The organism is Paenibacillus nuruki (assembly GCF_963311185.1).
Lineage (GTDB): Bacteria > Bacillota > Bacilli > Paenibacillales > Paenibacillaceae > Saccharibacillus > Saccharibacillus nuruki.
Genome location: NZ_OY725677.1, coordinates 2,925,046 through 2,982,716, shown reverse-complemented (window position 1 = coordinate 2,982,716; position 57,671 = coordinate 2,925,046). Strand labels below are relative to the sequence as shown.

Sequence of the window (57,671 nt, the reverse complement as noted above, 5' to 3'; positions counted from 1 at the left end):
TCTGGTGTTAACTCATGAGGCTGTTTATGTTGAATAGCGATAGCGACCAATTGTTCAATCTTTTCGTCAGACAGTTGAGGGCTACGGTTACAACCTTTACATCCATGATTGATTGCTGGCATTAGGGTGACCGTCCTCTCTGTTAGATCAACGTAATCGCTGCGACAGAAGCCGCTGGAAGTTCGAATGTTAATGTACCGTCTTTGGCAAAAGAGACTTCCAAAGCAACCGGAGTGATTTGCTCTGGATGTTCAAATGTATTATGTGTATTGAGAGTAGAAGCCGTTAATACTTTGCCTTGAATATCTGAAGGGGTAAAGCCTTCTATGCGACAAGAGAACGATTCGCTTTCGTTATGACTCAAGTTACAGATCGTCAGGTGAACACGATTTAGATGGTCTTTGGAAGCCGCTGCACTGATTTTGTCTATAGATTGAGCACCCATCGTGTATTTAGGGCTTGTATACTGCAAGTCTAGTCTTTGGCTATCCTGATGTACTTGATACATATTAAATACATGATATGTCGGAGTTAAGATGAGCTGATCGCCTTCTGTCAAAATCATTGCTTGTAGCACATTCACCATCTGTGCAATATTTGCCATTTTGATCCGATCTGCATATTTATAAAATAAGTTTAAGTTCACACCTGCGATAATCGCATCACGTAATGTATTTTGCTGATATAAAAAGCCCGGGTTAGTTCCTGGTTCTACATCTGTCCAGATTCCCCATTCATCGATAATCATACCGACTTTTTTCTCAGGATCGTATTTATCCATAATTTTGGAATGTTTAATAATCAATTCTTCCATATATAATGTATTTTTGAGCGTTGTAAACCATTCTTCTTCTGTAAAATCAGTTGCCGAACCTTTACTGGATGTCCAATCACCTGAAGGAAGCGTGTAATAGTGTAAGCTCAATCCGTTCATTAAATGTCCAGCTTCACGCATCAATACTTCTGTCCAGTGGTAATCATCATTATTTGCTCCACAAGCGATCTTATAAATTTGATTATCTCCATAGTTACGAACATACGTAGAATAGTGTCTGTAGAGGTCAGCATAATATTCAGGGCGCATATTACCACCACAACCCCAGTTCTCATTACCCACACCAAAATAAGTTAATGTCCACGGTTCTTCCTGACCGTTCTGTTTGCGCCAGTCTGCCATTGGAGATTGCCCATCCAAAGTCATATATTCAACCCATTGTTGCATCTCATGAACCGTACCACTGCCCACATTTCCACTGATATAAGGTTCAGTCTCAAGCAACTCACATAATCGTAGAAATTCATGAGTACCAAAGTGGTTGTTTTCTTCTACGCCACCCCAGTTGTTGTTTACCATACGAGCACGTTGCTCTGTAGGACCGACTCCATCTTTCCAATGATACTCATCTGCAAAACAGCCCCCTGGCCAGCGTAGAACAGGAATATGAAGCTTACGTAACGCTTCTATCACATCGGTACGCATGCCTTCTACATTGGGGATCGGTGAATCTTTTCCTACCCAGATACCTTCATAAATACAACGACCTAGATGTTCAGCAAATTGTCCGTGGATATGCCGACTGATTTTCCCTGTGATATCTTGAATATTCATATTCATGTTAATCATATATATATACCTCCTTGATATCGCTTACATGACGATAATAACACGTTTTTTGATAATATATAATATAATTTTACGACATAAATAGAATAACGTTTGTATTTTTATTAACATAACGATATAGTGGAAAGGTATTGGTTTACGTTACACACATTTGGTATTGGAGGAGCCTGAATATGAATCTGGATATTTCGGATAAATCATTGCCTGTGTATGAAGCACTCGCAAGCAGTGTAAGGCACAAAATCATTCAATTACTTGCTATACGACCTATGAATATTCGTGAATTAGCGGAAGCAGTAAGTTTAACCAGTGCCATCGTCTCTATGCATGTCAAAAAGCTAGAGAAAGCAGGAATTATTTCAACAAGTATGCAACCCGGTAAAGGGGGCGTACAAAAAATATGTTCACTTCAAGTGGAAGAAGCACAAATTATTTTTCCTAATAAAGTAGAGCATTTACGTCAATACCATGAAAGTGAAATTTCAATCGGACATTATACAGACCTTAAAGTAGAACCAACTTGTGGCTTAGCTTCAGCTGAAAAGTTTATCGGGCAAGTAGACGATACTCGTTATTTTTTCGATGCTGAACGTTTTCAAGCCAAAATTCTGTGGTTTAGTGAAGGATTTATTGAATATAAAATTCCTAACTTTTTGCTGTCTACCGAAAATCCATTAGAATTGTTAGTATCGCTTGAGATTTCGTCAGAAGCGCCTTTGACAGATAATCGTTTTCCTTCAGACATTACTTTCTATTTGAATGAAGTGAAATTAGGAACGTGGACAAGTCCGGGTGATTATGGAGACAAGCGTGGTAAGTACAATCCGCAATGGTGGCCGGATATTGTCAATCAATATGGACTACTCAAACATCTGACTGTATCTAGAGATGGTACATATATGGATGGGCAGAAATTATCTGATGTGAATCTGGATCAGGTCAATGTACGCGATCGTCAGTGGACATTACGTATCGCAGTCGATCCTTCGTCTGAGCATGTCGGCGGGTTAACACTGTTTGGTAGAGGATTTGGTAACTATAATCAGGATATCGTATTCCGGTTGTATTATGACAAATTAATTCATTCTGCTAATGCTAGTGCACGTGAAGCAGAATCACAATCTTAATGCAGTGCATACCAAAAAACGGCTAAGAGAATAATCTCTAGCCGTTTTTTGGTATGGTTTAGTTTTTGGATAAGATTTAGATAAAAGTAAAAAAGGGATAGAGTGCAGTTGATTATCCTTTTACACCTGAAATAGCGACAGACTCGATAATTTGACGCTGGAAGATCAAGAAAATAATCAAGATCGGTAACAACGATACTACAGATGCCGCCATGATTAATGGATAATCACTTTGGATCGCATAGTTAGCATTAAAGTTAGCAATAACGATCTGTAGCGTCTGAATTTCAGGAGAGTTCAGATACAGAATAGGAGGTAAGTAATCATTCCAGATCCCCATAAACCACAGAATTAACTGAGCTGCAATCGCTGGTTTGATCAATGGGAAAATAATACGGGCATAAATGCCGAAGTAAGAAGTTCCATCGATTTTGGCAGCTTCAATGATTGCATTTGGAATACTGTACAGATACTGTCTCAAGAAGAAGATCATAATAATATTACCGAATAACCCCGGTACAATCAGCGGTAATAGTGTATCGACCCATCCCCATTCAGAGAACATAATGAATTGAGAGATCATAACAGCTGGATACGGAATCATCATCGAAGAAAGCAATAGTAAAAAGATTTGATTTTTGTAAGGAAAACGTAATTTAGCAAAAGCGAAAGCGGCTAAGCTAGATGTAATCGTACCGATAATGGTTACAGTAAGCGCCACAATCAGACTGTTGATAATACCGCTTAATAATGGACCCGCTGTCCAAATTTCCTGATATTTATTAAAGTGGAACACAGCAGGAATCCAGTTCGGTGGAAGAGCAAATACATCTTGTCTGTCTTTAAATGAAGTAGAGACCATCCAGAGCAATGGAGCGATCATCACGATAGCTCCGATGCAGAGTAAAACAAAAATGAACGCATTACTTATCTTTTGTTGCTTGGTATGAACCATTCTGTAGTCACTCCTTTCGAGCTAGTAATCAATCGACATCAAAGCTGGAACGCTCATTCATTTTGAACTGAACCAATGTAATAATAAAGATAAATAGTCCTAAAATAACAGCCATTGCCGAAGCATAGCCCATTTGTAAGTTATCAAAAGCTTTCTGCCAGATGTAGAATACGATTGTAGCTGAGGAGAACTCAGGTCCGCCTGTAGGTGTCATAATATTAATCTCGGTGAAGATCTGAGATCCGCCGATAATATTCGTAACCACAAGGAAGAAAGTAACTGGTTTAACCATCGGCCATGTAATATGACGGAACATCTTGAATCCACTTGCGCCATCTAATTCAGCTGCTTCATAGTAGCTACGAGATACGCTTTGTAGAGCAGCTAGATAAAGAAGCATGGAGTAACCAAGACCTTTCCAGATCGTCATAATAATCAACGCTGGTTTGACTGTAGCTGTATTTGCAAGCCAGTTAGGGCCTTTGATTCCAAATAGATCAAGGAATTGATTGACCAGTCCATAATCGCCGTTATATGCCCACTGCCACAAGATAGAGATTGCAGCGAGTGAAGAGATAACCGGTACATAATAGATCACGCGGAATGTAGTGGTACCCGGAATTTTACGATTTAGACCTAATGCTAGTAGTAAAGAAATAACCAATCCAATCGGAATACCGATCATTAAGAATAAAGTGTTAAACATTGATTTGTAAAAGAAATCATCTGTCAAAATATCTTTGAAGTTATCCAACCCGATAAAGTTCATCTGTCCAAGTCCGTTCCAATCGGTAAATGATCCATATACCGAATATAAGGCAGGGTAAAGTGTGAACAGTAAGAAACCGACAACGGGTGGCAAAATAAACAAATAACCAAAATATTTTTCTTTACGATACAGATTAGATTTGGTTTTCATAATTCACCCCTAATTCATCTGGAATGAAAATGATGTTAGTCCCATTTGGATTTAGGGAAAGCTAACATCATTTTCACCATTCTCAAAATGGCTCTCATTTAGTGGAAGATTTAAAACTTATTTTTTAGATTTTTCATCCTGCTCGACGGCACGATCGAGTAGTTTTTGCATTTTAGGCTGTTCTTGTTTGACATAATCAGCAGCCGACATTTTACCATCAATAACAGGTTGAACATCAGTGAAGAATAGGTCATACCATTCTGCATTGTACGTATATTGACCTGGTAAAGGTCTGCCATATTCAGTTACGATTTTAATAAATTCTTCTTTGTTGGCTGGTTTAGTAGATGTATCAGCAGCCCATGTTTTCGCCATATCTTGTAAGTTCGGAATCTGTACGCCAGATTTCACCAATGCTTCTTGTCCTTCTTTAGAAGCGGACAAATAAGTCACTAATTTAGCAGCTAGTTCAGGATTAGCTGTTTTACTGGATACACCGATACCTAGACTACCGATCCATGTTGCTGTTTTGCCTGTAGAACCTGCTGGGTAAGGAATAAGATCATAATCAAATTTCAATTCACGATCATACGTGCTTAGATCCCAAGGTCCAACAGGGAAGAATGCAAGTTCGCCTCTCATCCAACGTTGGTACGTATCTAGTGTTTGTGCTTGCTCAATCGCAGGGGTGATTTTGTATTTGTTCTGCATATCTGCAAAGAATTGTAGAGCTTCGATAAATTTAGGCTCATCGATAGTTACTTTAGTATGTGTGCTATCAATCCAATCAGCGCCATTACTCCATACGAACGCTTGAAGCGCCCATTGTACGTTCAGTCCAGTACCAAATTGATCTAATTTGCCATCACCATCGGTATCTTTCGTTAGCTCTTGATTGACTTTGATAAATTCATCCCATGTATAAGGTTTGTTTTTGTCCGGCAGAGGGATGCCTGCTTTTTCAAACATGGTTTTGTTATAGCCGAGGGAGAAAGGACCCAAATCTTTAGGCAGTCCGTATAGTGCGCCTTTGCCCACTTCTTTACCATCGTAGCGATAGAAATTCACGCCATCTGCCCACATGTTTTTCAGGTCAACTTCTTTGTTGTTTTCGATATACTTGCTAATGTCTAATAAGATGTTGCTATTTACGTATGCTTTCAGATCAGCAGGATTGTAGAAGAATACATCAGGAATACTGTTTCCTGTAATCGCCGCTTGTAATTTAGTAGCATACTGATCACCTGTTGTCTGAATCACTTTAACCGTTACACCCGGATTATCTTTTTTAAATTCCTCGACAACCGCATTATATGCTTTTTGCTCATCCGGTCCACCACGGAACATAAATGTTAATTGATTAGGATCTGAATTTTTTTTGGAACCTCCACAGCCTGCAAGTACCAAAGACAACATCAACACACTCGCCAAGACAATCAGCCAACTTTTTTGACGCAACATAGTTTAAACCTCCCCTTAAATTTCAAAAAAGTAATACATAGACCACTGTACATATTCCAACCCAAATCGTATTGATTTTTATACAATAAGGCGAAGCTTACGCTTTACGTAGACGAATAACGTTCCATGAAGCTTTAGCAAGGCGAGCGGTTAACATTCCATCATCTAATTGAGATTGACCTCCGCGATGTGGAGCCACTTTTTCTTCATCTGCTGTGTTGACTGCTTTAAGATCATCATTTTCAAGTACAATATGTTCTTCGATCTGATAGCCTTCAAAAGAACGCACATCACAATTCAAGTCTAATGATTCGCTCAAATGACGGTTCAAAGCAAAGATCGTTAAGTATTCATTTTCCTCATCATATACAACAGCACTATCTAAGTAAGGAACATCGGTGTAATCACTAGCATCATACTTAGGAGAATCAACAACAGGCTTGAGGGATACCCCACGTCCGAAAGTAGAAGTGTGCATATATGGATAGAAAATCGTTTGCTTCCATACACGTCCGCCATCTTCTGTCATAATCGGAGCGATAACGTTGACCAATTGAGCCAGACAAGCCATTTTCACACGATCAGCATGACGCAAGAAAGTAAGTAACATACTGCCGACTAACAAAGCATCTTCAAAGTTATACACATCTTCCAATTGTGGTGGAGCAATACTCCAAGGGTCCATTTTGCTATCTGCTTCATTGGAGTGATACCATACATTCCATTCATCAAAGCTCAAATTCATTGTTTTTTTGCTGCGTTTTTTGGCTTTGATGTAATCACATGTAGAGATAACAGTATGAATAAAATGATCCATATCCATCGAGCGAGCTAGATAATCAGCAGTATTATTAGTAGGGTTACCATAATATTGATGAAGAGAAATATAATCTACTGCTTCGTACGTATGATCCAGTGTTGTTGCTTCCCATTCTGGGAATGTAGGCATGCCTGTATTGGAACTTCCGCAAGCCACCAATTCAATACTTGAATCGACCTGACGCATTGCTTTAGCCGTTTCAAGTGCTAATCTACCGTACTCGTCCGCTGTTTTGTGACCAATTTGCCAAGGACCATCCATTTCATTACCAAGACACCATGTTTTGATATTGTAAGGATCGCTTGCACCATGTTGTTTACGTAGATCGCTGTAATAAGAATTGCCCGGGTGATTACAGTACTCGATTAGATTACGAGCAGCATCAATACCACGTGTTCCCAAATTGACAGCCATCATGACCTCGGAACCGGCTTCTTTTGCCCATTTCATAAATTCATTGGTACCCACTTCGTTAGGCTCAACCGTTTTCCATGCTAACTCTAGGCGCTTCGGTCTAGATTCAACAGGTCCAACGCCATCTTCCCAATTGTAACCGGATACAAAATTACCGCCAGGATAACGAATAATAGGCACTTGTAGCTCTTGTATCAATTGTTTGACATCATTACGGAAACCGCTTTCATCTGCGGACGCATGAGAAGGATCATATATACCACCATATACGGCACGACCTAAGTGCTCGATAAAGGAACCATAAATGCGTTTATCAACTTCAGCGATACGAAAAGCTTTATCCACGACCATTTTGGCTTTAAGGTTAGACTGTGACAATAATATTCATCCTTTCTTTAATCCATCATCAATAATGATAACGCTTCATTTGGATACTTCTTGCATAATTTAACAAAGCAAATGTAGCATATATTTTTTACCCAGTCAATAATAATATTAATAATTAACATAAACATTAACTAAAATAAATATATAAATGATAGGCCTGTACAAAGCAATAACAGTTGACAATATTAAGATTAGTACCGTACAGTACTAATTATGATTAAAAAAAATAAAACCTCAAATCGTGATCTCATTTTACAGTTGTCAACGGAATTGTTTTTACAAAAAGGATATTTAGCAACAGGTATGGATGAGATCGTAGCAGTAAGCAAAGTTTCTAAAACGAATATTTATTATCATTTTGCAAGTAAAGAAGAACTGTTAGCAGCTATTATTCATCAACTGATCACACAATATACAGAGAAGATTACACAGATTGCTGCTCAGCATGATCAATCGGTATGGGAACGTCTACAACGATTTACGGAGCTTCTAATCATGGAAGAAGTCGATTGTTTGGGAGGCTGTCCATTTTTAACATTGTACACACAGACTCCTATAGAAGCAGAACATATCCGCAATGCGATCAAGCAGTTTTTTGAACAGCAAGTGATCGTGGTCGAACAATTGATTATTGAAGGGATACAGCGTAAGGAATTTAATGAGTCTTTGCAACCGCCTGCTGTTGCCTCATTAATCGTATCTACTATAGAAGGAGGACTATTTTTAGGTCATGTTCATCAGAACCCGCAAATGATTCGATCCTCACTTTTTGCTTTGGCAACCATGCTGAAGTAATTTTTTTGAATATATTAGTACAGATCGGTACTAAATTAAAAATGAATAGATATTGATGAGGAGACGAATATGCATACTTTATTTTTGACAGGTGCAACAGGGTTTATTGGCAAGGCACTATTGGAAAAATGTTTGGCAACCGATTATCGCATCATTGTACTGGTTCGTTCTTTACAACGATGGAAAGAGTGGAAGACATTACAGAAGTGGAAAGATAGTTCGTCAATTCTCGCAATAAAAGGCGATCTTGGATTACCGCACTTAGGTTTGTCTAATGAAGATTGGGAGCTGGCGATGGAGGCAGATACGATTATTCATGCAGGTGGCCCGATGGATATTTTACTTCATTCCGATCAAGCGTATTCTGCTTTTATGCAAGGAGCTATCCATATTGCAGAGTTAGCGAGCGAGATTCATCAAGCTCATTCTTTAAAGCAATTTATTCATATCGTAGGTTATAAAAGTCCGGTCACTGAAGAACATATCCAGTTTCCAGAACGATTGGATCAATTATTACAACATGAAGCTTCTTATGAACAGATGAAGTTCAAAGCCGATGCTTATATTCGTCAGCAATCATTACAACATCGATTTCCATTATCCATTATTCATCCAGGAGTCGTGATTGGAGATTCGATAACAGGCACTACACCGCAATTAGGAGGACTTGGCATTGTAGTCGATGCTGTACGTAAAGGAAAGATGCGTATTGTACCGGGTGGAAAACGTCACTGGTTACCTTTAGTCCATGTTGATTATATCGCTGATTTTCTGATTTGTTTATTATTGGAAGAGCAACATTCACAATTACCTCATATGCAAGCATACTATTTATTAAATCGTCCTGAACATACCTATAATATCAAGCAATTGGTGAAGCAGATCAGTTTAGAATTGAATGCTCCTCAACCTATTTTATCTGTTCCACCTTACGTAGCTAAATACATACTGAGTACATCGCTCGGGCAAAAGCTAGGTGTACCGGCAGCTTCTATTGGTTTTATCGTCGAGCAACAATATCCGTTAGAATCAGTACGCCAGATCGAAGCTAAATATGGTATTCAATCTACAATTACTGTAAATGGATTGCAAAAAGTTATACAAGATCTGGATGCTCGTCTTCAACTTCAGACTCATGTATAAATGACAACGATAGAAATAAAATCGTTCATTAGTATAACGTCAAAAAAAGGATGAGAATCAATTTTAGATTCTCTCTTTTTTCATTGACGTTTTTTTGCATGAGAAATTTACTTTTTTATCCAATATGCTTTACAAGAGTGCTACATTTTAGTTATTATAGAATTATAATTATTCTAAGTATAAATACTGCATATTCATATCGTATTCTAATAATTTCATAATAAGTTGTGCTAGAACATATAGATTTATCGTGAAAATCAGATTATGCTCATCTTAGAATCTGTAGATATCTTGCAAATTTAACCGGAAGGTGTGAACACATAATGATACTGACAGAACAATTGAACCGGATTAAAGAGCGCTTAAAATCAAAAGGGTATAAACTGACACCTCAACGTGAAACGACTATTCGGGTATTACTCCAACATGAAAAAGATCATTTAAGTGCGGAAGAAGTATTTTTATTAGTGAAAGAACAATTTCCAGAAATCGGCATGGCGACGGTGTACCGTGTACTGGATCTTTTGAACGAACTGCATGTTGTACAAAAAGTGAATTTTGGCGATGGAGCCGCTCGATTTGACCTTCGTCAAGCGAATAGCCCCCATTTACATCATCATTTAATCTGTACCGAATGCGGGAATGTGGAAGAAATTATGGATGACTGGTTATTGCCACTTGAGAAACGGATTGAACGAGAATATGGTTTCACTGTCACCGATCATCGTCTTGATTTTCAGGGCATATGCACAGAATGTCGTGTCAAAGAACGTGATAAAAATAAGTCCAACAACAAATGTAAAGCTGTATCTTAATCCCAGAAAGAGCCATTAATGGCTCTTTTTTTGCGTTCATCTTTATTTTCACAAATACGCAACCGAAATATAGCTTATATCGACAATATAGACTGCCCTTAATTTGCCAAAATTGAGACTTATCTCATAGGTCGTACGTATGTAATAATAAAATAGAGATAGATAAAGAAAAGGGGAAGAAAGATGGCATTAGTAGAAGTAATTAAGTACGACGGTACACCCGATGTATACGCTTGGAAGCATCCGAATGAAGAGTTAGGCACTTGGACACAATTGATCGTTAACGAGTCTCAAGAAGCGATACTGTACAAAGGTGGTAAAGCGTTTGATACTTTTGGATCAGGTCGACATACACTCAGTACACTGAATATTCCTTTGCTTAATAACATCGTTAATATTCCATTTGGTGGACATTCTCCTTTTGCAGCAGAGATATGGTATGTCAATCGGGTAAGCAATTTAGATATGAAATGGGGCACAACTGCACCTATTCAACTACAAGATCCTAAATATAAAATTATTATTCCAGTACGTGCTTTTGGACAGATGGGTATTCGTATCGAAGATTCACGTAAATTTCTGGTGAAATTAGTCGGTACACTATCTCAATTTGATCAAGCCGATATTTCAAGATATTTCCGTGGATTGTTGTTAATGAATATCAACGAAAGTATCTCGTCTTATCTGGTACACAAGCAGATTAGTATACTGGAGATTAATGCTTACATAAGCGAGATTTCCAATCATGTCAAAGAAAAAATGATGCCTGTTTTCGCAGAATTTGGTATTGAAATCGTGAACTTATATATGGATTCAGTTAATACACCGGATGATGATCCTTCTGTCAAAAGATTGCAAGAAGCCTTAGCACGTAAAGCAGAGATGGATATCGTTGGATATACGTATCAACAAGAACGAAGCTTTGATACGTTAGAAGGAGCTGCCAAAAATGAAGGGAGTACACAAGCAGGGCTAATGGGTGCTGGACTAGGCATGGGTATGGGCTTTGGTTTGGGTGGTGCTTTTGGGCAAGGGATGGCAGGTCTTGGTCGAGTAATGGATGTAACGGGTGGAACAGGAAATGTTCAATTTAATGATTCAACATCTTCTCATTCCAATACACAACATACGTGTGATAAATGCAGTCAACCACTCACACCGGGTTCCAAATTTTGCGCGCATTGTGGAGATAAATATAACTCTTGCGATCAATGTGGCGCAGACAATCCAGAAGGTGCAACACAATGTAAAAGCTGTGGTAAAGCATTTGCTAAGCCTTGTCGTAGTTGCGGTGCTGCACTTCAAGCAGGTGTGAAATTCTGTCCAGAATGTGGAGCATCGGCAGTGATGACGTGTAGCAGTTGTGGTCATGCTGTTCAGCCAGGTCAAAAGTTCTGTCCGGAATGTGGTCAACGTGTCACACCAGAAGGAGAACAATAAGATGACCGATAATCGCTTAGGGATCAAAATCATTACCTTACTGTATGGTGTTGTTTTGACGATTACTGTGATTGGCTTTTTTCTTCTAGCTTCTTTTCATATATTAGATGTTCGTTTTTGGGTTTCTTTAGCAACCGTTGTTTTAGCAGAAACGATAGTATGGTCTTTAGCAGGCTGGGGCGCACTACGAGCAGAGCAATTTAAAAAGACAGTACCTGCATTTCTAGGGTTAGTGGTTGTAGCTATTACGTATCAAGCATTAACAATCATGTATGCAGTATTGCTCTGGTTAGTGATCGCGGTACCGACCAGCTTATATATCTGGATTCAATTGATTACATTTGGTGCTGTATTTGTGATCGGCGGGTTATTGATCTGGTTTATGCAGACTGAACGTGGCATTGATAAAGAAGAACGAATGCAGATGCTCGGTATTCAAGAAATTCGATCCATACTCAATGAATCCAATCTGCAATTAAAAGGTTGGCAAGAACCTTATCGTAGTGAACTCAGACAGTTGTTAACTCAACTTGAAGAAAATGTACGCTTTAGTGATCCTGTGACTCATCCTGATATTTGGCAAGAAGAAGAGCAATTAGTGAATGAAGTCAGACGTTTACAAGAACAAATGATGCAGACCCCGATTGAAGATGAACACAAAGCTGTTCAACAGATACAGCATCTAAAATCAGTATTCGGATCTGTACAAGACTTACTTCAACAACGTAATCGTAAGCTTATTACTGTAAAGTCTTAATACACACAAGATAACGAAGTATTTCGATTAAAAAAAGATATAGATGTAAAGGAGTTAATCATATGGCAGCAGGAGTTATTATGTTGATGTTAGGATCACTTTTTATTTTTGGATTAGTTATATCTTTATTGAGCTATGCTACAAATCCTTCATTGGAAATATCTAATTTTTTCCTACCTAATTTACCAAATTTCATTATTAGTTTTTTATTTGTATTTTTTGGAATCAGATCTATTAAAAAATATAATCGTAAAATTGCTAAGCAAAAAGAATGGAATGGACATCAAAATTCATTGCCACGTAATCATGTAAATCCTAATCAGCAGATCAATACCACCACGTCGTATTCATCTACAACAACGACGACAAGTAACAGTAATGGCAATAGTACGACAACAACAGATTATAAAATCTTCAATCCTTTAGATCCCAAAACAGCACCTTATATGTCATGGCAACAGCAACAACGTCATCAGTCCATGAATGCATCAACAACACAACCTCCTGCTCCTAATCTTCAGCCTAAAAAGGTAGATTGTTCCGGTTGTGGAGCGATTTATACGATTGCACCGCATGAAAAGAAAGATTGTGAATATTGCGGTAACACCGTTGTGTATGAATAAAAAATGAAAAATTTTTAATTTTAAATGTAAATTTACAAAATACTCAAAATCCCGCTTCTATCGACCTTGAAGCGGGTAAATACTACGATATAAGACGAAACCGCAAGGCGCAACTGCACTACGGAACATCGTCTTTTTTAATATTCGCCTTGTTAATGTATCCAAGTGTAATTGACAGTTATCTTACTTCCGCATTAACATATATTTATTGCCCTTTATAGGCAAAAACGGATTAGAAGGTGACTGCAAGTGCAACAGTATCGAGCAACGAGAGCAGACATTAACTTGGATGCATTACGTACCAACTACGAAGCTTTTCGTGGAGCTTTATCTCCACAGACTCAATTGCTATGTTGTGTTAAAGGTAATGCCTATGGACACGGAGCAGTTGAAATTTCACGAGAATTGGAACGATTAGGTACGGACTATTTGAGTGTGGCATTTTTGGATGAAGCGATTGAGCTGCGTCAGCAAGGTATACGTATGCCTATTCTTGTTCTGGGCTATACCGGACCGGCAGGTATATCTGCTGCTTATGAATATGATATTACTCTTAATGTATTCACGGAAGATGTACTTGAAGCGATAGCTGGACTTGTGCTTGATTCTTCCGAACGCAAGCTTAAAGCTCATATCAAGATCGACAGCGGAATGGGAAGAATCGGTCTTTTGACTAATGTGGCAGTTGATTTTATTACTAGAGCTTTCAAAGTGCCACAACTTGAGATCGAAGGAATGTTTACCCATTTTGCCAAGGCGGATGAGTTTGACAAAAGTTATACATTGGAACAATACGAACGTTTTCAACAGGTTAACGTGCAATTACGTGAACTGGGTTATTCTATCCCTATCATACATACGGGGAACAGTGCTACCGCTATTGATACTCCTGAATTATCGCCTCAGATGGTTCGGATAGGTATTGCATTGTATGGGCTGTATCCTTCAGCTGAAGTGAACAAACAGGCGATAGAATTAACTCCAGTACTGACGCTCAAAACTGAAGTGACATACGTCAAACAACTTCCTGATCATTCTAAAGTAAGTTATGGCGGGAAATATGTTACTGAAAGTGATGAATATATTGCGACACTTCCTATCGGTTATGCGGACGGTTATTCTCGAATGTTAACGGGAGTGGCGGAAGTGTTAATTCGTGGTCGCCGTGTCCCTGTAGTAGGAACGATTTGTATGGACCAGTGCATGGTATCACTTAAATCTTTTGCTGAAGAAGCAGAAGAAATCCAAATCGGCGAAGAGGTTGTCTTAATTGGCAGACAGCATGATGCTGTCATTACTGCTGATGAGCTGGCATCGAAGCTCGGTACAATTCACTATGAAATCGTTTGTATGATTGCCGCTAGAGTGCCTCGTGCATACTACCGGAATAATGCCATTGTCACCCTTTGGAATCCCCTTACACATTTTACAAATTAATTTTGTGAATCAGAAGGAAACCGAATATTTACAGCGAATCTTACATAAGTATCAAGAAAGGTCTGTACGCACACGTATGATCTGGTTTATAATGATGGCAGCAAACTTGCCTCATATGTCGTATGTGTCGCAAAGACCAGAAAGTTAGATTCGTGCACAAAAGATACCAATACAGCCGCTATAGGGGTAGAGCTGGAAAAGGTTTTGGGGGTGCTTGACAGTTGGACAACATGCAAAATGCGCAGAGCATTATGATCCGTTTGCCGGATCAACTTCTGCAAGAAGTGGATGGTATCGCAGCTTTAGAAGATTCCGATCGCAGTGAATTAATCAGAAAAGCCACCAAAATTTATCTCACTGAACGCAAAAAGCGGTATATCCGTGAAGCGATGCAGCGTGGATATATGGAAATGGCTAAGATCAATCTGAGAATCGCTTGCGAAGCTTTTCATGCGGAGGAAGAGGCGGACATCACTCTGGACCGTTTAGTTAGCGGGGTGTAGACATTGATCGTAAAACGTGGCGATGTATTTTTTGCAGATTTATCGCCCGTCGTCGGCTCCGAACAGGGCGGCGTGAGGCCGGTTCTGGTTATCCAGAATGATATCGGCAACCGTTTCAGTCCAACGGTTATTGTGGCGGCAATTACAGCACAGATTCAAAAAGCCAAATTGCCAACACATGTAGAGATCGACGCTAAATCTCATGGGTTTGACAGAGATTCCGTTATTTTGCTGGAACAGATTCGAACTATTGATAAACAGCGTCTAACTGATAAGATTACACATCTGGATGAAGAAACCATGCGTCGTGTACACGATGCGCTCCAGATCAGTTTAGGCTTAGTTGAATTTTAAGCCTAACTTGCAATTTCAACCCGGTGCTATCACCGGGTTTTTTTGTATTCAGGTGGAAATCAAAGACATTGTCTGAGATAATAAAAGTATGATGCGAGGAATCTCCGTTGTAAGGGAGAAGAGAAAGAGGGATAGGATTTGTCTGAACAAAAAGTAATCACAGAAGAACAAGCCAAAGTCACCGAACAGCAAGTTCGTGAACAAATTATTAAACAAATCGCAAGCGAATTACAAATTTCATTAAAACAAATTCGCACAACGATTGATTTATTGTCAGAAGGCAATACGATTCCATTTATTGCACGTTATCGTAAAGAAATGACCGGCGAGCTAGATGAAAATGAATTGCGAGATATCGAAGAACGTCATCAGTATTTGCGTAATTTGCAAGAACGTAAAGATGAAGTGCTACGGATTATTAGTGAACAAGATAAATTAACCGAAGAGTTAGCGACTGCTATTCAAAGTGCAGCTAAATTACAAGTGGTTGAAGATTTGTACCGTCCGTATCGTCAAAAGCGCAAAACACGTGCAAGTGTTGCCAAAGAAAAAGGGTTAGAGCCACTGTCCAATTGGATAATGGAGCAACACGCAAGCCCTGCACCACTCGTGGAAGCAGAACGTTACGTAGATGCTGACAAAGGTGTAGAAGATGCGAACCAAGCTCTACAAGGCGCTATGGATATTATTGCAGAAAGTCTATCGGATGATGCGAATCTGCGTACATGGATTAGAAGATACACACTTGATCAAGGGATACTGGTTACAGAAGCCAAAGCGCCTACGGAAGAGTCTGTATATGAAATGTATTATAGCTATCGTGAATTAGCTAAAAAAATGCCACCTCACCGTATCTTAGCGATCAATCGTGGAGAACGTGAAAATATTTTAAAAGTACAACTGGAAGTTCAACCGGAATCTATTCATCGGTATATGGAAAAGCAGGTTGTTAAAGGTTATTCTGCTGTTCGCGATCTATTGATCAATGTGATCGAAGATGCTTACAAACGTCTGATTGCGCCATCGATTGAACGTGAAGTACGTGCAGAATTAACAGAAAAAGGTGATCAGCAAGCCATCTCTATTTTCGCTGGCAATCTTCGCAATCTGTTGCTACAAGCACCGATCAAAGAAAAACGTGTACTTGGTGTCGATCCAGCTTACCGGACAGGTTGTAAATTAGCAGCAGTAGATGGTACAGGTAAATTACTTGAAGTTGAAGTAACGTATCCAACTCCACCACATAACAAAAAGCGTGAAGCTGCTGACATATTCCGCCGTATGATCAAGCAGTATGATATTGAATTGATCGTTATTGGTAACGGAACCGCTTCTCGTGAATCCGAACAGTTTGTCGCTGAATTGATTCAAGAGATTACAGATCAAGAACTATCGTATTTGATCGTCAGTGAAGCAGGAGCAAGTGTATATTCCGCTTCCAAACTCGCTCAAGAAGAATTCCCTGATCTGGATGTAGCTCAGCGTAGTGCAGCTTCTATCGCTCGTCGTGTTCAAGATCCATTAGCTGAATTGGTCAAAATCGATCCAAAAGCAATCGGTGTAGGGCAATACCAGCATGATGTCTCTCAAAAACATCTGGAGAGCAGTCTAAAAGCCGTTGTAGAGTCCGCAGTTAACCATGTTGGAGTAGATGTGAATACAGCTTCTCCATCGCTGTTATCGTATGTAGCAGGCGTTAATGCAACGATTGCTAAAAACATCGTAAAATACCGTGAAGAAAATGGTAAATTTACAAGTCGCAAACAACTGCAAAAAGTACCACGTTTGGGTGCGAAGTCGCTACAGCAATGTGTAGGCTTTTTACGAATCAATGGTGGCGAAAATCCACTCGATTACACATCGATTCATCCAGAGTCTTATGCAGCTACAACCAAATTGCTTAAATCGTTAAAAGTTACACCTGAGCAATTAGGTACACCTGAAGCAGTAGAAGCATTATCTAATGTCGATGTAGAGCAAGCTTCAGAAACATTGGATATTGGTGTTCCAACATTACGTGATATTTTGGATAGTTTACAACGTCCAGGTCGTGATCCGCGTGACGAATTGCCATTGCCTATTTTCCGCACCGATGTGTTGAAAATTGAAGATCTATCGCCAGGGATGGAACTACAAGGAACGGTTCGTAATGTTATTGATTTTGGTGCCTTTGTTGATATTGGTATCAAAAACGATGGATTGGTACACATTTCACAATTGAGTAACAGCTTTGTGAAGCATCCGATGGATGTGGTATCTATCGGGGATAATGTAACAGTATGGGTTCTAAATATCGATCATAAAAAAGGTCGTGTAGGCTTGACGATGCGCAAGTCCTCTGCGGATGAAGCTGCTCAAGCATAAAGATAATTTAAAAAGCGTACATTCTTCGAATTATTGTTCGAAAAGTGTACGCTTTTTGCTATAGAGAGATCATGATTGAAAAGAAATCGTTAAGCTTGAGATTCTTCGTATTCTTCATACCATTGTTCTAATTGTGCTTGCAGTGCCCGAATTTCTGTTAATAATGAGATTAGAGGATAATGATTTTCTTTGAGCATAGCAAAAGAATATTCTAATTCATTGATGTAGTCCAATCCACCTGTAATCGAAGCGGTCTCGTCTAATAATTCTAGCTGGTCACATTCAGCAATCGCACGAGGCAAAGAAGGAATATCTTTAGCTGTTAATTTACTGATTTCTTTATGTAGTCTGAGGTTAAGCGCACTTAATTGGTAAGCATAGTCAGCAGGCATTTCTATATAAGAAAGTTGTGAATCTTGTTGCAATAGCACATAACGCATGTTTGTAGCAGTCATGAGTAGATTCTCCTTTAAATATCAAATAGGTTATATAATTTATACTTGAAGTGTAGCTTAGAATAAAGTTAAAATTCAAGAGAAGAGATTATATTTATAATAAATATAGATTAACGGCAACAATCGAATGAAGTAAAAGGATAGTTATACAGAGTAAAACCGATACAAAGGAGAGCAATAGTGTCCATGACGAACGAAGAATTACAAACTTGGGTAGAACAACTTTCGCTGGAACATTTCGAATGGCCTTTTCGACATCGTGCTGTATTCAACGCTAGATTACGTACTACAGGTGGACGTTATTTTTTGAGAAGTCATCATATAGAGATCAACCCACATCAACTAGAAGCATTTGGTATAGAAGAAGTGGAACGCATTATCAAACACGAGTTGTGTCATTATCATCTACATATTCATGGTATGGGCTATCGTCACCGGGATGCAGAGTTTAAATACTGGCTCAAACGTGTGGGTGGAAGCCGATACTGTCAGGCCCCACCAGCGATCGAGCAACAAAAACGAAAAGAACTGTATCGTTATAAGTTATTATGTACCTCTTGTCAGACTCAGTATTTGCGCAAACGTAAAATGAATCCAGACAAATATTGTTGTGGCAAATGCAGTGGTAAATTAACATTGGAACAGCTTGACTTGCCTCAGGAATCATGGTAAATTATTTCTTGTACTACCTATATTATTCTTTTTAGATATTCCCTGATAGCTCAGTTGGTAGAGCACTCGACTGTTAATCGAGTTGTCACAGGTTCGAGTCCTGTTCGGGGAGCCAATGGAGAGATACCCAAGTGGCTATAAGGGGACCCTCTGCTAAGGGGTTAGACTGCGTTAGCGGTGCGAGGGTTCGAATCCCTCTCTCTCCGCCATATAAGAATGAATAGAATAAGTAAGATCATAGGTACATACAAAAAAAGGATCAGCAATTGCTGGTTCTTTTTTATGTTTACAGATAGATAATAATATTTGTAGAAGTAGAAAAATAGGCATGAGATCCTTTCTATAATAGAAAGTGTCTCATGCCTATTTCTTTTTAAAAAATGAAATTATTTGTTAGGCGTATAATCAGCGTTAGTTAAGATTTGACCAACAATATAAACAAGGTCATCGTCACCAACTTGATCATCTTCTGTTTGGTCTGCATCGTGTAATGTTTTATCGGTATCTGCTGCATTTTGACCGAAGTAGAATGCATCAATAGACAGATCTAGAAGCGTATAAGAACCAGATCTATTCACGTCCAAAAAAGCTGGCTTTTCGATTAAGATCGTATCTTCTAAAGCATTAGCAGGAGCGATATCGTATTCATTAGTAGTATCTGCAATACGACCAGACAATGAATCAACTTTACCTGTACCGACAGCAATAGCTTTAAATTTCAATTTCAGAAATACAGTATCTGCGGAAATACCATAGTTTTTACCTTGGCTCGCTACAATAAAGCGAAGAGTTCCTTTTTTATCGTTTGTTTCATTATAGACTTTGTAACCAGGAACTTCAGTGTAGCCCAAGTATTCCATTAATGTCGCATCATAGTTCACAACAAAATCTTCTGCATAAATATTTGTTGCTTTTTTTAAAGATAAATCAGCAATAAAACCTTCGCCAACTTTAACTTTTTCTTTGTCGATCGTAACATCAAGTGTTGCTTGCTCATTAGGCTTCACTGCTGCGATTGGTGTAGCTGTTACTTCATTAGACACAGCACCTTCAGTAGTACCGTTTACGCCTGTGACTACATAGAAATAAGGAGTGCCATTAACAGCAGTTGTATCTGTGTAATACGTATTACCTGTTACATTGGTCGCTACATTCGTATAAGGACCACCTGTAGTTGTAGCACGTTTTACATTATAGCTAGTTGCATTATCTGCTGTTGACCAAGTGAGATCAACTTTAGCATCACCAGCAGTAGCTTTCAAAGTAGATTCTCCAATAAGTACAGCATTCTCATCATACGGAGCATATCCAGCTGGAATTATATTTTTGTATTTGAAAGGAGTAGCACCAAAATTAGCAGTAAAAGTACGTAATACTCCAGTTTCTCCACTTCCAATTAATGCATAAATTGGACCAGTTATATCTGTAGGATTGTATTTGAATGTTCCTTGAGATACACCATTGATGTACCATATCATATTGCTATTATCAATGTCTAAAGCAACAGAAATAATAGATTTTTTAGTAAATCTTGAACCATAAGGAATTCCAGGATCTTTATAGTTTTTAAAGATCAATGCTGTATGACCATAGTATGCAATAGTCTGCTTTTTATCTAATGAAGATATTCCGATTAATGAAGGGCTGTAAGCTTGACTACTATTATCACTAGTTATCTCAGTTTCCCAATACCACTTTCCTGAGGTTTTTGCTTGTGAAGCAATTTCAAAAGTTCCAGAACCAGATAAGGTTCTAACTAAAGAGCCATTAGACCACGTTACTGGTGGTGTAGCTGCTTGTGTTGCTGTTGGTAAAGCTGTAAGTACGGATACGGCTACAAACAAAACTGATAAAAATAAACTTAAATGACTAAAAATTCTCTTTTTCATAACTTCCCCCTGAAAATCTTTTTATTAACAAAAAGAATCATATAGGAATAAAGAACCTGTTGTCAAAACACTTATTACTAAATATGTAATAATGTACTTTTAATGTTTGATTATATGTTTCCTAATATGTATATAGTTGGATGAATAAAGGCTAATATATCTAGCTTCATTCTATATTAATGATTCTTTTGACTTAGTGTCTAATCTGTACATAAACAAAAAAAGTGAATCTGAATATCTCAGAATTCACTTTCACTTGAAATATATTAAATAAATACATCATAAAAACCAAAAATAGAAATGATTAAGCAGAAGGGATCGTCATACCCATTGCTTTATAGATCGCATGAGCTACGCCATCTTCTTCATTGTTTTTGGTGACTTCATCCGCATAGGATTGTACTTCTAGATCAGCATTACCCATCGCTACACCTTTACCTGCTATTTGCAGCATGGAGACATCATTGTAGTTATCTCCAATTGCCATCGTATCCTCAATAGGAATATTAAAGTGTTCCGCAAGACGTTGTAGAGCGAACCCTTTAGAGGCTTGTTTGTGCTCCATTTCAAAATTATGACTACCTGAGATGACCATTGTCATATCATCACGATTAGAAAATTTGTCTCGTCCTACTTGTAACTTTTCAGGATCTAAAGACAATGCCATCACATTATACAAATCAGCTTGATCCGGAATTTCAGTATAGGATGAAATACGTAAAAATCCTGTATTTTCATGATGGAACTGCATAGCTTCTAGCATTTTAAGTAAGCTAGGGTCAGGATCAGTACTTAGCAGACGATCGACTTCCATAGCTAATAGTTGATGGCTATTATTTACGGTATAAATGCCACGGTTACTATGCACCTGATAGTAATACTCATTAACTTCTAACCATTGTAAGACTTCATTAGCAGCCTGACGCTCTAACGGTAAAGTGAATAATTGTTGGTCTTGCTCATCATGAATGACAGATCCGTTTGAAGAAATAACAGGAGTCTCAAGACCTGAAGATTGTAGGATCTCACGTACATTTCCATGTTCACGTCCTGTAGCAATAGTGACTAGAATTCCTTCTTGTTGTGCTGTACGTACAGCTTGAATATTCGTCTCACTGATGTGAGTATGTGCGCTTAATAAGGTTCCGTCTAGATCAATAGCAATTAATTTGACAGTCATAGACTCATCTCCTTCAAAATAGGTTGATTGGCGATATGAACTTCAATTTCATGTTGTTTTAGTAATTCAGCCATCTCAGGGGTAGGGGCACGATCTGTAATAATAAGATCAATTTCAGATAAATCGGCAAATTTATAAAATAGTTCTCTACCGAATTTGGATTGATCAGCTAAAATAATAACGATATCTGCTTGTTGCATCATTTTGTGCTTAATCATGCCTTCTTCATCAGAGACCGAAGTAAGCCCTTTGGCAGAAATACCTCCGATCCCGATAAAAGCACGTTGAACAAAATAATGAGAAAGCCGTTCAATCGCTGCTGAACCATATACATAACGATGTTGAGTATGTAGTTGTCCACCTAGCAAATGAATCGTAATATCTTCTTTGTCTGATAAAATATCAGCTTGATTAATAGAGTTCGTAATGATCGTACAACCTTTAGCATCTAAAAATTCTGCACAAGCTTGCACAGTTGTCGAAGAATCAAGAATGACACGATCACGATCATTTATTAGTGAAGCAGCAACTTTACCAATACTTTTCTTTTCCAAAGAAACAGTATTCAGTCTATCTTGATAACTAGGAATAACCATTTCAGAAGAAGGCAGTAGAGCACCACCTCGTGTACGAATAATTGAATTTTGCTCTTCCATCCGTACCAGATCACGTCTCGCTGTATCTCTGGATACATCAAATAACTGGCAAATATCTTCAATATTAATACGTTGATGATTTTTGAGGTACGCTAAAATATGAAGCATTCGCTCTTCTTGATACATAAACATACTCCTTTTAAATAAGTATATATAAGTAATTATAAGTATTTTTAAGTGAATTAACAAGAGCATTTGTGTAAATAGTAAGTAAAATAATTTTCATTTGAAATGCTTGCTATCTATATCGATTCTTGTTATACTCATTTCTGTTGTTAAAGAGCATGGCCCGTTGGTCAAGTGGTTAAGACACCTCCCTTTCACGGAGGTAACAGGGGTTCGAGTCCCCTACGGGTCACCATTTATGTTTGTATTTGTGAGCCATTAGCTCAGTTGGTAGAGCACCTGACTTTTAATCAGGGTGTCGAAGGTTCGAGCCCTTCATGGCTCATCCTTTTATAAATAATCCTCAGTTATATTCATTGAGCGGTCGTGGTGGAATGGCAGACACGCTACCTTGAGGGGGTAGTGGGTGTATACCCGTGGAGGTTCGAGTCCTCTCGACCGCATTATAAAGTAAAAAAAGTCCTAGCTGTTATAGCCGGGACTTTTTTTATAATGTTATTAATATAGGATAGAATAGAAAGCTTATTTTTGGTAGAATATAAATGAGTGATTAGTTCATATTCGCCATATCCAGACTAAAGTTCTAAATACATAAATTGGCTGCAAATGATTATTAACCTGTTGTATATTGCAAGAGCTGTAGTATAACTATGTACGCATATCAGTGATTACAACAATCATGAATATCAAGCAGATCGGCGACTTGTTTACGGTATCGTGTGGCTTTTCGTGTACCGTTAATGAGATTGGATAAGCGGGAAGGAGGAATCCCGTGACGTGTGCAAAATGTTTTCTGATCCATCTGTAATTCTGCCAGACGTTGCTTGATTGCCCAACCGAATGGGGTAACGGGCTGCTTGCGATTCAATAGATATCACCCCTTAACTAAACATCAAAATGTGTATTGTCAGGTGATGAATAAAGACTCCAAAATTCATTATTCAAAAACCTGTGATATAATTATTTAGGGAAAGTAGTAAAAAAATGTCGATAAAGTAAGTATATACTTTTTTAAGTTGTTAATCAACAAAAATAACTTAATTGAGTACCTAAAGATAATATGGTCGGGAGTGGAGGTCCAATATGCAATCTATCTATGATCGAATTGAAATATTGATTAAGAATAAAGGCATTACCAAGAAATCATTTTGTGAACAGTTAAAAATCAGTACAGGTAATTTTGGTGATTGGAAAAGAGGCAAATCTACACCCGGTACACATAAGCTTATTGAGATTGCTGCTTACTTTAATACAAGTCTGGATTGGTTGCTTACAGGGCAAGAACGTCTTCCTGAATTAATTAAAGAGCAGACTGATCCTTATTTTTTTGAACTAATGGGGCAACTGAATTGCCAAGATGAAGTATTATCAGAGAATGAAAAAGGCTTCATCAAAGAATATATTGAATTTACAGTGTATCGCAAAAATAAAAAGCAAGATCAATAAGATGATATATTCAAAAGTCCGCCTATCACAGGTGGGCTTTTTATATTTTAGTAGCAGATGGAGACCATACAAAGTATATTTAAGGTCATGGTTATGCAATAAGATTACTGATTTTGGAAGTAGGTTTACAAGTGAGGGTTAGAATAGTATAATATGGAGGTTCGCTGCAAGAATGTACTTTTTGCGCGGTCGTGGTGGAATGGCAGACACGCTACCTTGAGGGGGTAGTGGGTGTATACCCGTGGAGGTTCGAGTCCTCTCGACCGCATTATAAGCTTGATTAGACAGTTCTATACATATTCCTCAACAAAAAAAGCCTTTTAAATGATCAGAGAGCACATGTATCTCTAACGTTTAGAAGGCTTTTTTATGGATTTATTTATGAATTTGTAGTTGGTGTTGAAGCATCATTTTTTAGTAATTCACGAATATCAGCTTCTATTTTATCTGGAGTCGTCTGAGGTGAATATCGTTTTACAGGTTTGCCATTACTATCGATTAGAAACTTAGTGAAGTTCCATTTGATCGCTTTGGAACCTAAAATACCCGGAGCTTCTTTGCTTAAATATTGAAAAAGTGGATGAGCAGAAGAACCTTTGACTTCTAATTTCTCAAACATAGGAAAAGTTACACCATAATTCAATTGACAAAATTCAGAAATTTCTTCGTTGGAACCGGGATCTTGCTGACCAAATTGATTACTTGGAAAGCCTAAAATTTCGAAATCATGATCTTTAAACTCATCATATAGATTTTGAAGTCCAGCAAATTGAGGCGTAAATCCACATTTACTTGCCGTATTCACAATCAACATCGGTTTGCCTTTATAATTCTCTAACGACACTTTCTCTCCACGAATATTATCAACAGCATAATCGTATATACTCATAATGATATTCCACCACCTTTTTGTTTGGTAACCTATTATAACATGATACAATTTAATTTCAAAAAATGGAGTTTATTATGGTCAAAAGTTTCATTTGTCTAGAAATGCTTTACAAATATAGTGTTGATCTAAAATAGCCTATCACAAGGAGCTGAAACGAAATGGCAGTATATACAGCAAAAGTAACAGTCCATGGTGGACGTCAAGGTAAAGTGGAATCAACTACAGGTGGACTCGATGTAGATTTGGTTATGCCTAAAGAATTAGGTGGCGGCGGAGGTACAGGTACAAATCCTGAAGAATTATTTGCAGCAGGATATGGCGCTTGTTATCAAAGCGCATTGGCCAATGTAGCACGTCAAGCTAAAGTAGATGTAAAAGATACAACGATTGTGAATAACGTAATGCTTGATAAAGATACAGATGGTGGATTCAAATTGTCAGTACGTATGGATATTAATATTCCAGGATTGTCTAAAGAAGAAGCGACAGATATTGCTAAAAAAGCACATGAATTCTGTCCGTATTCCAAAGCGATTCGCGGTAATATTGATGTACAATTGAATATTGTCTAATCGCTAAATTTTTATTTATTTTAAATAGAGCAAAAGTATCAAAGAACCTGAACAATTTCAGGTTCTTTTTTTATTCTATACTTCCAACTCCTCATGAAAGTCATGATTATCTTTAAAGGAAGAGATTAAAAATGATAGAGAAGGGTAAGTGTAGATAACAGAGTATTTTAAAATCTATTTATTAATATAAAATGACCAAATCAATGGCTATCATTGCTTTTTCGACTCATCAGTTGCTCCCCCGCAATCAAAATGAGTTGACAGGCAAAGCAAAATTCTTTAAGATGACATAGGTGAATTTCTATTGTTTTATACCGAAATTTAAAGGATAATGGGTGATCATTAATGGCATATAGACCGAATATTACGGAATTACAAAAAGCTGGTATCAATGAAAAAGATGGTTTGTACGAATTTGTTTTGACACTTGCTGACGGAACACAATGCCGTGTGTTTTACAATCGTTTTCCAGAGTGGAAAATGACAAACATCAATCGTTTGTTAACGACGCCTTGCCCAGTATGCCGTAAAGACTTTATTTGTAAATGTATGGATGCATTTGCAGGCGACATCAATCAACAGATTCAAGATCGTCAATTGATTGATAAAGCACTTTCTTAATATTTAAATGGTTATAATTAAATGAAAGACGCGGGGGTATTGCACCCTTGCGTCTTTTTTCTATATTTTGTGATTAATCTAAAGGAGGAACAATACAATGGAAAATACAAATGTAGCTACAACAAGTCAAGCACCAGTATCCAAACCAGGTGATCCTACAGATAAAACACAAGCAGAAGTCGATCAATTGATTCATGGTGACTATTCTATTGTTCTTGTCGATGGAGTCTGCCACTTTTGTCAGGGTTTAACTAAAATTATTATTGCTCGTGATCCCAAAGGCAAATTCCATTTTGCTTCGATTCAATCGGAGGTTGGACAAGAACTGCTCAAACGTGGAGGTATTTCAACAGATACAATGGATACCTTTGTACTAATAGAAAATGGTAGATATTATACTCGTTCTACAGGGGCTTTGCGTATTGCTCGCCAATTGCGCTTTCCATGGCCTATTATGTTTGCTCTGATTCTTGTACCGAAGCCATTACGTGATGCAGTATATAATTATGTCGCTCAAAATCGTTATCGTTGGTTTGGTAAAGCTGATCAGTGTATGTTACCTAGTCCAGAGATTCGTGGACGCTTTATAGATTAATTATAGATATTGCAAAAAGCACCTCTCCATAAAGGATGAAGGTGCTTTTTTGTGATCTTTTGGATAGAAAAGCAAAACGAGTTATTTTAATACCATTTTGGCAAGCATATCTTGATCGACAGAATAGATCGTATGATTCACATAATCATTTGGCGCGCTTAATGCTTTATTTTTGAATACATGAATAGTAGAAAGATTGGTTGGATACAAGATGTAAGTACGATCATCTAGATTAACAGCTAAGTTACCATCGCTTGTTTTTTGTACCCATGTATAATCGACAGAAGGTTCACCTTCTAATTCACGGGAAGCCAGTACTTTGCTAGAAGTCGTATTATATAATTTCATCATTTGATTATCATAGACGACATAACCTGTACCTGTTGATTGTGTAATCGAACCCGCCGGGATATTGCGTCCCCACATTAATTTGCCTTTTGCATTGAAAGCAAATATTTTGTTTTTAGTACGATCAATATTGGTACGAATCAGAACAGTGCTGTCTTTAAGTACAAACATCGAGTCACTGCCATCTCCATAAATATTGATGTTTGCCGGGAACTGGTAAGAATATAATTTGGTTAACGCTAGACCATATACATCCACTTTAGGATTTGGAACAGCTTCCCAGCCATTTTCATTTTTAAGTAAATGACTTGCCGTTACAATAATACGATCGCCTTCTGCTTTCAGTACAGAACCTTGAATATCTTTGGTATTTAGCAATTTCCCCATTGTATCGTAACGACTGATGGTTGATTTCACTACACCTTTACTATTCACTGTACCTTGAGAAGCGACAAGTAGAGAGCTATCTTTCAGCATCGTTATACTGCTTGCACCTGTTAATGTTTTGACCCAGTTGAGTTTACCTGCTGAATTGATCGAATGAAGCTTATAAGTACCATCCGAATAAGCAGCATAGACATAGACTGTTCCATAACTAGAATAAATCATATCTGTGTTCAATGTGTAAGGGCCAGCAGCGTCATGTAGAGTGTATTGCCATTTCATTTTACCGGTTTTGATATCAAAAGCTTTGACGGTATCCAGATACCAGTTGTTTTTAGTCTGACCGGTTGTATTAGGGATATCTTGTTGCGTATGTACATACACCAGATTTTTGGATGGAAGCGCGTGTACATCGGTTGCACGAGTCGCAATAGCGTTCTCCATTTTATCGGTGAATAGGGAAGTTGACGTCCAAGAAGGGTTAGTTAATGGCGTAACGGTATCCGCTGCATACATAAATGAAGGTGAAGCCATACAGATTGCTCCTGTCAGAAGCAAAACTGCCCATGGCTTAGTATTCATAGGGCGTTTAAACATAAATTTTTCCACCTCTCCTGATTGGCATAGACTGAGTTGATTACTCTGTATCCATTTAACCTTATCTTAATTAAATGCAACATATGTAACTATAATGTAATATCTCTATGTTAAACACTTGTATTCAACAAATGACCTATATATGCAGTTTGTAGTTATTTAGACTCCTTTATAGGTATATATACAGTGAGGAAATATACAATTACTAACTAAAAGTGAGACTATATATTCATATTATCTGATAATTTTTTGCTTTTTTTAGTAAAATAGTATTGCAGACCTATAAAATGTATGATATTCTATCGTTAATTGGATAACACATGCAACGGAAGCACCGTTTAAGCATCGCACAATTTACTTTGTGTGGTATTTAAACGGTGCTTTTTTTGTTGCATTTTTTGAGGGGGAAAGTCTATGGCTCCAGTACACATTGTTCTGGGCGTTGAAGATAGCCAGTATATTGAACTATTACTGCGCTATGTAAGAGAGAGTGAATATGGATCTAAAGTGAGAATCAGAGCTTTTTTGAATATAGCTACATTTCGCACCTATATGAATAGTGGGGAACATTCAGGGTTGGTAGCGGCAGAAGAATCTTTTCTCAAAAGCTGGTTAGATAGTGAAAATATTCAGCAATATCGTTGGGTATGTCTCAATGAATATGGGGAAACCACTCTTGAAGGTCCTTCGATAGCGAAATATCAACCTTTACAGAGTTTACTCGAACAATTATGTGCGATGACCAAACCTACAAGTACAGATGTAGTACGCCGTGATAACCGTACAATCGTCACAATGGTGCACTCTGCTGTTCCGGGAAGTGGTAAGTCGATTACGGCTATCAATATGGTAAAACAATTAAGTATGAGCGGACATCATGTATTTTATCTGAATCTAGAATCAGCGAGTAGCACATGGTTACTACATTGGGATCAGCAACGTGAGCAAAGTAATGGATTGTCTCGCTTGCTCTACGATCTACAAGCATTTGCAGAGAAGAAAGAAATACCGACTCATCTTCCTTCTTCCTATGCAATACATGCTGAAGAAATGAAAGCTGACACCTTTGAACCGCCTGAAAATTTAAATGAATTATTGCGCATGACAGCTGAAGAAACGCAAATGTTAATTCGTTATCTTGTGAATAGTGGTGAATACGATCATATCGTAATCGATGGAGAATCAAGCTGGCATGAACGGATACAGGTAGCATTGCAAGAAAGTGATCGTGTGTTATGGCTAATGACCGACGATCTACCTTGTATGAACAAAACAGCTATCTGGATGTCTTATTGGGAAAATCATTATGTAAGCTTATATCAAGAATTGCGAGCCAAAACATCGTTTGTTATGAACAAATTTAACGGCAGTATTGTGAATGTTTTACCACTGGAAGATATGCAGTTAGAAGGTACACTGGCTTATGTTCCTTCATGGAAACAAGTGACAAACAGCGAATTGCTATGGTGTTCTCCTATTTTTCAGCGAGATATCTTGAAGCTATGTCAGTCTGGTACATATGATATTTATAGTACGGACGGGGTGAAAATGTGAACGAAGACTTATTTTTAACATTACGGGATGAAGTGCGCTCCGGTCTAGATGTAACATTCACAATCGACGATGATGAGCTGATGCAGCGTATAGAACAAAAAGTATTAGATCAACAACGTTATCCTAACTTAACCGCAGGAGAGAAACGTCGCTTAGTACGCCAAGTATTTGATTCTTTTCGGGGATTAGATATTTTACAACCTCTTGTAGATGATAAAAGTGTGACCGAGATTATGATCAATAGTCATACAGACATTTTTATTGAACGTAATGGGCAAGTGATGCGCAATGCTACAGTCTTTGAATCCAGAGATCGATTAGAGGATATTATTCAGACGATCGTGTCGGGTGTCAATCGGGTCGTCAATGAATCGTCACCAATAGTCGATGCAAGGCTCAAAGATGGATCACGTGTCAATATTGTATTACCACCTGTAGCGCTTAAAGGTCCTACAATGACTATTCGTAAATTTCCAGAGCAACCGATGACCATGAATGATCTGGTTCGTATGGGTGCAATTGCTCCAGTTGCGTCTAACTTGCTACAGACGCTTGTTCAAAGTAAATTTAATATCTTTATTAGTGGAGGTACCGGATCAGGAAAAACGACTTTTCTTAATGCATTATCTCAGTACATTCCTGAAGACGAGCGTGTAATCACTATCGAAGATTCAGCAGAATTACAGATCAAAACGATTCCAAATTTAGTGTCTATGGAAACTCGTAATTCCAATACAGAAGGCAAAGGTGAAATTTCGATCCGTGATCTGATCCGTTCTTCTCTACGGATGCGTCCCAATCGGATTGTAGTCGGTGAGGTGCGGGGCTCAGAAGCGCTAGATATGCTACAAGCGATGAATACAGGTCATGATGGCTCTTTGTCTACAGGTCATGCTAACAGCGCTGTAGATATGATCAGTCGTCTAGAAACGATGGTACTTAGCGGAGCAGACTTACCTATGCAGGTTGTACGTAAGCAGATTAGTTCGGCGATTGATATCTTTGTCCATCTAGCTCGTTTGCGTGATCGTTCACGTCGTATTGTAGAAATCTCAGAAGTACGAGGTATGGTTGATGGCGAAGTGGTGCTGAATCCTTTGTTTATATTTGAAGAGTCGGGTGAAAAAGAAGGGCGCATTATAGGTGATCTTGTGCCTACAGGTAATCTACTAATTCACACGGATAAATTACGAGCAGCTGGAATCGAAGAATGGCGTAAGTTAGCTTCGATGTATACGCCTACTGCTGAACATAGCAGAGTATAACCAGATATATCTAGAAATTGTTCAAGATACCTAAAGAAAGGAGAACCATATGTTCAAAGCTAATCATGCAGGAAAAAGCCAAACAGTTACACCTGTAGCACAAGTTAATCCTGCTGCACCTCATCCATCTTCATCATCGCTTCCACCACTTGCACGTTCTGAACAGCCACGTGCAGAGTTAGCTGATTATACTGTGTATCACTTATCTGCCTTACAACGAATAAGTTGTATTGTGCTCTTCGCTATTTTGTTTATCATGATCGGTTATCTGTTTTACCATCAATGGATTATTGCTAGTGTACTGGCTATAGGCGCATGGTTTATGCCGAAATTATTACGTAAACATTTACTAGAACGTAAGCGAGCGGCTTTAAGCTCACATTTCAAACAAGCGCTATATTCATTGTCATCTTCTCTAGCCGTCGGACGTTCAGTTGAAAATGGGTTTCGCGAAGCAGCACAAGATTTGCGTATGTTATATCCAGATGGGGATAACGACATGATTCGAGAGCTCAATATTATTACCACGCGATTAGAGTATGGACAGCCGATCGAAGAAGCATTACAAGATTTTAGCGATCGAGCTATGAATGAAGATATTACGAATTTTGCAGATGTATTTGTCACTTGTAAACGTACCGGTGGTGATCTGGTAGAAGTGGTACGCAAAACGTCTGCAACAATCGGTGAAAAGTTAGATATTCAGCAAGAAATATCAGTGATGATTTCGCAAAAAAAATTCGAATCTAATGCGCTGGTAGCGACTCCATTTTTCTTTTTGATCTTTTTGAATGTGACCGCAGCAGACTTTATGAAACCATTGTATGGTAATCCGATTGGGATTGTGATTTCTACCATTTGCTTGGCAGCTTTAGGATTTTGCTATTGGCTAATTCGCAAATTTATGAATATCAAAGTCTAAATACGGATCAAAATAAGCTGGAAGGGAGGTGAACAAACTGCTTTTGATATGGTTAGAAGGGTTATTGGCAGCAGCATTAGTGATTGGATGGGTCGTACTAAATCAAAGTGCCAGTACGTTACATAAAGAACTTGCCAAGCTACCATTTGAAGTGATTAAGCTAAGACCTCTTTTGCCAGCTATGTTAGTATTGCTCGAAAAAATTCGCTTTGTATCACGATTTTCAGGGGTGTTTTACCGGATTCAAAGCTCGATCCAAAAAGGATTTGGTGTACATCGTAGTGGTGAAATGACTCTGCTGTATATTGCAGAAATGGCAGGGTATATCTGGTTACTGCTTACAGGTGGATTGGTAATGGCAGCGATCTCTGGTGGTAGTATGACATGGTTAGTCATGGGGATCGCTTTGGCAATACTGCTTCCTGTTGGACTGTTCCGCGATCTACAAAAGAAAGTACATGAGCGAGAACAAGATATTTTGCTAGAACTACCTGAATTTCTAAATAAAATCGTACTGCTTGTAGGTGCCGGCGAAACTGTTCAAAAAGCGATTGTACGTTGTGTTCAGCGTAAACAAGGTGAAGCAGAAAATCATCCATTGTACAAAGAACTCTTTCGAATGGTACGTGAAATGGAAAATGGGTATTCGTTTCAACAAGGATTAGAGTCGTTTAGTAAGCGTTGTGGAGTTCAGGAAGTATCCGTATTTACAACAACGGTAATGCTTAACTTCCGTCGTGGCGGTGGAGAATTTGGACTTGCTTTACGTGATCTTTCACGGACATTGTGGGATAAACGCAAAGCAGTCAGTCGTGTAAGAGGAGAACAAGCTTCTTCTAAAATGGTATTTCCGATGGTGTTAATTTTTGTAGTAGTTATGGTTCTTGTCGGTACGCCAGCATTTATGATGATGAATATGTAGGAGGAAAATATAATGACAAATTTAATTAAAGGTTCATGGGGCGCAGTTCAAAACTTTTGGAGTAATGAGGAAGGTATTGGAACATTGGAAATGATTTTGATTGTAGCTGTAATTGTAACATTAGCTCTATTATTTAAGACTTCAATCACAAAAATTGTAGAGAATACTATTAAATATATGGAAACTAAAAGCGCAGAATTTACTAAATAATATGAATATCAAACATTTTTGGAAAAATACTAAAGGGAGCTTCACACTTGAAGCTTCCATCGTTTTTCCTATCATTCTGTTCACCACGTTGCTGATTCTGTTTATGTGTATGTACCAATATCAAAATACGATGCTTAAACAGGCTGCATCCAAAACATCAGAACGTGCGGCGTACACTTGGGATAACAGTCACAAAGATATCAATACAGGTGCTTTTCCGCAAGGGCAAGATGATGGTCTGTACTGGCGAATCGCTGATGATAATATGATCAGTGGATTATTTGGATGGGCAGGTGCGGCAAATACAGCGAATGTTGCTATTCCAGGTGGAAGTGGTGGGTCATTACCCGCCAACAAATTAGCCGCTGCTGCTTCATGGATACCTGGAAAAATGAGTGGTAATACAACCTATAACAACCATTTGATGATGAGAAATGTGAATACAACGTTGAGTGAACCTATTTCTTTGGGCGCATTAGAACGTGAATTAGGTCATCCATTGCGAAGTGAAGTGAGTGCAAGTTCAGTTGTTGTTGAACCTGTAGAATTTATCCGTACGATCGAATTGATGCGTTATTATGGAGCGAAATTTACAGGGAAATATGGTGCGGCTATGAATATGGGACGTGCTGGAACCGTACTGCAATGGTTTTCTACAGCAGCAGGTAGTTAAAGCAGGAGTGTGAATGATTTTGAGAAAAGCACGTAAACTACAATTAAGATACCAAGTAACCTATTGGAAAAAAGCATTACTACGTAAGGTAGCAGATACACAAGGTGTGGTTTCTATTTTTATGATCGTTGTACTGGCAGGTGTTTTTTTATTTACAGCTGTTTTTATCGATTACTCACGCATTGCAGCGATGGAAGTACAATCCGAGCGTCTTGCTCATGCGGCTGTTCGTTCAGCTATGTCTGCTTTTGATACTGATTTACAACAACAATATGGATTATTTGCTACAGGCGAATCTGATCCTACGCAACTATTAGATACAGCGTTAAATGAGAATTTTAATTATACCGAGAGTACAGATAGCTTTAAATTAATTCCAATGAGAGCAGATACAACATCTGTTCAACTAAGCCGTCCTTTAGGAAGTTACGATGTGTTTAACCATCAGATTCAAGAAGAAATGAAATATAAAGCACCTATAGATTTTACGATAGAAATTGTAGATAAATTTAAAGGAATGTCTGGTGTACTTAAAGAAGCCAGCCAAACAGTAAATGTTTTGGAAGATGTACGTGAACCGTACGATAAGCGTGAACAAGAAATAGATAAATTAATAGCGTTACAGAAAAAAACAGCCGCAGAAGTTGAAGAATTAACTGCTAAAATTATGCATCCTGTGAAAAGTTCAATTGCTAACAAAAATGTAGGTTCGATTTCGTCTGTAGCTGATATTGCAGCTCAGTTTAATAATTACACAGCGTTGATTGCAGAAGATAAGAAACGTAAGAAAAAAGATAAAAGTCCGATCAACACAGCCAAAATTTCTGCGTATAAAAGTAAGTCTAAAACGTTTTTGTCTAATTTATCGAGAGATTACAAAGATCTAATTATTACTCATGACAATATGTATAAAGAAGCTAACGAAATTATGGTTGAAATTAAAAAATATAATCAAGAAATTGCTCGTATTATCGAAGAAGCCAAAACTCGTACACAAAATGAAGCATATGAACGAGTACGAAATACGAATATCCCTGGCGGATCGAATGCTGGAGATGCAGAATCAGAAGCTAAATTAGCAGAACTTCGCAAAAATCTAGAACAACTTGTATTATCGGATGACCTTTTAGGCAAAATGGAAAGTTCAATCAAAACACAAAAAGATGATTACACGACAGCACAGTATGCTATTAGCAACTTAATTACAGAAGCTACAGCTCAACTTACCAAAACAACGGGCGATGCCAATTCTTTAAAAAGCAGTACCATTCGTACCGCTAAGCTTTTACAAAAATATATAGATAACTATACAGGTAAAGCTCCTAACGGAATTATGGGTGTAATCGAACATGATCTCAAAGCCGCCCGATCAGGAACAGAAACTAAAGCAGCTTCAGAAGCAAAAGCCAAAGAAGAACTAAAAAAAGCTAAAAAAATGTTAGCTCAAATCGTAGGTGCAGCCGCAGCCGCCCGATTACTAGCTAAAGAGTTCGATGAAGTAGATGGATATTATAAAGAAAGTATAGCTTTTAACGGTGCAGATGGTGGAGCGACTTCGGATTCCAAAATGGATAAAGACCCTTACAAAGAAAGCAAAAAAGCGATGGGTGCGATGGACGTTGTATTTGGTGGACTTTCTGATGCACTGATTACAGGTAGAAATGAATTTTTTCAAAATGAATATGCGATCCAATATTTCAATACGTTCGATATCATTCAGCTTCAAGGATTAGGTGATTCTTTAGCAGAAGGTTCTATAAAAGATGCAATCGAACAAGCTGGAGTACGTAATCAGCAGATTGAATATATTATCTACGGTATCAATGATCCTTCTGCCAATATTGCCGCAGCCTATAGCGAAATTTTTGGGATGAGACTCGCCATTCGTACTGCTGAAGGACTTGTCAAAAATGCAAATCTAGGACATCCACTAGCTGTTCTTGCAGCAGGGGTAGCTTACGGTGTAGAGATGGCAATCAAAGATATGATTGAACTACTTAATACTGGCAAAACCAAATTATCTGCTTATTTCCCTATCGAATTCGAGTATCGAGATTATATGCGCTTATTTTTGTTACAACCTAACAATGAGAAAAAAGATGTCTCGTATGTTGGCATTGATCCGCTTTTTGACAGATATCAATCCAGCAGAACGAAATACGTATGCTTCAGCTCATATACGAACAGCAATGCCTATTTGGTTTTTACCAGGTGTTATCAAAATGGTGAATTCAACCAGTGTGAATAGTTCTATAGAACAGGGTGTGTATTATGCGGATAAACAAGCAGATTACTCCTATTAAACCAAGCAACACGATCCAGCCTATTGGTGTATTCAATACCACATCTCGCTTTGTAGCTACGTATTCTTCAGCGAATCTACACGATCCAGCTCATCATTCTTCATCAAATGCTTCTAATGTCTATGAATTTAAAAACCACGTTCCACGTCGACGTGCAAAGTGCACATTTTTTAAAGATGGCGAGCGTGGAAGTATAGTTTTAGAAGCCGCTATGGTGTTACCGATCTTTTTGTTTATTTCTATTTTTTTGGTCTATTTAGTGCAGATGACATTAGTGTATACAGCTATGCAAAATGTAACTTCGGATACAGCAAGGTATGTAGCTACACATATGTATCCTGTTCAATTAGCAGCAGATAACCTTGTAGCCAAAGAGTTATTACCTGCTGAATCGATGCGACTACCTAAATTAACATTTACAGAGCTGGCATCCAAATATCAAGATTCTGTACCCGCTCCCCTCAATACGTGGATGATGGAAGCGGCAAGTAGTGGAGATATCAAATTACAAGATATGAAAAATCAATTATCTGCACCTGCGCTTGATTCTATGATCAAACCATTAATGCAGAAGCTATCAGCAGAAAATAAATTAGATTATGAGCGCATTCATGTGACTCAAGTGACTGTACCTGATCTGACTGCCAAAACGCATCCGTATTTTGGAATCGAAATTCGGTATGAGCTACCGTTTAAAATTCCTTTAATTTTCAAACCTATAGTGTTGCAAGCAAGAGCAACAGAACGATTATGGATAGGAGACACTGGAGAGTTTGGTGAAGATACGGCAGAAGCGGCGAAAGAAACAACAGGCGTATCGGTTGTCTCTGTGCCTTCACCTGCTTATCCAGAATCGAATATTTCGATTGTCGCTCAAGCTCCTCCAGGTACAACTGTTAGTCTCAATATTCAATACAAAAGTGGGAATAGTACTGCGCAAGGACTCGGTCAAGCGACAGTAGATGCAGAAGGTCATGTAAATTGGACATGGAAAATTCCTTCCAATGCTACACCGGGTTGGGCAAATTATACGATCACTACAGCAGATGGCAAAGAAGTGAGAGGTGTATTTCAAGTCGCAGAGTACGATGGCCGACCTGTTATTGGTAGCGCAGCTTCATAAGCAATAGATAACATTTATTTGGATCATAAAAGGGGATACAGAATAGCAATGGAAACGATATTTATCGGCGGTGGAGTTTTTATATTATGGGCATTTTGGACAGATATTAAGGCACGCAAAATTCCTAATATACTGAATATTTTATTTATGATCAGTGGATTACTATATCATGCGGTGATATCTGGTTGGGATGGTCTTGCTTTTGCTGGTAAAGGGTTTCTATTGGGATTCGGTATTATGCTGATCCTTCATTGGATGAAGGCAGTAGGAGCAGGTGATGTGAAATTGTTTGGTGGGATTGGGATATGGTTCGGTATGGGAATGACTGCTCAGGTTATGATGTACTCTATTATTTTCGCAGGGGTTATTGGTCTGTTGATTATGTTATGGAGACGCGAAACGATAATGCGTATGCGTAGAGTATTTTGGAAGCTTATTGGTTCTGTATTATGGAAGCAATCTATTCGATCGACCGAAACGGAACATCAACAATTTTTAACATTCCCTTTTATGACCGCAGTATTACCAGGAGTCGTGTTTTGTTATCTTTTTATAACTTAGGATGATAAGGGATTATAGTTCAGTTGAAGTACGTACTTATAAAAGATTTGGGCATAAATATCAGCTACAGAAAGTAAGGAGGCATATATTATCATGCAACAATTGATACAGGATTTTGTACAAGATGGCAAAACATATATGATTGTAGGTCGTGAACAAGGTTTTCAAAATAGTGATCTGAGTAAAGCGCAAACAGGCATGATGTTAGCTTCTCGTATTCGTGGAGTGCTTCAACTTCATTTGCAAGAAGTCGATCTACAAGCAGTGCTCCGTTATGATATCACAGGTAAGCGAATGCTTAAGCACTGTATGCAAGGTGAAATGATGGGAATTGCTGAGTATCTAGGTTTGCTACTACAAGTAGTTTCTACACTGGAAGAAAGCAGCCAGCATATGTTGTCGATGACTAATTATGTACTGGATGAAGAATATATTTTTGTAGAAGGTTCACTACAGGCAGGAACATTACATTTTACATATATTCCGGTGATGGAGACATTAAATGAAGATCCTGTACAAATGACTTTAAGCAAATTAGCATCACGTTGGATGACTTCTGTAGCTGAACTGAGCGGTAATCAGATTCAGCGGATTTTGCGTTATTGTCATGCAGAAGATTTTACAATCAAAGGCATCAAGATGTTGTTGCTTGAGTTACTTGGTAATCCACAACAAATGTTGGATCTTACAACACATCCTACTCAGCCACCTGTTTCAAAATGGATCGATCCTGCAGAGTTACGGAATAAGCAAGTTCCACCATTTTCAAATGCTAGATTATCGCAAGAATCGTTATCTTCTAACGTGAGATATCAACAAGAAGTGAATATTCCAGCTCAATCTGCAACGAATCCTATTTTACAACATATGCAAAATAAGAAAAAAAGAACAAATTCATCCGATTTAGCAAGCAATCAGCATCAAAAATCAACAAAAATGTCTAAAGATAAAAGTTCTGCTACACCAAGCCCATCGATGCCAACACAATCGGTACCTGATCAAGAAGCGCAACCAATGCCTTCAGCGCATCGAACCTATTTGCTAGCAGGAGGAGCTTTAGTAACAGCGATGATCTGGAAATTTGGATACCTTTCGCACAGTAATGACTTTATGTTGTATGGCTGTACAGCTTTGACTATAGCGATTGCTTTAGTGATCTATATGATCTTAAAAGGTAAATCACCGCTTAAAAATGGGCTTCAAATGCCTTCTTTTATTCGTAATAAAAAGTCGGAAGAGGAAGAAGGAAGTGAAAATTGGCGCTGGCAAGCAGATCCTATTTTAGCAGGAGGGGGTGGAACACTAGCTTCAGCAACAGTCTCTTCCACACCTACACCTGATCCGATGCGTTGGCGGGATGAGAATATTGCTGCTATTTTTGGTTCAGATTCGCCAGAGCCATCACCTATTCGTCATCAACATTCGATGGTGAATGGATATGAACAACAGTTAGCTGCTTATTCTAATACAGGTTCACCTGTAGAATTTGGTCGTTCATCACAAGCTCCCTCAATGCCTAATGATCATGAAGACACTTATTCACAACATTCGTCTCATCATAGTACAGAAATGCTTTCTCCTCATATGGCTACTGTTCTGTTAGGGCAGGATGCTTCTTCGGATCAAGAATATGGTCATTCTAAAGTGCAAGCATTTACAGGATATCTAGAACGTAGAGAAAATGGAGCAATGCAGATGGAACCTGTACGTTTGACCCGGGGAAGCTTTATTATCGGTCGAGCAGCAGAAGGTGTTCACTATTTGGAAAAGTCGACTGGAACTTCTCGCAACCATGTCGAATTAGAAATTAATGATCAGCAGATTACGATCAAAGATTTGAGTTCGCGTAATGGAACGATGTTAAAAGGAGAACCTATTGTACCTTATAAAGAATACCATTTACATGAAGGAGATTCTTTTACTATTGCGCAGGCGGTATATACATTGCGATTAAGTTAAGATTATTGTTAACTGTATACACCCACATTATGTACAAAAATGATGATAGACAAACAGTAATACAATATAGCAAAAAGGCGATTTCTTTAGTATGTATTAAAAGAAATCGCCTTTTATTCTTTTTTAAGTATATACAAGTAACCATTATCAACAGTTATTGTTATCGACTTATAATGATAACGTTCATCATTAGATAATAAGGTCTACATGATAACGCTGATTATTGTGTTTTTTCGATATGGTCTAAAGCGCCTAGAATTTCAGGAAATAGAAAAGTGAATCCATGATCTAGTGCTTTTTTCGGAATGACACGTTGTCCATCCAATAAAATATCTGACATTTCGCCTAATGTAGGTTTGAGAGCGATACTTGGAACATGGAACCAGTGCGGACGATGAGTCACTTTAGCAATCGTTTTTCCAAGATCCGCATAGCGTACAGGATTAGGAGAAGAAGCATTCACTGGGCCTTCAATAGCTTTATTTTTAACACAAAAGTCGATTAATCTCACCATGTCATCAATATGAATCCAAGAATTCCATTGTTTACCTGAACCTAGTTTACCGCCAGCCATTAATATATAAGGTAATCGCATCAATGGATAAGCACCTTTATGTTTGTCCAGTACAATACTCACTCTAAGTTTAATCAGGCGTACACCTTTAATACTGTCAGCTACGGCTTCCCATTGTTCAGCAAGGCTAGAAGGGAAGTTCATCGTTCTTTTTGGGCTGCGTTCATCAAATGTTTCCGTATCTGAAGTACCATAAATCGCCATCGCACTGGCTTGAACCACCACTTCAGGCTTTTTCTTCAATGCTTCTATCGCTTTGGAAACGATATTTACGGTTCTCATGCGCGATTCTACCAATTCAAGTTTGGTTTTGGTAGTCCATCGTTGATTCAATGTTTCTCCGGAAAGATTAACGATAACATCTACACCTTCTAATTGCGTAGGGTTTTGTTCCATATCATTCCACGTAATATATTCTACAGCTGGATTTGATTTGGACGCATCTGGAAGTTTACGAGTCACTACTGTAATATCGTGATTTTCTTGTAACCAAAATGGAACGAGATGACTACCTACTAGACCTGTACCTCCACAAACAACGATATTCATATAAATCCTCCTAATTTAAGCTAAAGTGAGTTCACTATGTCTGATAAACGATGTATATCTTCAAATCAGTCTATATCCACAAAGAATCTATGTGCTTCAAAACCTATATCGATCTTACTGAATATATTTAAAAAAATTTAGAAATGTATAAGATTACATTAATCTATTTGCGCCGATGTTAAGCAGTTATCATTCTTCTATATTTTAATTACCCATTATGAAGTCAGATGATCTGAGATAACCATTTGAATATAAGCTAGCAAACAATGAATTTACGATGAAAGGCACAGCTATTTCTAGATTTATTTTGCTATTCACGTTAAAATAGGTGAGATTCGTGAATAGCGGAACACTAAGGAGGAAATACACTATGTTAAAGATCGGTTCTCATGTATCACTTTCCAGTAAAGGGTTACTTAGTGCAGCGAATGAGGCAGATACATATGGCTCAAGCTCATTTATGATATATACCGGAGCGCCACAAAATACGCGCCGTAAACCTATAGATACGTTATTTATTGAAGAAGGCAAAGAAAAAATGCAAACGATGGGTGTTGAAGAAATCGTTGTGCATGCCCCTTACATTATTAATCTAGGTTCGTACAAAGAAAATATTTATGAATTGGCTGTTGATTTTTTACAAGAAGAAATTCGCCGTACGCATCAAATTGGTGTACGTAATATCGTGCTTCATCCAGGTGCTTTTACAGATATGGATGCTGAATTTGGTATCAAACGTATTGCAGAAGGTCTTGAAAAAGTATTAGCTGGCGTATCTGAAACAGATGTGAATATTGCGCTAGAAACGATGGCTGGTAAAGGCACTGAAGTAGGGCGTAGCTTTGAAGAAATTGCGCAGATTATAGATATGGTACCTCATAATGAACGATTAACGATTTGTTTTGATACGTGTCATACACATGATGCTGGTTACGATCTGATCAATGACTTTGATGGAGTGTTGGAGAAATTTGACCGTCTGATTGGATTGGATCGTTTAACAGTTATGCATATCAATGATAGTAAAAACCCAACAGGCGCAGGTAAAGATCGCCATACAACACTTGGATCTGGTTGGATCGGTTATGAAGCGCTTAGCCGGATTGTTCATCATGATCAGTTGAAAGGTCGTCCTTTTATACTGGAAACGCCTTGGATCGGTAAAGATGCTAAAACACAGCGTCCGATGTATGAAGCAGAGATTGCTTTGCTACGTGGTGATGTGACAGGTCGATTTGGTACAGGATTCTTAGAAGATGTAGAAAAATTGCATCATTTCTTTGAAGGGCAGAATATTCAAGCACGTCCATATATTTTGGAAACATGGGAGATGCTAAAAGGTGATGCCAAAGCTCGTAAAGCGGATCCTCGTGAACCGATGGAACGATTGTACGATATGGTAATTGCAGAAGGTCTATTTACAGAATTAAGTGAAGAAGCATTAAATCATCGGTTGACTGCTTATTTCGCAGGAAAAAGTATCCTTTCATAAAATCGAATGTCTACATGATGCTATCAAAAATGATATAAATCTTTATGATATTGAATGAATATTAATAAATTTGAATAAATATATTTACTTTCTTAGCATCATGACATAGATTGTAATATAAGATATTTGAAGGGGGAACGAAGATTCAATGGAAGTACATGTAAAACAAAATCAAACAGCAAGAGAAGAACAACAGGAAAATCGCGCACGGATGCTGATTTCTTGTCCAGATGGCCCCGGAATTGTTGCAACAGTATCACGCTTTTTATTTGAACATGGAGCGAATATTGTTCAATCTGATCAATATACGATGGATCCAGCCGGCGGTATGTTCTTTATGCGTGTCGAATTTGATCTACCTGAACTAAGCAAAAACTTACCTGCACTTGAACTTGATTTTCAAGCGGTAGGAGATCAGTTCAAAATGGAATGGACCATTAATCAGGTGAGTCGCAAAAAAAGGCTAGCGATTTTTGTATCTAAAGAAGATCATTGCCTTGTGGAATTGTTGTGGCACTGGCAAGCAGGAGATTTAGATGCAGATATTGCTATGGTGATCAGTAATCACAATGATATGCGTAGCTATGTGGAATCATTCGGTATTCCTTTCTATCATATTCCTGTGACAGCTGATACTAAAAAAGAAGCTGAACAAAAGCAACTAGAAGTGATCGGCTCCGATATTGATCTGATTGTACTGGCTCGTTATATGCAGATCATTTCACCGTTGTTTATTGAACACTTCCGTAATCGTATTATCAATATTCATCACTCTTTCTTGCCTGCATTTGTAGGGGGTAAGCCGTATGCACAAGCGTATGATCGTGGTGTCAAAATTATCGGCGCAACCGCTCATTATGTAACAGAAGAATTAGATGGTGGACCGATTATTGAACAAGACGTTCAACGTGTAAGTCATAGCGATAATGTGAATGAACTGAAGCGTATTGGTCGTACGATTGAACGTGTGGTGTTGGCAAGAGCAGTAGAGTGGCACACAGAAGATCGCGTACTGGTACATCAGAACAAAACAGTCGTTTTTAATTAATTCTTCTTTCAAGTCAGTAGCTTTTGTTCAATGTTAATCGTATAGGACAAGCTATACTATAAATATACAAAAAGCACGAATGATCTTTTGCAGTTAGCTGGCAGAAGATCATTCGTGCTTTTTTTGTTGGTACGTTAATGTTCTGTTAATACAGATAACGTATGCTAAAGAGAACGCAGATACCAAATGTTATTTTTGAGCATCTATTTTCGTATCAATAATACTTTTGCTAATAGACTTAAAGATAATCCATACAACAAATGTCCGACTAACCAGTAACCATAAGCTGTCATATCAGTGATCGCTGGAACTCGATCTGACATCAATGTTAACGGAATAAATAAAAGAGAAGACGCGATACCGATCAATATGCCATACCTCCATGGATGTGGAGAAAAACGAATCCATATACTATAGATCCATGCAATAATCACCGAAACCACAAGATGCAAAGCAAATTCAATCAGTTCAGGTAAGCGATCTGGTAAAAAAGGAACAAAATCAATATTCAATAAAAGTGTATAGACTAATGAACCTGTTGCATACTGAATCCATTTCAAAAACAAACCTAAAATAATTCCACTGAGTAAACCAACCAACAAAATAGGTAGCCATTTCAGTCTTTGTGTACGATTACGTGTTATTCTCAAACCTTCATCTCCTAGCGCTTGGCAGTAAAAGCGCGACATATTGTAGTCCAATAAAAAAGTGATTTGCAAAGCAAAATATCTTACATCCCAGCGCTTGGCAATATAAGCGCGACCTATTGTAGTCCAATAAAAAAACGATTTTTGCAAAGCAAAATATCTTACATTTAGCACTCAGCAATACATGATCCCAATAAAAAACCTCCATCACCACATACAAAAAGCTGTAACAAAAAGTGATTTTCCCAAAACAAAATGACGAACTTCCTTTTCGTTATAGCTAGTTTGGGTATAAATAAGGATGAAGTTAAATAACGTTCTGGCAAACTTCTCAAACAAGTGTTACAATGGTTGAAGGCTAATAAGTCAAATTGAAAGACTCAAGAGGATTTATTTCATTTGCAACTTTGCTAAGATCTGATATTCAGATGAAATAGAATCTCAGGCACCTCGCTTTACCAAGAAGAATGAGGAGGATTAACATGACTGACAAGAAACAAGAGCAAGAACAAAGTATAAGTAAAGCAGAGAACTCCAACGTGGATAATCTGGCGATTTCAACAATCCGTACGCTTTCTATCGATGCAATCGAAAAAGCGAATTCCGGACATCCTGGTATGCCAATGGGTTCTGCACCAATGGGTTACCAATTATTTGCAAAAACAATGACACATAACCCGGCTAATCCAACTTGGATCAACCGTGACCGTTTTGTACTTTCTGCTGGACATGGCTCTATGCTATTGTACAGCTTGCTACACCTTTCCGGCTATGGCTTGGAAATGGATGAAATCAAACAGTTCCGTCAATGGGGCAGTAAAACTCCAGGTCACCCTGAGTTTGGCCATACTGTTGGTGTTGATGCTACAACTGGACCTCTAGGTCAAGGTGTAGGTATGGCTGTAGGTATGGCTATTGCTGAAGCTCACTTGGCAGCAACGTATAACCAAGGTAACTTCAATGTTGTCGATCATTTCACATATGCAATCTGTGGTGATGGCGATATGATGGAAGGCGTTTCTAGTGAAGCTGCTTCTATGGCGGGTCATATGAAACTAGGTAAATTGATCATGATGTACGATTCCAATGATATTACATTGGATGGTAAAGCAGGTCTTTCTTTCTCTGAGAATGTAGAAGACCGTTTTAAAGCTTATGGATGGCAAGTGATTCGTGTAGAAGACGGTAACGATCTTCCTGCACTTGCAGCTGCTTTGGAAGAAGCAAAAGCGGATCTTTCTCGTCCAACATTGATCGAAGTGAAAACAGTGATCGGTTACGGTAGCCCGAATAAACAAGGTATCGGCGGCCACGGCGGTACTCACGGTTCTCCACTAGGTTCTGCTGAAGCTAAATTAACTAAGGCTGCTTACGAGTGGACTTATGAAGAAGATTTCTATGTACCAGACGAAGTTCGTGAACATTTCGCTAAAGTAAAAGAGCGTGGTGTAGAAGCGAACAATGCATGGAACGAGAAATTTGCTGAATACAAAAAAGCTAACCCTGAACTAGCTGCTCAATTCGAAACAGTAATTGCTGGCGAATTAAGCGAAGGATGGGACAAAGAACTTCCTCATTACACTACAGAAGACAAAGCGGTTTCAACTCGTGTAGCTTCTGGTAATGCGTTGAATGGTCTAATCAATGGTGTTCCTCAATTAGCAGGCGGTTCTGCTGACCTTGAGAGTTCAACAATGACTCACTTGAACGGTTTGGATAGCTTTACTCCTGAAAGTTATGCGGGTCGTAACATTTATTACGGAGTACGTGAATTCGGTATGGCTGCGGCAATGAACGGTATTGCTCTTCATACAGGCGTTAAAATCTTCGGTGGTACATTCTTCGTATTTACAGATTACTTGCGTCCAGCTGTACGTTTGGCTGCTCTTATGGGCTTGCCTGTAACGTATGTGTTGACTCATGATAGTATTGCTGTTGGTGAAGATGGTCCTACACACGAACCGATCGAACAATTGGCTTCTCTACGCATTATTCCAGGTTTGACAGTGATTCGTCCAGCTGATGGTAACGAAACGTCTGCTGCTTGGGCTCATGCTATGGAAAACCAAAAAGGTCCTATCGCGCTTGTATTGACTCGTCAAAACTTGCCGATCTTGCCAGGTACGGTAGAACATTCTCGTCAAAACATCAAAAAAGGTGCTTATGTGGTATCTGATGCTAAAGCGGGACAACCAGTAGCACAATTGATTGCAACAGGTTCTGAAGTACAATTAGCTGTTCGTGCTCAAGAAGCATTAGCATCTGAAGGTATCGAAGTGCGTGTTATCAGTATGCCAAGCTGGGAATTGTTCGAACAACAAGACCAAGCTTACAAAGATTCTGTATTGTTACCAGATGTTAAACCACGTCTTGCAATCGAAATGGCTCAAACATTCGGTTGGGAACGTTACACTGGCGACAAAGGTGGAATTATCGGAATTACAACTTTCGGTGCTTCTGCTCCAGGAGATCGCGTAATGGCTGAGTATGGCTTTACGGTTGAGAACGTTGTTCAACATGTTAAAGGTCTATTGTCTAAATAATTAAAAGTACTGTTAAAGGTGCAGAAGTTGGCAAAGCGCCATTTCTGCACCTTTTTATAACTATTTTCTGTATTTCAAATGATGAGCAGGGGAGCGGTCTGATTCATGACGCAATTAGAACAGGTAACTGTAGTAAAAGAAGCTAATATTTATTACGAGGGTAAAGTAACTAGCCGTGCAGTCATTTTGCCAGATGGTAGCAAAATCACATTAGGCATTATGTTGCCAGGTTCTTATGAATTTGGAACAGATCAACATGAGACGATGGAAATTCTATCGGGAGAACTTCGTGTCCTGTTACCAGATACAGAAGAATGGTTAGATATTAAGGGACAGGCAACATTTGAAGTGCCTGCCAATACTCGCTTCAAACTTGAGATTGCTGTAGTTACAGATTACTGCTGTTCTTATGCTTAATCAACATCAATAGCATCGAAAAGTAGCTATCAAAAAAGGCAAGCTCATCAGTATCAATCATACTGAGAACTTACCCTTTTCATGTGTACTATAGACTCATCTATCACCTGTGCGATACATCATGCGGAAGATCAAGAATTAAAGTTATACTGTACTAAGAATATAGGATTACAGCTCTTTGCCATTGATCGTTTGACCGATCCATTCTTCATAGCATTTAGCGATAACCGAAAGATCGTCATCACCATATCCTTTGGTCTGACCGATCTGGAACATACTTTTTGCCAGATTTAGCATAGGCGAAGGTACACCATTATTATCGTTAAGCACAGAGGCAAGCTTAAGGTCTTTGAGCATCAATGCCAGTGAAAATTGGTTGGTATAATCACCATCGATAATTTTTTGACCTTTGAGTTCAGCGGTACGACTACCTGCTGCGCCCATACGTACCAGCTCATAAAAAGCCGATGGATCAATGCCACCTTTTGCGGCTACAGCAAAAGCTTCAGCAAGGGCAACAGTATGAATACCTACAATGGTATTATGAGCTAATTTGGCAGTAGCACCGCTACCGTTAGCACCCATCGGGATCACTTTGCGACCCAGTGTCTCAAATACATCTTGATGTGCATTAATAACGTGCGTGTCACCGCCAACCATAAACACAAGGGTACCATCAATAGCCGCAGGCTCACTACCTGTGACAGGGGCATCTAGAAATTGACCGCCTTTATCTGTAATCGAAGTGGCTAATTGTTTGACAAGTGATGGAGAAATGGTACTGCAATCCATAACCGTTAATCCGTGTTGAACAGCTTGTAAAATGCCATTTTCGCCTTCGTATACATCAACAATCGAAGCATCATCGCTAATGATCGTAATGACCATATCTTGACCTGTAGCTGCTTCACGCGGCGTATGTACTTGATGGGCTCCTTGCTGAACTAGAGATTCTGCTTTGGATGCTGTACGATTGTATACAGTTAATGTGTAACCTGCTTTGAGCAAGTTGGCTGCCATAGGTAGACCCATCGTGCCAAGGCCAATAAATCCGATTTTTTTCATAGCTTGATTTCCTCCATATCCTGAGTGGGTTAGAACATCTATACTTATCCATTTAGTGTAGCATGTTCAATAGCAGATTGGGTATGGGACCGTATCATAATTTATTTTGGGAGGGTAACAATATTATGGCTAAAACAGTTAAATTTGATTACAGTAACGCTCTTTCTTTTGTCGCTCAACACGAAGTGGATTATTTTGCAGAGCCGATTCGTTTGGCTCACGAACAATTGCATAACGGCACAGGCGCAGGTTCTGATTTCTTAGGATGGATTGACTTGCCTACAGCTTACGATAAAGAAGAATTTGCTCGCATCCAAAAAGCAGCAGCAAAAATTCAAAGCGATTCTGAAGTACTAATCGTTATCGGTATCGGTGGTTCTTATCTAGGTGCTCGTGCAGCGATCGAAATGTTAACTCATTCGTTCTATAACACACTACCTAAAGACAAACGTAAAACGCCTGAAATTTATTTCGCAGGTAACAATATTAGTTCTACGTATGTAAACCAATTGCTAGAAAATATTGAAGGTAAAGATTTCTCTGTCAATGTAATCTCCAAATCAGGTACAACTACAGAGCCAGCGATCGCTTTCCGTATTTTCCGTGCAGAACTAGAGAAAAAATATGGTAAAGAAGAAGCAAAAAAACGCATCTATGCAACAACTGACCGTGCAAAAGGCGCTTTGAAAACATTGGCTGATGCAGAAGGTTACGAAACATTCGTGATTCCTGATGATGTAGGTGGACGTTATTCTGTATTGACTCCAGTAGGATTGTTACCAATCGCTACAGCAGGTATCAATATTGAAGAAATGATGCAAGGTGCAGCAGATGCAGCGAAAGAATACAGTAATCCTAATGTTGCTGAAAACGAAAGCTACCAGTATGCAGCCGTGCGTAACGCATTGTACCGTAAAGGTAAAGCTATCGAAATTTTGGTAAACTATGAGCCTTCCTTACACTTTGTATCTGAATGGTGGAAACAACTATTCGGCGAAAGTGAAGGTAAAGACTTTAAAGGTATCTTCCCAGCAGCTGTAGATTTCTCAACAGACTTGCACTCTATGGGTCAATTTATCCAAGATGGTAGCCGTAACATTTTCGAAACGGTTGTACAAGTTGAAAATGTAGCTAGCCACATTACGATCGAATCTGATCCAGATGACTTGGATGGCTTGAACTTCTTAACAGGTAAAACACTTGATTTCGTCAACAAAAAAGCATTCCAAGGTACACTACTTGCACACACAGATGGTCAAGTACCTAACTTGATCGTGAATATCGAAGATCAAACACCGTATTCTTTCGGATACCTTGTCTACTTCTTTGAAAAAGCTTGCGGTATCAGCGGTTACTTGTCAGGTGTGAATCCATTTGACCAAGAAGGCGTAGAAGCTTACAAAAAGAATATGTTTGCATTGCTAGGTAAACCAGGATTTGAAAAACAAAAAGCAGAACTTGAAGCAAGACTTTCCGAATAAGTCACTTTAAGTTAAAATAGAATAAATCAATACGAGAAAGCAGTTCTTTGACAGTAATGTCAGGGGGCTGCTTTCTTGATACTTAAATATAGTGTATTATATCTTTGGAAACACATGAACTATTCTGTCTGGTACATACCTATTAAATCAAAGCAGAATAGGGCAGTGTCTTATCAATAAAGTGGGGATTAAAATGGACAAACCTGAACGTTATCGCACAGTCAAGCAAGAAGGTGTCAAAGAGATTGTTATTAAAAAATCTCGTTTTTTAGGGCATGTTATGCCTGTACAGACAGAAGAAGAAGCAGTTTCTTTTATAGAACGCATTAAAAAGCAACACTGGAATGCTACTCATAATTGTTCGGCATATCTGATCGGTTCACGAGGAGAGATACAGCGGCAATCGGACGATGGAGAACCTAGCGGTACAGCAGGGAAACCCATTTTGGAGGTGATCAAGAATCAGCAACTTCAAGATGTAGCGATTGTAGTTACCCGTTATTTTGGGGGAATTATGTTAGGTGCAGGAGGGTTGATTCGGGCTTATACCGACGGCGCTGTAGCGGCTATTGAAGCAGGTGAAGCAATTACTCGTATACTTCATCAAGAAGTTGCAGTAGAATTGGATTACACCTGGCTCGGCAAAGTCGAAAACGAATTGCGTAATCGCGGTATTCGCACAGCCGAAACGGATTTTACCGATAAGGTGATTGTGAATTGTTTGCCTGTAGCAAGCGAAGCCGAAGCATTCAAAGCATGGATTACAGATGTCACGCAAGGACAGTCTGTGATCACTGAAGGTGAACAGCGTTACTTTATCGAAGCTGCATTTTGAATCAGACTATGCAAAATGCTTGAAGGAGAATCGTAATCATGGCACGAAGAGCGGTAGAACAAGAATTATCCAGAGAAAGAATTCTCGAAGCTGCCAGACATCTGTTCGTCACCAAAGGATATCGGGCAATTTCAATGCGGAGTATTGGTCAACATTTGGGGTATAGCCATGGTTCGTTATATTATCACTTTAAAGAAAAAGCAGAGCTGTTTTATGCGATCGTGATGGAAGACTTTGATCATTTATGCTTTTTGTTTCGAGAAGTTAAAGATCAGCCTGAACACGGGGAATGGTCCAAAGTAGAGTTGTTGCTTATCGAGTTTATTCGTTTTGGCTTAGACAATGCGCATCAGTATGAGATTATGTTTATGACTCGTGATGAAGAATTACTGAGTTATTGCCGGGCAGAACAAGCACGATGTTTTGATTTATTTGCGTCAATCATTCGTCAATCGATGACCGCATCAGATCATACGAGGGAAGAAATGAATACTATTCCGCTGAGTTTATTTTTATCGATTCATGGCTTTATCTCGTATTATATTCAAGATCGTGTAGGCTACGATGATATTAAGCCTGCTGTAGTTGCCCATGTCAAGACACTATGTCGTGTACTGTGAAGGGACAATGAAATGATTGCGTATATGGATCAAGATAAGGTGAGCTATTCAGATCAAGCTCAAAAGTATCTGCATACTTTAAGGCTTTCCCTTGTCAAAACGGTAAACTCCTATAGTAAAATCGTAAAAGTTGTATATGATTTAAAAAGGCGATGTATCCACGAACGCATACGATGGATACATCGCCTTTTTAAGTTAACCTGCTATAATTTTGACCATATATTCACGTTTACGTGGACCATCAAATTCACAGAAGTAAATCCCTTGCCAGCGTCCAAGTAGCATCCGACCTTCTTGGATAATAATCGTTTGGGAAGGGCCGGTAGTGATCGATTTGAGATGAGAAGCAGTATTGCCTTCCATATGACGGTATTTGGGATGTTCCCACGGGTACACTTCATCGAGTCGCATAATTACATCATGCTTTACATCGGGATCGGCATTTTCATTGATAGCTATTCCAGCTGTTGTATGCGGGCAATAGACGACAACAATGCCTTCTTTGACTCCACTTTGAGAAATTAAAGAAGAGACGTCACGCGTAATATCTCTCATTTCATCACGTTTACTGGTTGAGATCGGTAAGGTATATAGCATCCATTATTCCTTCTTTCTATGCTTTTTTTCAAATTGGGTATTCAACGATTGTTATTTTACATATATAGACAAAATATCACAAAAATATATTTGAAATTAGAGTACCACTTAAACAACCGTCTACTTCTCTATTACCCGTTTTCAACAGAATGCTTATCATATCAGTAGATTGAGGACTATTAATCATTTTGACAAAAAGTACTCTTTCAATTGACGGTAGGTATGACAATTTGCTAAAGTATTGCTAAGATTTAAAGCCGAGTATACTAATAGGAAAAAAAGGTTAAAGCAAAGGAGTCATATCGTGAATCGTACATTGCTGCGTCATAAAGGATGGACTTGGGGATTTCGCTCGACCGTATTATTGTATTTTCTACTATTGATTGTACTACCGATTGCAGGCGTGTATGTGAACTCATTTTCAGAAGGTTGGGCAGCATTCGTACAGAATATCAGTGATCCTATTGCTTGGAAAGCTGTGCTATTGACATTAAAGTTAGCCTTAATTGCTACAGTGATTAATGTGTTGATCGGTACAATGTCTGCCTGGGTATTAGTACGTTATGATTTTGCCGGGAAATCTTTGTTGAACAGTATTGTTGATTTGCCATTTGCTTTGCCAACAGCTGTAGGTGGACTGATGATTCTGGTGTTGTTAGGGCCGAACAGTTGGATGGGCAAATTAGCAGATACTTTAGGATTTCAGTTCGTTTTTCACCAACCAGCGATTATTATAGCGATGGTGTTTGTAACCTTTCCATTTGTAATTCGAGCAATACAGCCACTACTGGAAGAAATGGATCATTCTGCTGAAGAAGCATCGTATACGTTAGGAGCTTCTAAAAGAGATACTTTTTTTCGCGTGATATTGCCATCTATGTCTCCAGGCATTATTAGTGGAGCGATGTTAGCTTTCTCTAGAGCATTGGCTGAATTTGGAGCTGTTGTACTGGTGGCAGGTAATATTCCCGGACGTACATTGACAGCTTCTGTGTATATTTTTGGTGAAGTAGAAAGTGATAACGAAGCTGGAGCAGCCGCTATTTCTGTTATTTTATTGACATTATCGTTTCTTATCCTTTGGCTGATTAATGCAGTACAGACAAGGAGAACACGCTAATGAGAAAATATTGGATTCCACTCACATGGATTGTATTTAGCATATTGATCTTGATTCCATTAGCTGTACTTGCGACAGGAGCTTTTGATAAAGGGACAAGCGGTTTTATTGCTGCACTGAGTCGCCCTGAAGCCAGACATGCATTAATGATGACTGGATTGATTGTATTAGTTGTAACAATTTTAAATGGTCTATTCGGAATCATGATGGGGATCTATCTGGTACGCGGGACATGGCTAAGCCGTAGAGTCAGACAATTATTCAATAGTATTGTCGATTTACCGTATGCTGTTTCACCTGTTATTGGAGGATTAATGATTGTATTGCTGTTAGGGCCAGATACCGTTATCGGTACATTTTTTGAACAGATTGGATTTAAAGTAGTCTATGCCTTTCCCGGTATGGTGATTGCAACACTATTTGTAACGTTCCCATTGATGGTACGTGAAGTGATGCCTGTGCTACAAGAACTGGGAAATGATCAAGAAGAAGCGGCTTCTACACTTGGAGCGTATAGTTGGACAACGTTTTGGAAAGTCACATGGCCTTCGATTCGCTGGGCTGTGATTTACGGTACGATTTTGACAGTTGCACGCTCTCTAGGTGAATTTGGAGCGGTATTGGTAGTGTCAGGCAATATCATTAACAAAACACAAACAGCCACGACGCTGGTGTATCAAGATATGGAGAACTTTAATGTAACAGCTGCAAATGGGGTTGCACTGGTGTTGGCTATATTCTCGGTAGGGTTATTATTGTTAATGGAACGCGCCAAAAAGAGAAAGGGAGTGCACTGAGTATGCATCTGGAAGTTCGTAATTTGGATAAGCATTTCGGACAATTTCACGCTGTACAAGATGTTAGCTTCAATGTACAAAAAGGTCATTTGATCGGATTGTTAGGTCCAAGTGGTGGAGGTAAAACATCGATCTTACGTATGTTAGCTGGATTGGAATCACCGGATAGTGGAGATATTATTTTTCACGGACAAAAAGTCAATCAATTGCCTCCCCAAGAACGTGAGATTGGCTTTGTTTTTCAAAACTATGCGCTGTTCAAACATATGACGGTCTTCGATAATATCGCTTTTGGTCTGACGGTAAAAAAAATGAAAAAGCCTGCGATCAAAGAACGTGTGCAGGAATTAGTAGAACTGACAGGGTTAGCTGGATTTGAACATCGTTATCCGCATCAGTTATCCGGTGGACAACGACAACGGGTGGCTTTTGCCAGAGCTCTTGCCCCTGAACCTCAATTATTGTTGTTGGATGAACCATTTGCAGCGATCGATGCCAAGATTCGGCAAGAACTACGTACATGGCTTCGTGAATTGATTGAACGGGTTGGCATTACATCGATCTTTGTCACCCATGATCAGGATGAAGCGATAGAAGTGGCTGATGAGATTATGATTATTAATGGTGGTCGATTAGAGCAAAAAGGAACACCGTGGGATATTTACAAACAACCATCCACACCTTTTGTAGCTTCATTTATTGGAGAATCTACGATTGTTGATGAAGTTTCTTTACTAAAAGGATTTGACCATGAACAATCTCATCCAGGTATTCATGCCTTGATTCGTCCTGAATATATTGAAGTGGGACATGCTAGCGAGTTCCCTTTCTTATCTGCTACAGAGAAAGGAACCGTAAAACATCTACATTTTCGCGGCAGTCAGTGGTTGGTCGAAGTACAGGTCGGCCAGCATTCATTGATCACATATCGTTCACTGGAAAAAGAAACATTAGAAATTGGACAATCAGTACATGTGATGGTGCATCGGGCATATCTATTTAATGATCAGGAAAGCTGGATAGCTGAAAATCGTCTCAAACAAGATACCTTATCAATGTTTATTTAACCAAAGGATCTCAGCCCGTTCTGTGAACGTGGGAAAGGAAGGGATTGGGCTTGAAAAACAATCGTTTGAATATGAGGATAAAGCGTAATGGGATGTTGCTGTCTGTATTGCTTGTAGTAAGTGTGATCTTATCTGCATGTGGTAATCAAAGTGATACCGAATCTACAGCTTCAGCCAGTGCCGTATCTAATGATGGCAAAGATATTACACTCGTGATCGGTGCGTACAGTGTGGCTAAAGATGCAGTCGGAGAAATTTTACCCAAATTTCAAGCTGAATGGAAAGCCAAAACAGGGCAAAATGTAAAATTCCAAGAATCGTACGAAGCTTCCGGTACACAAGCCCGTGCTATTGCAGGTGGATTTGAAGCGGATGTGACCTTATTATCGCTTGAAGGCGATATTGATAAATTAGTCAAAGCAGGGCTAGTCAAAGATACCTGGAGAGACGAGCCGCATAAAGGAATGATCACACGCTCTATTGTTGTATTAGGCACACGTGAAGGGAATCCACTCGGTATTCATAGTTTCAACGATCTGACCAAGCCCGATGTCAAAGTATTGTATCCTAATCCCAAAACATCAGGTGGGGCACAATGGGATATTAATGCGATCTACGGTGCAGGACTCAAGCAATCCGAACGAGATGAAGGCAAAAAAGATCCTGTAGCAGCCAAAGCTTTTTTACAAGCTGTACATCAAAATGTAGAGTCCTTGGATAAAAGTGGACGTGCATCTATGGCGGCATTTGAATATGGTGTGGGCGATGTGATTGTAACGTATGAAAATGAATTGTTAGCACGGATGGCACAAGGGGCTAAGTATGAAGTGGTTATACCTGATGATACAATACTTATTGAAAATCCAGCAGCTGTTGTAGACCAATATGTTGATGAGCATGGCACACGTAAAGTGGCTGAAGCTTTTCTTGCTTACTTATGGACACCTGAAGCTCAAGAAGTATTTGCAAAGCATGGATTTCGCCCGGTTAATGAACAGGTGATGGCAAAACACGTAAGTGAGTATCCTACACCTAAAGGATTATTTAATATCGATTATCTAGGTGGTTGGAGTGAAGTACGGAAAAATCTATATTCTAGTCGTGGAATATGGTATCAGGTTCTAGCTGGCATATAAAATAGTAGAAATAGATTTTATTCAGTGGTAAATACAAAAAACTTCTTTACGTGGAGCTTATTTCACGCTTAAAGAAGTTTTTTTGTGGGTAAAAGCAGAACAAGGACTAAATACCTTACCTTTTTAACTAAGTCAAAGGTCACGATTAATATGTCGAAAGATACAAGAAAATGATATACTGTACGATATTAGATAGCAACGCTCAAGGAGAGAATATAATAATGAACGGAAGAGTAGATCGATTAACATTTTTGGGGACAGGCGATGCAATGGGAGTACCTAGAGTATACTGCGAGTGTACCGTATGCGAAGAAGCACGAAGTGGTGGAATGAATCGCCGTCTGCGTTCTTCTGTGCTTGTCGAAGGAATCGGGGGAGATTTCTTAATAGACTGTGGGCCTGATTGGCGCACACAGATGGAAATGATTAATCGCCGTGCAGATATCACCGATATTGTTGTGACGCATGCACACTTTGACCATATCGGTGGTTTACCTGAATGGGCAGATGCTTGTAAGTGGCAACAATTAAAAGGGAGATTATTTGCCCCACAAGAAGTTTTGGATATGATCAGCAAGCAATTTCCATGGATTAGCAGTCATATTGAATTTATAGCAAACGATCAAGGAATGGAACTCAATGGCTGGAGTATTACTCCATGGAAAGTACATCACGGACATAACGGTTATTCTTATGCGTATCATTTTGAAAAAAATGATTTTGCATGGGTGTATTGCCCGGATGCGATAGGACTAAATGACACACAGAAGAAGCCTCTGCATATGTTAGACTTGTTGATTTTGGGAACAAGCTTTGTACATGAAGAAACAGAATATGCTACTCGTTCTGTATACGATATGCGTGAAGCGGCTGAATTGGTAGATGAAGTGGTTCCTTCGGAAACGATCTATACACATATGTCTCATTATGTGGATTTGCGTGAAGATTTGAACCTGGCTCCAAGTATCAGTGTAGCTCGCACAGGCATGACAGTCGATCTGGGCAATTATTCTTCATTACTATCCGAATAATAACGATATTGCGATTACACTTATATAGCATAACCAGCATGAACCGATAGATTGTCTATCGGTTTATTTGCATTTTTAGGATCATTATTTAGAATAAAACAGAAATTTAAAATAATTTCTTGTAGGATTATGTAGTTTTACATAGGTGTAGGTTAAGATTATATAAAATGTAAGTATAACTAACAAGAGAAATATAATATATACTATTTATGGAATTTAAAAGGAGGAATATAATGATTACCTTCCATGAAGTTAACAAGTTCTATGGAGATTTTCAAGTGTTGACTGGAATTAACCTTCATGTCAAACAAGGAGAGGTAGTTGTTGTACTCGGACCTTCCGGTTCTGGTAAAAGTACAATGCTACGATGTATCAACCGTCTTGAAGATACAAGTAGTGGAGAATTAACTGTGAACAATGTAAGGGTAGATGACCGCAAAACAGACCTCAATAAGTTACGTCGCAAAATCGGTATGGTTTTTCAGCATTTTAATTTATACCCTCATAAAAAAGTAATTGATAATATTACCCTCGCGCCGATCAAAGCATTAGGTGTATCCAAAGCTGAAGCCGCAGAGACCGCTATGTATTATTTAGAAAAAGTCGGTATCGCCGAAAAAGCAAATGCGTATCCTTCACAATTATCAGGCGGACAGCAACAGCGTGTTGCTATCGCTAGAGGACTTGCTGTCAAACCCGAAATTATGCTGTTTGATGAACCAACCTCTGCCTTAGATCCTGAGATGGTTGGTGAAGTGCTTGATGTAATGAAAGCACTCGCCCGGGAAG

General features: G+C 38.7%; 56 protein-coding genes and 6 tRNA genes (2 of these 62 only partly in view). 45 read left to right on the top strand and 17 right to left on the bottom strand.

Annotation, left to right across the window (positions count from 1 at the left end; genetic code table 11):
* Together RCP16_RS13425 and RCP16_RS13420 are read right to left on the bottom strand one after the other, a co-directional pair.
* Positions 1-122: the start of a hypothetical protein gene (locus tag RCP16_RS13425; protein WP_308640510.1), read on the bottom strand. Its footprint begins 202 nt before the window's first position; only the first 122 of its 324 coding nucleotides appear in the window; it begins with the start codon at positions 120-122; the stop codon falls past the left edge of the window.
* A gap of 20 nt (positions 123-142) precedes the next feature.
* Positions 143-1,624 (bottom strand): alpha-N-arabinofuranosidase, encoded by a 1,482-nt coding sequence (locus RCP16_RS13420; protein WP_308640509.1) that lies wholly within the window; start codon positions 1,622-1,624, stop codon positions 143-145.
* 173 nt (positions 1,625-1,797) lie between these two features.
* On the opposite strand from RCP16_RS13420, the gene RCP16_RS13415 reads away from it, so the two are divergent.
* On the top strand, positions 1,798-2,751 hold the full coding sequence (locus RCP16_RS13415; protein WP_069326117.1) for an ArsR/SmtB family transcription factor: 954 nt from the start codon (positions 1,798-1,800) through the stop codon (positions 2,749-2,751).
* Between the two features lie 112 nt (positions 2,752-2,863).
* Here RCP16_RS13415 and RCP16_RS13410 read toward each other — a convergent pair whose 3' ends face one another.
* The 4 genes from RCP16_RS13410 to arfA form a co-directional block, all read right to left on the bottom strand.
* Complete coding sequence (locus RCP16_RS13410) at positions 2,864-3,706, bottom strand: carbohydrate ABC transporter permease (protein WP_069326116.1); 843 nt, start codon at positions 3,704-3,706, stop codon at positions 2,864-2,866.
* Positions 3,707-3,734: 28 nt separating this feature from the next.
* On the bottom strand, positions 3,735-4,625 hold the full coding sequence (locus tag RCP16_RS13405) for a carbohydrate ABC transporter permease (RefSeq protein WP_069326115.1): 891 nt from the start codon (positions 4,623-4,625) through the stop codon (positions 3,735-3,737).
* Positions 4,626-4,742: 117 nt separating this feature from the next.
* Positions 4,743-6,086: an ABC transporter substrate-binding protein gene (locus tag RCP16_RS13400; RefSeq protein WP_069326114.1), complete on the bottom strand. Its 1,344-nt coding sequence runs from the start codon at positions 6,084-6,086 to the stop codon at positions 4,743-4,745.
* Between the two features lie 97 nt (positions 6,087-6,183).
* Complete coding sequence (gene arfA, locus RCP16_RS13395; RefSeq protein WP_069326191.1) at positions 6,184-7,671, bottom strand: arabinosylfuranosidase ArfA; 1,488 nt, start codon at positions 7,669-7,671, stop codon at positions 6,184-6,186.
* A gap of 249 nt (positions 7,672-7,920) precedes the next feature.
* Between arfA and RCP16_RS13390 the strand changes: the two genes are divergently transcribed.
* From RCP16_RS13390 to RCP16_RS13345, 10 genes are all read left to right on the top strand, one after another.
* Positions 7,921-8,502 carry a TetR/AcrR family transcriptional regulator gene (locus tag RCP16_RS13390; RefSeq protein ID WP_241669302.1) on the top strand — a complete coding sequence of 194 codons (582 nt, stop codon included), beginning with the start codon at positions 7,921-7,923 and terminating at the stop codon, positions 8,500-8,502.
* 69 nt (positions 8,503-8,571) lie between these two features.
* Positions 8,572-9,645 (top strand): SDR family oxidoreductase, encoded by a 1,074-nt coding sequence (locus RCP16_RS13385; protein ID WP_308640507.1) that lies wholly within the window; start codon positions 8,572-8,574, stop codon positions 9,643-9,645.
* Between the two features lie 329 nt (positions 9,646-9,974).
* On the top strand, positions 9,975-10,460 hold the full coding sequence (fur, locus tag RCP16_RS13380; protein WP_137222488.1) for a ferric iron uptake transcriptional regulator: 486 nt from the start codon (positions 9,975-9,977) through the stop codon (positions 10,458-10,460).
* A gap of 183 nt (positions 10,461-10,643) precedes the next feature.
* On the top strand, positions 10,644-11,900 hold the full coding sequence (locus tag RCP16_RS13375) for an SPFH domain-containing protein (RefSeq protein WP_069326111.1): 1,257 nt from the start codon (positions 10,644-10,646) through the stop codon (positions 11,898-11,900).
* Position 11,901: 1 nt separating this feature from the next.
* A complete protein-coding gene (locus RCP16_RS13370) occupies positions 11,902-12,657 on the top strand; it encodes a hypothetical protein (RefSeq protein ID WP_308640506.1) in 756 nt (251 codons plus the stop codon).
* 62 nt (positions 12,658-12,719) lie between these two features.
* Complete coding sequence (locus tag RCP16_RS13365) at positions 12,720-13,280, top strand: hypothetical protein (RefSeq protein ID WP_308640505.1); 561 nt, start codon at positions 12,720-12,722, stop codon at positions 13,278-13,280.
* 249 nt (positions 13,281-13,529) lie between these two features.
* Positions 13,530-14,717 (top strand): alanine racemase, encoded by a 1,188-nt coding sequence (gene alr, locus RCP16_RS13360; RefSeq protein WP_069326108.1) that lies wholly within the window; start codon positions 13,530-13,532, stop codon positions 14,715-14,717.
* Between the two features lie 221 nt (positions 14,718-14,938).
* Positions 14,939-15,220 (top strand): CopG family ribbon-helix-helix protein, encoded by a 282-nt coding sequence (locus tag RCP16_RS13355; RefSeq protein WP_069326107.1) that lies wholly within the window; start codon positions 14,939-14,941, stop codon positions 15,218-15,220.
* A 3-nt stretch (positions 15,221-15,223) separates the two neighbouring features.
* Positions 15,224-15,574, top strand: coding sequence for a type II toxin-antitoxin system PemK/MazF family toxin (locus RCP16_RS13350; protein ID WP_069326106.1), 351 nt, complete (start codon positions 15,224-15,226; stop codon positions 15,572-15,574).
* Positions 15,575-15,712: 138 nt separating this feature from the next.
* Entirely contained in the window at positions 15,713-17,938 is a 2,226-nt protein-coding gene (locus RCP16_RS13345; protein ID WP_308640504.1) for a Tex family protein, read from the top strand.
* An 89-nt stretch (positions 17,939-18,027) separates the two neighbouring features.
* Here the strand turns inward: RCP16_RS13345 and RCP16_RS13340 are convergent, their stop codons facing one another.
* Positions 18,028-18,393, bottom strand: a complete 366-nt coding sequence (locus tag RCP16_RS13340) for a hydrolase/acyltransferase (RefSeq protein WP_137222081.1) — start codon at positions 18,391-18,393, stop codon at positions 18,028-18,030.
* Between the two features lie 186 nt (positions 18,394-18,579).
* Here RCP16_RS13340 and RCP16_RS13335 point away from each other — a divergent pair, with 186 nt between their 5' ends.
* From RCP16_RS13335 to RCP16_RS13325, 3 genes are all read left to right on the top strand, one after another.
* Positions 18,580-19,065: a SprT family protein gene (locus RCP16_RS13335; RefSeq protein WP_308640503.1), complete on the top strand. Its 486-nt coding sequence runs from the start codon at positions 18,580-18,582 to the stop codon at positions 19,063-19,065.
* Positions 19,066-19,104: 39 nt separating this feature from the next.
* A tRNA-Asn gene (locus RCP16_RS13330) sits at positions 19,105-19,180 on the top strand.
* A gap of 2 nt (positions 19,181-19,182) precedes the next feature.
* A tRNA-Ser gene (locus RCP16_RS13325) sits at positions 19,183-19,274 on the top strand.
* A 177-nt stretch (positions 19,275-19,451) separates the two neighbouring features.
* On the opposite strand, the gene RCP16_RS13320 is transcribed toward RCP16_RS13325, so the two are convergent.
* The 3 genes from RCP16_RS13320 to RCP16_RS13310 all read right to left on the bottom strand — a co-directional run bounded on the left by RCP16_RS13320 (position 19,452) and on the right by RCP16_RS13310 (position 22,916).
* The gene (locus RCP16_RS13320) at positions 19,452-20,954 is read right to left on the bottom strand and encodes a cohesin domain-containing protein (protein WP_308640502.1); all 1,503 of its coding nucleotides are present in this window, start codon (positions 20,952-20,954) and stop codon (positions 19,452-19,454) included.
* A 304-nt stretch (positions 20,955-21,258) separates the two neighbouring features.
* The gene (locus RCP16_RS13315) at positions 21,259-22,134 is read right to left on the bottom strand and encodes a Cof-type HAD-IIB family hydrolase (protein WP_273593463.1); all 876 of its coding nucleotides are present in this window, start codon (positions 22,132-22,134) and stop codon (positions 21,259-21,261) included.
* On the bottom strand, positions 22,131-22,916 hold the full coding sequence (locus RCP16_RS13310) for a DeoR/GlpR family DNA-binding transcription regulator (RefSeq protein WP_069327151.1): 786 nt from the start codon (positions 22,914-22,916) through the stop codon (positions 22,131-22,133). The genes RCP16_RS13315 and RCP16_RS13310 overlap by 4 nt, the downstream gene beginning before the upstream one ends.
* A 160-nt stretch (positions 22,917-23,076) precedes the next feature.
* Here RCP16_RS13310 and RCP16_RS13305 point away from each other — a divergent pair.
* The 3 genes from RCP16_RS13305 (at position 23,077) to RCP16_RS13295 (ending at position 23,359) form a co-directional block, all read left to right on the top strand.
* Positions 23,077-23,151: transfer RNA gene (locus RCP16_RS13305), tRNA-Glu, on the top strand.
* A 17-nt stretch (positions 23,152-23,168) separates the two neighbouring features.
* Positions 23,169-23,241: transfer RNA gene (locus RCP16_RS13300), tRNA-Lys, on the top strand.
* Between the two features lie 35 nt (positions 23,242-23,276).
* Positions 23,277-23,359, top strand: a tRNA-Leu gene (locus tag RCP16_RS13295).
* Positions 23,360-23,577: 218 nt separating this feature from the next.
* On the opposite strand, the gene RCP16_RS13290 is transcribed toward RCP16_RS13295, so the two are convergent.
* Positions 23,578-23,784, bottom strand: coding sequence for a helix-turn-helix domain-containing protein (locus RCP16_RS13290; protein WP_069327152.1), 207 nt, complete (start codon positions 23,782-23,784; stop codon positions 23,578-23,580).
* A gap of 215 nt (positions 23,785-23,999) precedes the next feature.
* Here RCP16_RS13290 and RCP16_RS13285 point away from each other — a divergent pair, with 215 nt between their 5' ends.
* Both RCP16_RS13285 and RCP16_RS13280 read left to right on the top strand, forming a co-directional pair.
* The gene (locus tag RCP16_RS13285; protein ID WP_069327153.1) at positions 24,000-24,362 is read left to right on the top strand and encodes a helix-turn-helix domain-containing protein; all 363 of its coding nucleotides are present in this window, start codon (positions 24,000-24,002) and stop codon (positions 24,360-24,362) included.
* A gap of 185 nt (positions 24,363-24,547) precedes the next feature.
* A tRNA-Leu gene (locus RCP16_RS13280) sits at positions 24,548-24,630 on the top strand.
* A gap of 111 nt (positions 24,631-24,741) precedes the next feature.
* On the opposite strand, the gene RCP16_RS13275 is transcribed toward RCP16_RS13280, so the two are convergent.
* Entirely contained in the window at positions 24,742-25,251 is a 510-nt protein-coding gene (locus tag RCP16_RS13275) for a glutathione peroxidase (RefSeq protein ID WP_069327154.1), read from the bottom strand.
* A gap of 161 nt (positions 25,252-25,412) precedes the next feature.
* Here RCP16_RS13275 and RCP16_RS13270 point away from each other — a divergent pair, with 161 nt between their 5' ends.
* The 3 genes from RCP16_RS13270 (at position 25,413) to RCP16_RS13260 (ending at position 27,042) form a co-directional block, all read left to right on the top strand.
* On the top strand, positions 25,413-25,826 hold the full coding sequence (locus RCP16_RS13270; RefSeq protein WP_069327155.1) for an organic hydroperoxide resistance protein: 414 nt from the start codon (positions 25,413-25,415) through the stop codon (positions 25,824-25,826).
* A 345-nt stretch (positions 25,827-26,171) separates the two neighbouring features.
* Positions 26,172-26,447: a hypothetical protein gene (locus RCP16_RS13265; RefSeq protein WP_069327156.1), complete on the top strand. Its 276-nt coding sequence runs from the start codon at positions 26,172-26,174 to the stop codon at positions 26,445-26,447.
* Between the two features lie 97 nt (positions 26,448-26,544).
* Positions 26,545-27,042, top strand: a complete 498-nt coding sequence (locus tag RCP16_RS13260) for a thiol-disulfide oxidoreductase DCC family protein (protein WP_308640501.1) — start codon at positions 26,545-26,547, stop codon at positions 27,040-27,042.
* A gap of 81 nt (positions 27,043-27,123) precedes the next feature.
* Here the strand turns inward: RCP16_RS13260 and RCP16_RS13255 are convergent, their stop codons facing one another.
* Positions 27,124-28,371: an outer membrane protein assembly factor BamB family protein gene (locus RCP16_RS13255; RefSeq protein WP_308640500.1), complete on the bottom strand. Its 1,248-nt coding sequence runs from the start codon at positions 28,369-28,371 to the stop codon at positions 27,124-27,126.
* A gap of 414 nt (positions 28,372-28,785) precedes the next feature.
* Between RCP16_RS13255 and RCP16_RS13250 the strand changes: the two genes are divergently transcribed.
* From RCP16_RS13250 to RCP16_RS13205, 10 genes are all read left to right on the top strand, one after another.
* Entirely contained in the window at positions 28,786-29,925 is a 1,140-nt protein-coding gene (locus RCP16_RS13250; RefSeq protein WP_308640499.1) for a P-loop NTPase family protein, read from the top strand.
* Positions 29,922-31,190: a TadA family conjugal transfer-associated ATPase gene (locus RCP16_RS13245; RefSeq protein ID WP_273593467.1), complete on the top strand. Its 1,269-nt coding sequence runs from the start codon at positions 29,922-29,924 to the stop codon at positions 31,188-31,190. The genes RCP16_RS13250 and RCP16_RS13245 overlap by 4 nt, the downstream gene beginning before the upstream one ends.
* 49 nt (positions 31,191-31,239) lie before the next feature.
* Entirely contained in the window at positions 31,240-32,112 is an 873-nt protein-coding gene (locus RCP16_RS13240; protein WP_308640498.1) for a type II secretion system F family protein, read from the top strand.
* Between the two features lie 37 nt (positions 32,113-32,149).
* A complete protein-coding gene (locus RCP16_RS13235) occupies positions 32,150-33,034 on the top strand; it encodes a type II secretion system F family protein (RefSeq protein WP_069327282.1) in 885 nt (294 codons plus the stop codon).
* Between the two features lie 12 nt (positions 33,035-33,046).
* Complete coding sequence (locus RCP16_RS13230) at positions 33,047-33,244, top strand: Flp1 family type IVb pilin (RefSeq protein ID WP_083243428.1); 198 nt, start codon at positions 33,047-33,049, stop codon at positions 33,242-33,244.
* 1 nt (position 33,245) lies between these two features.
* Positions 33,246-33,917, top strand: a complete 672-nt coding sequence (locus RCP16_RS13225; protein ID WP_069327162.1) for a TadE/TadG family type IV pilus assembly protein — start codon at positions 33,246-33,248, stop codon at positions 33,915-33,917.
* Between the two features lie 13 nt (positions 33,918-33,930).
* Entirely contained in the window at positions 33,931-36,165 is a 2,235-nt protein-coding gene (locus RCP16_RS13220; RefSeq protein WP_308640497.1) for a TadE/TadG family type IV pilus assembly protein, read from the top strand.
* A 23-nt stretch (positions 36,166-36,188) separates the two neighbouring features.
* Positions 36,189-37,343 (top strand): TadE/TadG family type IV pilus assembly protein, encoded by a 1,155-nt coding sequence (locus RCP16_RS13215; RefSeq protein ID WP_308640496.1) that lies wholly within the window; start codon positions 36,189-36,191, stop codon positions 37,341-37,343.
* A 48-nt stretch (positions 37,344-37,391) separates the two neighbouring features.
* Positions 37,392-37,904: an A24 family peptidase gene (locus RCP16_RS13210; protein ID WP_069327164.1), complete on the top strand. Its 513-nt coding sequence runs from the start codon at positions 37,392-37,394 to the stop codon at positions 37,902-37,904.
* A gap of 93 nt (positions 37,905-37,997) precedes the next feature.
* Entirely contained in the window at positions 37,998-39,863 is a 1,866-nt protein-coding gene (locus tag RCP16_RS13205; protein ID WP_308640495.1) for a DUF6382 domain-containing protein, read from the top strand.
* 220 nt (positions 39,864-40,083) lie between these two features.
* On the opposite strand, the gene RCP16_RS13200 is transcribed toward RCP16_RS13205, so the two are convergent.
* On the bottom strand, positions 40,084-40,986 hold the full coding sequence (locus RCP16_RS13200; RefSeq protein ID WP_137222104.1) for a TIGR01777 family oxidoreductase: 903 nt from the start codon (positions 40,984-40,986) through the stop codon (positions 40,084-40,086).
* Positions 40,987-41,356: 370 nt separating this feature from the next.
* Here RCP16_RS13200 and RCP16_RS13195 point away from each other — a divergent pair, with 370 nt between their 5' ends.
* Positions 41,357-42,478, top strand: coding sequence for a deoxyribonuclease IV (locus RCP16_RS13195; RefSeq protein ID WP_273593472.1), 1,122 nt, complete (start codon positions 41,357-41,359; stop codon positions 42,476-42,478).
* A gap of 148 nt (positions 42,479-42,626) precedes the next feature.
* A complete protein-coding gene (gene purU / locus RCP16_RS13190) occupies positions 42,627-43,526 on the top strand; it encodes a formyltetrahydrofolate deformylase (protein ID WP_308640494.1) in 900 nt (299 codons plus the stop codon).
* Positions 43,527-43,729: 203 nt separating this feature from the next.
* Here purU and RCP16_RS13185 read toward each other — a convergent pair whose 3' ends face one another.
* The gene (locus RCP16_RS13185) at positions 43,730-44,176 is read right to left on the bottom strand and encodes a hypothetical protein (protein WP_308640493.1); all 447 of its coding nucleotides are present in this window, start codon (positions 44,174-44,176) and stop codon (positions 43,730-43,732) included.
* Positions 44,177-44,655: 479 nt separating this feature from the next.
* Between RCP16_RS13185 and tkt the strand changes: the two genes are divergently transcribed.
* Positions 44,656-46,716, top strand: a complete 2,061-nt coding sequence (gene tkt / locus RCP16_RS13180; RefSeq protein WP_069327170.1) for a transketolase — start codon at positions 44,656-44,658, stop codon at positions 46,714-46,716.
* Positions 46,717-46,821: 105 nt separating this feature from the next.
* Positions 46,822-47,133 (top strand): pyrimidine/purine nucleoside phosphorylase, encoded by a 312-nt coding sequence (gene ppnP, locus RCP16_RS13175; protein ID WP_069327171.1) that lies wholly within the window; start codon positions 46,822-46,824, stop codon positions 47,131-47,133.
* A 168-nt stretch (positions 47,134-47,301) separates the two neighbouring features.
* Here ppnP and RCP16_RS13170 read toward each other — a convergent pair whose 3' ends face one another.
* Complete coding sequence (locus RCP16_RS13170) at positions 47,302-48,198, bottom strand: NAD(P)-dependent oxidoreductase (protein ID WP_308640492.1); 897 nt, start codon at positions 48,196-48,198, stop codon at positions 47,302-47,304.
* Between the two features lie 125 nt (positions 48,199-48,323).
* Between RCP16_RS13170 and RCP16_RS13165 the strand changes: the two genes are divergently transcribed.
* The 3 genes from RCP16_RS13165 (at position 48,324) to RCP16_RS13155 (ending at position 51,134) form a co-directional block, all read left to right on the top strand.
* Positions 48,324-49,679, top strand: a complete 1,356-nt coding sequence (locus RCP16_RS13165) for a glucose-6-phosphate isomerase (protein ID WP_069327173.1) — start codon at positions 48,324-48,326, stop codon at positions 49,677-49,679.
* Positions 49,680-49,872: 193 nt separating this feature from the next.
* Positions 49,873-50,514: a YigZ family protein gene (locus RCP16_RS13160; protein ID WP_308640491.1), complete on the top strand. Its 642-nt coding sequence runs from the start codon at positions 49,873-49,875 to the stop codon at positions 50,512-50,514.
* A gap of 38 nt (positions 50,515-50,552) precedes the next feature.
* On the top strand, positions 50,553-51,134 hold the full coding sequence (locus RCP16_RS13155; protein ID WP_069327175.1) for a TetR/AcrR family transcriptional regulator: 582 nt from the start codon (positions 50,553-50,555) through the stop codon (positions 51,132-51,134).
* Positions 51,135-51,329: 195 nt separating this feature from the next.
* Here RCP16_RS13155 and RCP16_RS13150 read toward each other — a convergent pair whose 3' ends face one another.
* The gene (locus RCP16_RS13150) at positions 51,330-51,731 is read right to left on the bottom strand and encodes a secondary thiamine-phosphate synthase enzyme YjbQ (RefSeq protein ID WP_069327176.1); all 402 of its coding nucleotides are present in this window, start codon (positions 51,729-51,731) and stop codon (positions 51,330-51,332) included.
* A 304-nt stretch (positions 51,732-52,035) separates the two neighbouring features.
* Here RCP16_RS13150 and cysT point away from each other — a divergent pair, with 304 nt between their 5' ends.
* The 6 genes from cysT to RCP16_RS13120 form a co-directional block, all read left to right on the top strand.
* A complete protein-coding gene (gene cysT / locus RCP16_RS13145) occupies positions 52,036-52,851 on the top strand; it encodes a sulfate ABC transporter permease subunit CysT (protein WP_069327177.1) in 816 nt (271 codons plus the stop codon).
* Positions 52,851-53,648 carry a sulfate ABC transporter permease subunit gene (locus RCP16_RS13140; protein ID WP_069327178.1) on the top strand — a complete coding sequence of 266 codons (798 nt, stop codon included), beginning with the start codon at positions 52,851-52,853 and terminating at the stop codon, positions 53,646-53,648. The genes cysT and RCP16_RS13140 overlap by 1 nt, the downstream gene beginning before the upstream one ends.
* A gap of 2 nt (positions 53,649-53,650) precedes the next feature.
* On the top strand, positions 53,651-54,715 hold the full coding sequence (locus RCP16_RS13135; RefSeq protein WP_069327179.1) for a sulfate/molybdate ABC transporter ATP-binding protein: 1,065 nt from the start codon (positions 53,651-53,653) through the stop codon (positions 54,713-54,715).
* Between the two features lie 71 nt (positions 54,716-54,786).
* Positions 54,787-55,851, top strand: coding sequence for a sulfate ABC transporter substrate-binding protein (locus RCP16_RS13130; RefSeq protein WP_308642484.1), 1,065 nt, complete (start codon positions 54,787-54,789; stop codon positions 55,849-55,851).
* Between the two features lie 221 nt (positions 55,852-56,072).
* Entirely contained in the window at positions 56,073-56,882 is an 810-nt protein-coding gene (locus RCP16_RS13125) for an MBL fold metallo-hydrolase (RefSeq protein WP_308640490.1), read from the top strand.
* 233 nt (positions 56,883-57,115) lie between these two features.
* Positions 57,116-57,671 carry the 5' portion of an amino acid ABC transporter ATP-binding protein gene (locus RCP16_RS13120; RefSeq protein ID WP_069327181.1) on the top strand. The gene runs 173 nt beyond the window's last position, so only the first 556 of its 729 coding nucleotides appear in the window; its start codon is at positions 57,116-57,118; its stop codon lies off the right edge, out of view.

What these genes read in the sequence shown, in the direction of transcription:
- RCP16_RS13420 (WP_308640509.1), bottom strand. Translation starts at nt 1,624, where the DNA reads ATGATTAACATGAATATGAATATTCAAGATATCACAGGGAAAATCAGT.
- RCP16_RS13415 (WP_069326117.1), top strand. Translation starts at nt 1,798, where the DNA reads ATGAATCTGGATATTTCGGATAAATCATTGCCTGTGTATGAAGCACTC.
- RCP16_RS13410 (WP_069326116.1), bottom strand. Translation starts at nt 3,706, where the DNA reads ATGGTTCATACCAAGCAACAAAAGATAAGTAATGCGTTCATTTTTGTT.
- RCP16_RS13405 (WP_069326115.1), bottom strand. Translation starts at nt 4,625, where the DNA reads ATGAAAACCAAATCTAATCTGTATCGTAAAGAAAAATATTTTGGTTAT.
- RCP16_RS13400 (WP_069326114.1), bottom strand. Translation starts at nt 6,086, where the DNA reads ATGTTGCGTCAAAAAAGTTGGCTGATTGTCTTGGCGAGTGTGTTGATG.
- arfA (WP_069326191.1), bottom strand. Translation starts at nt 7,671, where the DNA reads ATGGTCGTGGATAAAGCTTTTCGTATCGCTGAAGTTGATAAACGCATT.
- RCP16_RS13390 (WP_241669302.1), top strand. Translation starts at nt 7,921, where the DNA reads ATGATTAAAAAAAATAAAACCTCAAATCGTGATCTCATTTTACAGTTG.
- RCP16_RS13385 (WP_308640507.1), top strand. Translation starts at nt 8,572, where the DNA reads ATGCATACTTTATTTTTGACAGGTGCAACAGGGTTTATTGGCAAGGCA.
- RCP16_RS13375 (WP_069326111.1), top strand. Translation starts at nt 10,644, where the DNA reads ATGGCATTAGTAGAAGTAATTAAGTACGACGGTACACCCGATGTATAC.
- RCP16_RS13370 (WP_308640506.1), top strand. Translation starts at nt 11,902, where the DNA reads ATGACCGATAATCGCTTAGGGATCAAAATCATTACCTTACTGTATGGT.
- RCP16_RS13365 (WP_308640505.1), top strand. Translation starts at nt 12,720, where the DNA reads ATGGCAGCAGGAGTTATTATGTTGATGTTAGGATCACTTTTTATTTTT.
- RCP16_RS13340 (WP_137222081.1), bottom strand. Translation starts at nt 18,393, where the DNA reads ATGACTGCTACAAACATGCGTTATGTGCTATTGCAACAAGATTCACAA.
- RCP16_RS13335 (WP_308640503.1), top strand. Translation starts at nt 18,580, where the DNA reads ATGACGAACGAAGAATTACAAACTTGGGTAGAACAACTTTCGCTGGAA.
- RCP16_RS13320 (WP_308640502.1), bottom strand. Translation starts at nt 20,954, where the DNA reads ATGAAAAAGAGAATTTTTAGTCATTTAAGTTTATTTTTATCAGTTTTG.
- RCP16_RS13315 (WP_273593463.1), bottom strand. Translation starts at nt 22,134, where the DNA reads ATGACTGTCAAATTAATTGCTATTGATCTAGACGGAACCTTATTAAGC.
- RCP16_RS13310 (WP_069327151.1), bottom strand. Translation starts at nt 22,916, where the DNA reads ATGTATCAAGAAGAGCGAATGCTTCATATTTTAGCGTACCTCAAAAAT.
- RCP16_RS13285 (WP_069327153.1), top strand. Translation starts at nt 24,000, where the DNA reads ATGCAATCTATCTATGATCGAATTGAAATATTGATTAAGAATAAAGGC.
- RCP16_RS13275 (WP_069327154.1), bottom strand. Translation starts at nt 25,251, where the DNA reads ATGAGTATATACGATTATGCTGTTGATAATATTCGTGGAGAGAAAGTG.
- RCP16_RS13270 (WP_069327155.1), top strand. Translation starts at nt 25,413, where the DNA reads ATGGCAGTATATACAGCAAAAGTAACAGTCCATGGTGGACGTCAAGGT.
- RCP16_RS13265 (WP_069327156.1), top strand. Translation starts at nt 26,172, where the DNA reads ATGGCATATAGACCGAATATTACGGAATTACAAAAAGCTGGTATCAAT.
- RCP16_RS13260 (WP_308640501.1), top strand. Translation starts at nt 26,545, where the DNA reads ATGGAAAATACAAATGTAGCTACAACAAGTCAAGCACCAGTATCCAAA.
- RCP16_RS13255 (WP_308640500.1), bottom strand. Translation starts at nt 28,371, where the DNA reads ATGTTTAAACGCCCTATGAATACTAAGCCATGGGCAGTTTTGCTTCTG.
- RCP16_RS13250 (WP_308640499.1), top strand. Translation starts at nt 28,786, where the DNA reads ATGGCTCCAGTACACATTGTTCTGGGCGTTGAAGATAGCCAGTATATT.
- RCP16_RS13240 (WP_308640498.1), top strand. Translation starts at nt 31,240, where the DNA reads ATGTTCAAAGCTAATCATGCAGGAAAAAGCCAAACAGTTACACCTGTA.
- RCP16_RS13230 (WP_083243428.1), top strand. Translation starts at nt 33,047, where the DNA reads ATGACAAATTTAATTAAAGGTTCATGGGGCGCAGTTCAAAACTTTTGG.
- RCP16_RS13225 (WP_069327162.1), top strand. Translation starts at nt 33,246, where the DNA reads ATGAATATCAAACATTTTTGGAAAAATACTAAAGGGAGCTTCACACTT.
- RCP16_RS13220 (WP_308640497.1), top strand. Translation starts at nt 33,931, where the DNA reads ATGATTTTGAGAAAAGCACGTAAACTACAATTAAGATACCAAGTAACC.
- RCP16_RS13215 (WP_308640496.1), top strand. Translation starts at nt 36,189, where the DNA reads ATGCGGATAAACAAGCAGATTACTCCTATTAAACCAAGCAACACGATC.
- RCP16_RS13210 (WP_069327164.1), top strand. Translation starts at nt 37,392, where the DNA reads ATGGAAACGATATTTATCGGCGGTGGAGTTTTTATATTATGGGCATTT.
- RCP16_RS13205 (WP_308640495.1), top strand. Translation starts at nt 37,998, where the DNA reads ATGCAACAATTGATACAGGATTTTGTACAAGATGGCAAAACATATATG.
- RCP16_RS13200 (WP_137222104.1), bottom strand. Translation starts at nt 40,986, where the DNA reads ATGAATATCGTTGTTTGTGGAGGTACAGGTCTAGTAGGTAGTCATCTC.
- RCP16_RS13195 (WP_273593472.1), top strand. Translation starts at nt 41,357, where the DNA reads ATGTTAAAGATCGGTTCTCATGTATCACTTTCCAGTAAAGGGTTACTT.
- purU (WP_308640494.1), top strand. Translation starts at nt 42,627, where the DNA reads ATGGAAGTACATGTAAAACAAAATCAAACAGCAAGAGAAGAACAACAG.
- tkt (WP_069327170.1), top strand. Translation starts at nt 44,656, where the DNA reads ATGACTGACAAGAAACAAGAGCAAGAACAAAGTATAAGTAAAGCAGAG.
- ppnP (WP_069327171.1), top strand. Translation starts at nt 46,822, where the DNA reads ATGACGCAATTAGAACAGGTAACTGTAGTAAAAGAAGCTAATATTTAT.
- RCP16_RS13170 (WP_308640492.1), bottom strand. Translation starts at nt 48,198, where the DNA reads ATGAAAAAAATCGGATTTATTGGCCTTGGCACGATGGGTCTACCTATG.
- RCP16_RS13165 (WP_069327173.1), top strand. Translation starts at nt 48,324, where the DNA reads ATGGCTAAAACAGTTAAATTTGATTACAGTAACGCTCTTTCTTTTGTC.
- RCP16_RS13160 (WP_308640491.1), top strand. Translation starts at nt 49,873, where the DNA reads ATGGACAAACCTGAACGTTATCGCACAGTCAAGCAAGAAGGTGTCAAA.
- RCP16_RS13155 (WP_069327175.1), top strand. Translation starts at nt 50,553, where the DNA reads ATGGCACGAAGAGCGGTAGAACAAGAATTATCCAGAGAAAGAATTCTC.
- RCP16_RS13150 (WP_069327176.1), bottom strand. Translation starts at nt 51,731, where the DNA reads ATGCTATATACCTTACCGATCTCAACCAGTAAACGTGATGAAATGAGA.
- RCP16_RS13140 (WP_069327178.1), top strand. Translation starts at nt 52,851, where the DNA reads ATGAGAAAATATTGGATTCCACTCACATGGATTGTATTTAGCATATTG.
- RCP16_RS13135 (WP_069327179.1), top strand. Translation starts at nt 53,651, where the DNA reads ATGCATCTGGAAGTTCGTAATTTGGATAAGCATTTCGGACAATTTCAC.
- RCP16_RS13130 (WP_308642484.1), top strand. Translation starts at nt 54,787, where the DNA reads ATGAGGATAAAGCGTAATGGGATGTTGCTGTCTGTATTGCTTGTAGTA.
- RCP16_RS13125 (WP_308640490.1), top strand. Translation starts at nt 56,073, where the DNA reads ATGAACGGAAGAGTAGATCGATTAACATTTTTGGGGACAGGCGATGCA.